General features: G+C 61.7%; 48 protein-coding genes (2 of these 48 cut by a window edge). 14 read left to right on the top strand and 34 right to left on the bottom strand.

Annotated features, from left to right (window positions below; translation table 11 throughout):
- Positions 1 to 306 carry the 5' portion of a CDP-diacylglycerol diphosphatase gene (locus M2400_RS08300; protein WP_177115298.1) on the bottom strand. It extends 486 nt beyond the left edge of the window, so 306 of the gene's 792 nt are visible here — the first part of the coding sequence; the start codon lies at positions 304 to 306; the stop codon falls past the left edge of the window.
- 70 nt (positions 307 to 376) lie between these two features.
- Positions 377 to 1360 (bottom strand): aldo/keto reductase, encoded by a 984-nt coding sequence (locus M2400_RS08295; protein WP_177045180.1) that lies wholly within the window; start codon positions 1358 to 1360, stop codon positions 377 to 379.
- 112 nt (positions 1361 to 1472) lie between these two features.
- Between M2400_RS08295 and M2400_RS08290 the strand changes: the two genes are divergently transcribed.
- Both M2400_RS08290 and M2400_RS08285 read left to right on the top strand, forming a co-directional pair.
- Positions 1473 to 2399: a LysR family transcriptional regulator gene (locus M2400_RS08290; protein WP_177115297.1), complete on the top strand. Its 927-nt coding sequence runs from the start codon at positions 1473 to 1475 to the stop codon at positions 2397 to 2399.
- Positions 2400 to 2456: 57 nt separating this feature from the next.
- On the top strand, positions 2457 to 3803 hold the full coding sequence (locus M2400_RS08285) for a sodium:proton antiporter (RefSeq protein ID WP_177115296.1): 1347 nt from the start codon (positions 2457 to 2459) through the stop codon (positions 3801 to 3803).
- 3 nt (positions 3804 to 3806) lie between these two features.
- Here the strand turns inward: M2400_RS08285 and M2400_RS08280 are convergent, their stop codons facing one another.
- From M2400_RS08280 to M2400_RS08270, 3 genes are all read right to left on the bottom strand, one after another.
- On the bottom strand, positions 3807 to 3947 hold the full coding sequence (locus M2400_RS08280) for a hypothetical protein (protein WP_177045186.1): 141 nt from the start codon (positions 3945 to 3947) through the stop codon (positions 3807 to 3809).
- Between the two features lie 11 nt (positions 3948 to 3958).
- The gene (locus tag M2400_RS08275; protein WP_177077663.1) at positions 3959 to 4171 is read right to left on the bottom strand and encodes a hypothetical protein; all 213 of its coding nucleotides are present in this window, start codon (positions 4169 to 4171) and stop codon (positions 3959 to 3961) included.
- Between the two features lie 72 nt (positions 4172 to 4243).
- Positions 4244 to 4789, bottom strand: a complete 546-nt coding sequence (locus M2400_RS08270; protein ID WP_177077661.1) for a hypothetical protein — start codon at positions 4787 to 4789, stop codon at positions 4244 to 4246.
- A gap of 413 nt (positions 4790 to 5202) precedes the next feature.
- On the opposite strand from M2400_RS08270, the gene M2400_RS08265 reads away from it, so the two are divergent.
- The gene (locus M2400_RS08265; protein WP_177045192.1) at positions 5203 to 6612 is read left to right on the top strand and encodes a circularly permuted type 2 ATP-grasp protein; all 1410 of its coding nucleotides are present in this window, start codon (positions 5203 to 5205) and stop codon (positions 6610 to 6612) included.
- 2 nt (positions 6613 to 6614) lie between these two features.
- Positions 6615 to 7565, top strand: coding sequence for an alpha-E domain-containing protein (locus M2400_RS08260; RefSeq protein ID WP_010169366.1), 951 nt, complete (start codon positions 6615 to 6617; stop codon positions 7563 to 7565).
- Between the two features lie 68 nt (positions 7566 to 7633).
- On the opposite strand, the gene msrA is transcribed toward M2400_RS08260, so the two are convergent.
- The 3 genes from msrA to msrB all read right to left on the bottom strand — a co-directional run bounded on the left by msrA (position 7634) and on the right by msrB (position 10778).
- Complete coding sequence (msrA, locus tag M2400_RS08255) at positions 7634 to 8329, bottom strand: peptide-methionine (S)-S-oxide reductase MsrA (protein WP_177134555.1); 696 nt, start codon at positions 8327 to 8329, stop codon at positions 7634 to 7636.
- 146 nt (positions 8330 to 8475) lie between these two features.
- Positions 8476 to 10236 carry a cytochrome c biogenesis protein DipZ gene (locus M2400_RS08250; RefSeq protein WP_259195728.1) on the bottom strand — a complete coding sequence of 587 codons (1761 nt, stop codon included), beginning with the start codon at positions 10234 to 10236 and terminating at the stop codon, positions 8476 to 8478.
- Positions 10237 to 10265: 29 nt separating this feature from the next.
- Positions 10266 to 10778 (bottom strand): peptide-methionine (R)-S-oxide reductase MsrB, encoded by a 513-nt coding sequence (gene msrB, locus M2400_RS08245; protein ID WP_259195729.1) that lies wholly within the window; start codon positions 10776 to 10778, stop codon positions 10266 to 10268.
- A gap of 300 nt (positions 10779 to 11078) precedes the next feature.
- Here msrB and M2400_RS08240 point away from each other — a divergent pair, with 300 nt between their 5' ends.
- The gene (locus M2400_RS08240) at positions 11079 to 11789 is read left to right on the top strand and encodes a response regulator transcription factor (protein ID WP_003217086.1); all 711 of its coding nucleotides are present in this window, start codon (positions 11079 to 11081) and stop codon (positions 11787 to 11789) included.
- Positions 11786 to 13252: a HAMP domain-containing sensor histidine kinase gene (locus M2400_RS08235; RefSeq protein WP_259195730.1), complete on the top strand. Its 1467-nt coding sequence runs from the start codon at positions 11786 to 11788 to the stop codon at positions 13250 to 13252. Before M2400_RS08240 ends, M2400_RS08235 begins: the two co-directional genes overlap by 4 nt.
- Here M2400_RS08235 and M2400_RS08230 read toward each other — a convergent pair.
- Both M2400_RS08230 and M2400_RS08225 read right to left on the bottom strand, forming a co-directional pair.
- Entirely contained in the window at positions 13215 to 14156 is a 942-nt protein-coding gene (locus M2400_RS08230; RefSeq protein ID WP_177077651.1) for an alpha/beta fold hydrolase, read from the bottom strand. The two genes, M2400_RS08235 and M2400_RS08230, sit on opposite strands and share 38 nt — an antisense overlap.
- A 54-nt stretch (positions 14157 to 14210) precedes the next feature.
- Complete coding sequence (locus tag M2400_RS08225) at positions 14211 to 14921, bottom strand: cupin domain-containing protein (RefSeq protein WP_259195731.1); 711 nt, start codon at positions 14919 to 14921, stop codon at positions 14211 to 14213.
- 206 nt (positions 14922 to 15127) lie between these two features.
- Here M2400_RS08225 and M2400_RS08220 point away from each other — a divergent pair, with 206 nt between their 5' ends.
- Positions 15128 to 16336: a serine hydrolase gene (locus M2400_RS08220; protein ID WP_259195732.1), complete on the top strand. Its 1209-nt coding sequence runs from the start codon at positions 15128 to 15130 to the stop codon at positions 16334 to 16336.
- On the opposite strand, the gene M2400_RS08215 is transcribed toward M2400_RS08220, so the two are convergent.
- Positions 16296 to 18584, bottom strand: a complete 2289-nt coding sequence (locus M2400_RS08215; protein ID WP_259195733.1) for an ATP-dependent DNA helicase — start codon at positions 18582 to 18584, stop codon at positions 16296 to 16298. The two genes, M2400_RS08220 and M2400_RS08215, sit on opposite strands and share 41 nt — an antisense overlap.
- Positions 18581 to 20230: a VRR-NUC domain-containing protein gene (locus M2400_RS08210; RefSeq protein ID WP_259195734.1), complete on the bottom strand. Its 1650-nt coding sequence runs from the start codon at positions 20228 to 20230 to the stop codon at positions 18581 to 18583. The genes M2400_RS08215 and M2400_RS08210 overlap by 4 nt, the downstream gene beginning before the upstream one ends.
- Positions 20231 to 20418: 188 nt before the next feature.
- Here M2400_RS08210 and M2400_RS08205 point away from each other — a divergent pair, with 188 nt between their 5' ends.
- A complete protein-coding gene (locus tag M2400_RS08205; protein WP_177045212.1) occupies positions 20419 to 20643 on the top strand; it encodes a YgdI/YgdR family lipoprotein in 225 nt (74 codons plus the stop codon).
- A gap of 120 nt (positions 20644 to 20763) precedes the next feature.
- Entirely contained in the window at positions 20764 to 21045 is a 282-nt protein-coding gene (locus tag M2400_RS08200; protein ID WP_259195735.1) for a hypothetical protein, read from the top strand.
- A gap of 178 nt (positions 21046 to 21223) precedes the next feature.
- Here the strand turns inward: M2400_RS08200 and M2400_RS08195 are convergent, their stop codons facing one another.
- The 10 genes from M2400_RS08195 to M2400_RS08150 form a co-directional block, all read right to left on the bottom strand.
- On the bottom strand, positions 21224 to 22654 hold the full coding sequence (locus tag M2400_RS08195; RefSeq protein WP_259195736.1) for a lipase: 1431 nt from the start codon (positions 22652 to 22654) through the stop codon (positions 21224 to 21226).
- A 167-nt stretch (positions 22655 to 22821) separates the two neighbouring features.
- On the bottom strand, positions 22822 to 25932 hold the full coding sequence (locus tag M2400_RS08190) for an autotransporter serine protease (RefSeq protein ID WP_259195737.1): 3111 nt from the start codon (positions 25930 to 25932) through the stop codon (positions 22822 to 22824).
- Positions 25933 to 26048: 116 nt separating this feature from the next.
- A complete protein-coding gene (locus M2400_RS08185) occupies positions 26049 to 29006 on the bottom strand; it encodes an autotransporter serine protease (RefSeq protein WP_259195738.1) in 2958 nt (985 codons plus the stop codon).
- Between the two features lie 340 nt (positions 29007 to 29346).
- Positions 29347 to 30684, bottom strand: a complete 1338-nt coding sequence (locus tag M2400_RS08180) for a TolC family outer membrane protein (protein WP_259195739.1) — start codon at positions 30682 to 30684, stop codon at positions 29347 to 29349.
- 2 nt (positions 30685 to 30686) lie between these two features.
- Positions 30687 to 32021 (bottom strand): HlyD family type I secretion periplasmic adaptor subunit, encoded by a 1335-nt coding sequence (locus M2400_RS08175; protein WP_259195740.1) that lies wholly within the window; start codon positions 32019 to 32021, stop codon positions 30687 to 30689.
- 97 nt (positions 32022 to 32118) lie between these two features.
- On the bottom strand, positions 32119 to 33843 hold the full coding sequence (locus M2400_RS08170; RefSeq protein WP_310503519.1) for a type I secretion system permease/ATPase: 1725 nt from the start codon (positions 33841 to 33843) through the stop codon (positions 32119 to 32121).
- 104 nt (positions 33844 to 33947) lie between these two features.
- Positions 33948 to 34247, bottom strand: coding sequence for a protease inhibitor Inh/omp19 family protein (locus M2400_RS08165; RefSeq protein ID WP_405046164.1), 300 nt, complete (start codon positions 34245 to 34247; stop codon positions 33948 to 33950).
- 143 nt (positions 34248 to 34390) lie between these two features.
- Complete coding sequence (locus M2400_RS08160; RefSeq protein ID WP_177045238.1) at positions 34391 to 35839, bottom strand: serralysin family metalloprotease; 1449 nt, start codon at positions 35837 to 35839, stop codon at positions 34391 to 34393.
- A 362-nt stretch (positions 35840 to 36201) separates the two neighbouring features.
- The gene (locus M2400_RS08155; RefSeq protein WP_259195745.1) at positions 36202 to 37302 is read right to left on the bottom strand and encodes a P1 family peptidase; all 1101 of its coding nucleotides are present in this window, start codon (positions 37300 to 37302) and stop codon (positions 36202 to 36204) included.
- 9 nt (positions 37303 to 37311) lie between these two features.
- Complete coding sequence (locus M2400_RS08150; protein WP_259195746.1) at positions 37312 to 38676, bottom strand: APC family permease; 1365 nt, start codon at positions 38674 to 38676, stop codon at positions 37312 to 37314.
- 196 nt (positions 38677 to 38872) lie between these two features.
- Between M2400_RS08150 and M2400_RS08145 the strand changes: the two genes are divergently transcribed.
- Positions 38873 to 39667, top strand: coding sequence for a response regulator transcription factor (locus tag M2400_RS08145; protein ID WP_371317259.1), 795 nt, complete (start codon positions 38873 to 38875; stop codon positions 39665 to 39667).
- A 98-nt stretch (positions 39668 to 39765) separates the two neighbouring features.
- On the opposite strand, the gene M2400_RS08140 is transcribed toward M2400_RS08145, so the two are convergent.
- The 5 genes from M2400_RS08140 to M2400_RS08120 form a co-directional block, all read right to left on the bottom strand.
- The gene (locus M2400_RS08140; protein WP_177045244.1) at positions 39766 to 40224 is read right to left on the bottom strand and encodes an REP-associated tyrosine transposase; all 459 of its coding nucleotides are present in this window, start codon (positions 40222 to 40224) and stop codon (positions 39766 to 39768) included.
- Positions 40225 to 40314: 90 nt separating this feature from the next.
- A complete protein-coding gene (locus tag M2400_RS08135) occupies positions 40315 to 41394 on the bottom strand; it encodes a polyamine ABC transporter substrate-binding protein (RefSeq protein ID WP_010169417.1) in 1080 nt (359 codons plus the stop codon).
- Between the two features lie 60 nt (positions 41395 to 41454).
- A complete protein-coding gene (locus M2400_RS08130; protein WP_259195748.1) occupies positions 41455 to 41796 on the bottom strand; it encodes a cupin domain-containing protein in 342 nt (113 codons plus the stop codon).
- A gap of 27 nt (positions 41797 to 41823) precedes the next feature.
- Positions 41824 to 43230 (bottom strand): FAD-binding oxidoreductase, encoded by a 1407-nt coding sequence (locus M2400_RS08125; RefSeq protein WP_259195749.1) that lies wholly within the window; start codon positions 43228 to 43230, stop codon positions 41824 to 41826.
- Between the two features lie 49 nt (positions 43231 to 43279).
- Positions 43280 to 44095: an AraC family transcriptional regulator gene (locus M2400_RS08120; RefSeq protein WP_177045250.1), complete on the bottom strand. Its 816-nt coding sequence runs from the start codon at positions 44093 to 44095 to the stop codon at positions 43280 to 43282.
- 260 nt (positions 44096 to 44355) lie between these two features.
- Here M2400_RS08120 and M2400_RS08115 point away from each other — a divergent pair, with 260 nt between their 5' ends.
- Positions 44356 to 44628, top strand: a complete 273-nt coding sequence (locus M2400_RS08115; protein WP_177045253.1) for a DUF1652 domain-containing protein — start codon at positions 44356 to 44358, stop codon at positions 44626 to 44628.
- Between the two features lie 67 nt (positions 44629 to 44695).
- On the opposite strand, the gene M2400_RS08110 is transcribed toward M2400_RS08115, so the two are convergent.
- On the bottom strand, positions 44696 to 47164 hold the full coding sequence (locus M2400_RS08110; RefSeq protein WP_259195750.1) for a UvrD-helicase domain-containing protein: 2469 nt from the start codon (positions 47162 to 47164) through the stop codon (positions 44696 to 44698).
- A gap of 218 nt (positions 47165 to 47382) precedes the next feature.
- Between M2400_RS08110 and M2400_RS08105 the strand changes: the two genes are divergently transcribed.
- Positions 47383 to 48078 carry a pirin family protein gene (locus tag M2400_RS08105; protein WP_177045257.1) on the top strand — a complete coding sequence of 232 codons (696 nt, stop codon included), beginning with the start codon at positions 47383 to 47385 and terminating at the stop codon, positions 48076 to 48078.
- Positions 48079 to 48229: 151 nt separating this feature from the next.
- On the opposite strand, the gene pgm is transcribed toward M2400_RS08105, so the two are convergent.
- From pgm to M2400_RS08085, 4 genes are all read right to left on the bottom strand, one after another.
- Positions 48230 to 49876 (bottom strand): phosphoglucomutase (alpha-D-glucose-1,6-bisphosphate-dependent), encoded by a 1647-nt coding sequence (pgm, locus tag M2400_RS08100; protein ID WP_259195751.1) that lies wholly within the window; start codon positions 49874 to 49876, stop codon positions 48230 to 48232.
- A gap of 106 nt (positions 49877 to 49982) precedes the next feature.
- Positions 49983 to 51389 (bottom strand): PLP-dependent aminotransferase family protein, encoded by a 1407-nt coding sequence (locus M2400_RS08095; RefSeq protein WP_259195752.1) that lies wholly within the window; start codon positions 51387 to 51389, stop codon positions 49983 to 49985.
- A 36-nt stretch (positions 51390 to 51425) separates the two neighbouring features.
- Entirely contained in the window at positions 51426 to 52829 is a 1404-nt protein-coding gene (locus M2400_RS08090) for a hypothetical protein (RefSeq protein WP_259195753.1), read from the bottom strand.
- A gap of 659 nt (positions 52830 to 53488) precedes the next feature.
- The gene (locus tag M2400_RS08085) at positions 53489 to 54511 is read right to left on the bottom strand and encodes a zinc-dependent alcohol dehydrogenase family protein (protein WP_177045265.1); all 1023 of its coding nucleotides are present in this window, start codon (positions 54509 to 54511) and stop codon (positions 53489 to 53491) included.
- A 248-nt stretch (positions 54512 to 54759) separates the two neighbouring features.
- Between M2400_RS08085 and M2400_RS08080 the strand changes: the two genes are divergently transcribed.
- Positions 54760 to 55674: a LysR family transcriptional regulator gene (locus tag M2400_RS08080; protein WP_008433801.1), complete on the top strand. Its 915-nt coding sequence runs from the start codon at positions 54760 to 54762 to the stop codon at positions 55672 to 55674.
- Positions 55675 to 55785: 111 nt separating this feature from the next.
- On the opposite strand, the gene M2400_RS08075 is transcribed toward M2400_RS08080, so the two are convergent.
- Complete coding sequence (locus M2400_RS08075; RefSeq protein WP_259195756.1) at positions 55786 to 56259, bottom strand: hypothetical protein; 474 nt, start codon at positions 56257 to 56259, stop codon at positions 55786 to 55788.
- A gap of 96 nt (positions 56260 to 56355) precedes the next feature.
- Positions 56356 to 57396 (bottom strand): LacI family DNA-binding transcriptional regulator, encoded by a 1041-nt coding sequence (locus M2400_RS08070; RefSeq protein ID WP_259195757.1) that lies wholly within the window; start codon positions 57394 to 57396, stop codon positions 56356 to 56358.
- A 138-nt stretch (positions 57397 to 57534) separates the two neighbouring features.
- Between M2400_RS08070 and M2400_RS08065 the strand changes: the two genes are divergently transcribed.
- A protein-coding gene (locus tag M2400_RS08065; RefSeq protein ID WP_259195759.1) for a sugar phosphate isomerase/epimerase crosses the window boundary here: on the top strand, positions 57535 to 57671 show its 5' end (the start). 787 nt of this gene lie beyond the right edge of the window; the window shows 137 of its 924 coding nt (coding positions 1–137); the start codon lies at positions 57535 to 57537; its stop codon lies off the right edge, out of view.

Here is a 57671-nt window from a genome sequence, read left to right as displayed (position 1 = left end):
GGCCTGGGCGAAGTAATGCGGCAGCAAATCCCGGGTCAGGGCAATGTCTTCGATGCCGGTGACCTTGTCGGTGGGGATCAGCAAGTCCTGATACGGGCCGTTGAGGTCCTTGAGCAGCACGAAGCCCTTGTCCGGGTCCACCTTGAGGCATGGGCTGGGGTTTTGGTGCTGGTTCTGGTCGGGCACGCATTGGCGGCTGACGATCTGCCACAGCACATCGGGGTTGCCCCGCCATTTCAAGGCGCCCGCCAACGCCGCCACACACAACAAGCCACCGATAAGCGTAAATACGGTACCGCGCTTCATGCCAAAAACCTCAACGCCAAAGGGATGTCTATTGTTGTTTTGCAACTGCCGGACATCCCTGTCGCAAAGGTTAACGTGTGGCTGGGGCCATAAATTCCGGCCCTACCGGATCTTTTATCGTGTTGGCCAGAATACGGTCGATATGTTGCAGGTCATCGGCGGTCAGTTGCCAGCCGAAGGCGTCCTCGATGCCTTTGAGTTGCTCGGGGCGGCGGGCGCCCCACAGCGCCACCGTCGGGCCCTGGTCCAGTACCCAGCGCAACGCCAGGGCCAGCACGGACTTGCCGTGGCATTCGCGGGCATACACATCCAGCGCCGCGACGGCTGCCAGGTATTGCTCAAAGCGTGGCGCCTTGAATTTCGGGTCGAGCTTGCGCACATCATCCCCGGTAAAGCGCGTGGCGGCGTGCATGCTACCGGTCAACAGGCCCCGGCACAGGGAACCGTAGGCCAGTACCACCAAGGAATTTTGCTTGGCGTACGGCAGGATGTCGCTGTCGATCGCCCGTTCGAACAGGTTGTAGGGCGGCTGCACCGTGTCCAGGTGGGTGTACTGGCGGAAGTCGTCCATTTGCGCAGGGGCGTAATTGCTCACGCCCACGGCGAGAATCTTGCCTTCGCGGCGCAATTTTTCCAGCTCGCCGGCGGTCTCTTCCTGGGCCACCAGCGGGTCGGGCCAGTGGATCTGGTAGAGGTCGATGTAGTCGGTTTCGAGGCGCAGCAGCGAGTCTTCGATTTCCTTGCGGATGCGCTGGGCCGTGGCGTTGCGGCGCACGGTGCCGTCGTCCCATTGCAGGCCGGCCTTGGTGGCGATCACCGCGGTATGACGCACGCCGCGCAGGGCCCGGCCAATCAGTTCTTCAGACAAACCGAGGCCGTACACCGGCGCACTGTCGATAAAGTTGATGCCGCTGGCCAGCGCATGGCGGATGGTCTTGATCGACACCTCACTGTCGGCACCGCCCCACATCGAGCCGCCCATGGACCAGGTGCCCAGGGCAATCCGCGAGACCGCCTTGTCGATCCCCGGGATCTTGATGGTTTCGATACTCATTAAAAAAGCCTCCGCCAGAAACATTCAGTAAAAAAACGATTACTCTAGATCATCCGAGGTTGAATCGGGCTCAACGCCGCGTGAAACCCAAAACCTACAAAAGGTGCTTGATATGGCAGCGTTCAACCGCTCCGAGTTGGCCGACCTGAATGTGTTCATGGCGATCATCCGTCGCCGTAGTTTCCGGCACGCCGCCCACGAACTGGGCGTCACCACCTCGGCCCTGAGCCACACCATGCGCAACCTGGAAACCCGCCTGGGCGTCAAGCTGCTCTACCGCACCAGCCGTGCCGTGGAACCTACCGATGCCGGCGTGGTGCTGGCGGAAAAACTCAGTGCCGGCTTCGCGACGATCCAGGATGGCCTCGACACCCTTGAGCTGTACCGCGAGGCGCCGATTGGCCGGCTGCGTCTGAACGTACCCCGGGACGCGGCCGTGTTGCTGATCTCGCCGGTGCTGGGGGAATTCACCCGCACCTACCCGCAACTGCGCCTGGACGTGATGATCGAAGACCGCATGCTCGACATCGTCGCCGAAGGCTACGACGCGGGCATCCGTTATGGCGCCACGGTACCCCAGGACATGGTGGCCGTGCCGCTCACCGGCGAGTTGCGCTGGATCATGGTCGCCTCCCCTGCCTACCTGGCAAGCGCCGGAACGCCCAAGGTGCCCAAAGACCTGCTCGCGCATTCCTGTGTGCGCATGTACCTGGGCGACAAGACCACCTACAAGTGGGAGCTGGGCAACGGCGCCCGCCAACAGCGCCTGGACGTGCCCGGCCACTTCAGCGCGGCCGACACCCAGACCATCGTCGACGCTGCGCTGCAAGGCGTGGGCATCGCCTACTGCCTGGAAAATCGCGTGCTATCGGAACTGGCAGACGGCCGCCTGGTGGAAGTGCTGCCCGACTGGGCCTGCCTGGGTGCGCCGCTGTGCATGTACTACCCCAGTCGCCGGCAGTCGCAGCCGGGGTTGCGCCAGCTGATCGACATGATCCGCCTGAAAACCATCGGTTCGCAGTTGCTGGAATCACATTGAACCTGCACCGGGCCGCACTCCTCAAACCTGCATAGACCACGGCCTGGTGCACACCCGATGACGTTTATTCTGTGGATGGCCGTACTGGGTGCCGTCTTGCTCACCCTCGCCCTCACCTCCTCCTACCTGCGCTGGATGCCGGTCACCACGTCGGCTGTCTGCCTGCTGCTGGGTATCGGCATCGGCCCGCTGGGCATGGACCTGCTGCACCTGGACATAAAGGGTTCCGCCCGCTGGATGGAGCATCTGACGGAAGTCGCGGTGCTGTTCTCGCTGTTTGTCAGCGGGCTGAAATTGCGCCTGCCACTCAAGCATCGAACCTGGCGCATTGCGTTTGGCATGGCCGGCCCGGTGATGCTATTGACCATCCTCGGGACATGCCTGGTGCTGCATTGGCTGCTGGGTTTGTCGTGGGGCGTTTCGCTGTTGGTGGGGGCGATTCTCGCGCCCACCGACCCGGTACTGGCGGGCCTGGTGCAGGTCAACAACGCCCAGGACTATGACGCGCTGCGTTTCGGCCTGTCCGGTGAGGCGGGCTTGAACGATGGCACCGCCTTCCCGTTTGTGATCTTTGCGCTGATCTTCATGCAGCACGGCGGGTTCGACGGTGACTGGCTGGGCGGCTGGGTCCTGAAGAACCTGCTCTGGGCAGTACCTGCCGGGTTGCTTGTAGGGTACTGGATGGGCCGTGGCATCGGCCAGGTCACCCTCAAGATGCGTATCACCAATGCCGACAGCACCCTGTCACCCAATGATTACCTGACCCTGGCCTTGATCGCCCTCGCCTATGTAGTGGCCGAAGCCATCGGCGGCTATGGCTTTCTTTCGGTGTTTGCCGCCGGCCTCGGGCTGCGGCAGGCCGAGTTCAAGTCCACGGGCAACGCTCAAACCCCTGCCGAGCATTTGGCGCAACCGGTGGTCGGTCACATGGAGGTTGAGCCGGAGCACGCATTGCATGGGGATGTCGGGCAGTTACAGGACACGCAGATCGCCGCCGGGGTGATGATGGGCGACATGCTCGCCTTCGGCAGCCTGGTGGAACGTTCGATGGAAGTGTTCCTGGTCACCCTGCTGGGCGTGGTGCTGGCCAGCCATTGGGATTGGCGAGCGCTGGCGGTAGGCGCGGTGCTGTTTTGCGTGATTCGCCCGCTCAGTGTGCTGTCGATACCCTGGGGCACCCTGCTGGATCGCAATCAACGCGGGCTGGTGGGCTGGTTCGGGATTCGCGGGATCGGCAGCATCTACTACCTGTTCTACGCCATCAACCATGGGCTGGTGGGCACCAGCAGCACCGTGGCGGTGAACCTGACGCTGTCGGTCATTGCCCTGAGCATCATCGTTCATGGCCTCAGCACACAGCCGATGCTGGTGTGGTATGAACGACGTGCCCAGGCACAACGATGAGGGCTATTCCTGGTTTTCGGTGTTGCCGACGTCGGCGGCATCATCCAGGTCGTTAAGCGGTACTTCGGCATCATCCATCAATGAGCCCGGGTCTTCATTGCCCGGGTCATTGAGTTCATCGTCATCTTCCAGGTCTACAGACATGACCGTCTCCTCTAACCGCCTTGGGTATCGATATCGGCATCGGTTTCAGGCTTGGGCTCGCGCTCGGGCTTGAAGTCTGGACTGTAGTCGTTTTCTTTGGCCTTGGGGTCGCTGGCGGGTTTGGGGTCTTTCGGCGCATCGGCGGCGGTGCCGGGGGCCGGCTCGCCGCGGTCGATGGCCGGGTCGTTACGGTTGCTGACTTGGGGATCGTTGTCTGTGCTCATGGCTCACCTCTGTTGAAAAACGCAGACTGCGTAAAGGTAAGGTCGTGCGCCGTGGGATGAAGTTCCCGTGAGTTACGAACCCGGGTTGTCCACCTGGATATAGAACGCATAGGCCCCCAGGATTACCCAGAACACCATGAACAGCCACGGCGCACGCATCGAGAACAGCAGTGACTTGCGATAGCCCTTGTGGGACGACTCCGTTTCACTGAACAGCGGCGATTCATCATAGGCCAGGCCCATGACCGGCTCGCTGCGCAGCAGTTCGCTCTGCTTGTAGTGCCAGTGATCGATGATGTCGTAGGCCGCCCGAATGCCCGGCCAGGCGTTCAGGGAACTGAGGATGCCGAGCATCGCCAGGAATACCGGCACCACCAGGGTGAACAGCTTGCCCCATTCCGGGTTGAGGTTGCCCATGCCGGAAACGAAGGCGATCACCAGGAACGACTGCGCCGTGAGGTAGGCGTCGGTGCGGTTGGCCAGGATGCTGGTTTCGTACTGGATCTCGCGTCGGTAGAAATCGAGACGGTCCTTGGGCGAACCGAAAATCTTCGCGTTGTGTTCGCTGTGGTCGGTCTGGTTCGACTCCGGAGTGTCGGGTGAAATGATTCTGGGCACATCCGTGCTCCGTGCTGGCATTTGAAGCAGTTTAGAAGAACCGGGCTGGTGCAAAGTTCAAGTAATCAGTGCACCGTTTTGAGGCGATAGAGCTACATCTGTGGCGAGAGAGCTTGCTCCCGCTGGACCGGGACAGCGCTCCAGTGCACAGCGCTCTCATTCCTTTTTGGGGCCGCTGCGCAGCCCAGCGGGAGCAAGCTCCCTCGCCACAAGGTGGATGGCACAGGCATTGCTTTATTGATTCATCTGCCCGGATACAGGAGCAATCGTTACCCCCCGACCCAGAGCCCACCCCAAAAGAAAGTAAGGACCAGGCCTGCTGGCACCATCAGCCACGGGCTCATAAAAAAATGCGTTTTCTAAAGCGGCAGTGCCAAAGCGCAGTTAGTCCCGGCACTGACAAGGTAATTGGAATGGCTCGATCTTTCTTTGATGAAATGAATGACGCACAAGGCGTTTGCCGTGCGCACTATCAGGAATTCTCCCGCTGGCTGGCCAATACGCCGCCAGAACTGCTGGCCCAGCGCCGCCGTGAAGCCGACCTGCTGTTTCACCGCGCCGGGATCACTTTCACCCTGTATGGCGACGAGCAAGACACCGAGCGCCTGATCCCCTTCGACATCATCCCCCGCAGCATTCCCGCCAGTGAGTGGAGCGTCATCGAGCGCGGCTGTATCCAGCGGGTGAACGCACTGAACATGTTCCTTGCCGACATCTACCACGACCAGCGCATCATCAAGGCCGGGATCATCCCCGCCGACCAGGTGCTGGGCAACGAGGGTTACCAGAAGGCGATGGTCGGGCTGGACCTGCACCGCGATATCTACTCGCACATCTCCGGGGTCGACCTTGTACGCGACGGCGACGGCACCTACTACGTGCTCGAAGACAACCTGCGCACCCCCAGCGGCGTGAGCTACATGCTCGAAGACCGCAAGATGATGATGCGGTTGTTCCCCGAGGTCTTCGCCAAGCAGCGCATCGCCCCGGTGGACCACTACCCCAACCTGCTGCTCAAGACCCTGAAAAGCTCCAGCCGCCTGGACAACCCGAATGTGGTGGTGCTGACGCCGGGGCGCTTCAACAGCGCGTTCTTCGAGCATGCATTCCTGGCCCGGGAAATGGGCGTGGAGCTGGTGGAAGGCGCCGACCTGTTCGTGCACGACCTCAAGGTGTTCATGCGCACCACCGACGGCCCCAAGGCCGTGGATGTGATCTACCGCCGAATCGACGACGCGTTCCTCGACCCGCAAGCCTTCAACCCCGACTCGATGCTCGGCGTGCCCGGCCTGGTCGCGGCCTACTGCGCAGGCAATGTGGTGCTGGCGAATGCCATCGGTACCGGCGTGGCGGACGACAAGTCGATCTACCCGTATGTGCCGGAAATGATCCGGTTCTACCTGGATGAAGAGCCGGTGCTGCAAAACGTGCCGACCTTCCAGTGTCGCAAGCCGGATGAGCTGTCCCACGTCCTCGCGCACCTGCCGGAACTGGTGGTCAAGGAAACCCAGGGCTCCGGCGGCTATGGCATGCTGGTAGGCCCCGCCTCCACCGCTGCCGAGATCGAAGACTTCCGTCAACGTATCAAGGCCCGCCCCCACGCCTACATCGCCCAACCGACCTTGAGCCTGTCCACCTGCCCGACCTTTGTCGAAAACGGCATCGCGCCACGGCATATCGACCTGCGGCCGTTCGTGCTGTCGGGCAAGGAAACCCGCCTGGTACCCGGCGGCCTCACCCGCGTGGCACTGCGTGAAGGCTCATTGATCGTCAACTCGTCGCAAGGCGGCGGAACCAAGGACACCTGGGTGGTGGAGGGCTGAGTATGCTGAGTAGAACCGCCGCAGATCTGTATTGGATGTCCCGTTACCTGGAGCGTGCCGAGAACCTGGCGCGCATGCTGGAAGTCAGTTATTCGCTGTCATTGATGCCCCAGGCCGGGCGCAGTGACGGGCTGGATGAGTTGGCCATGTCGTTGCTCAGCAGCGGCACCCTGGACAGTTACCTCGAACGTCATCAGCAACTGGATGCCGAGCGCATGTTGCACTTCTTCGCCCTGGATGAGGAAAACCCCGCGAGTATCTACAACTGCCTGCGGGCCGCCCGGGGCAACGCCCACGCGGTGCGCGGCCGGATCACCGCCGATATGTGGGAAAACCTCAACGCCACCTGGCTGGAGATGCGCAGCATTGCGGCCGGTGGGCTGGCGCGCCATGGCATCAGCCACTTTTGTGACTGGGTGAAGCAGCGTTCGCACCTGTTTCGCGGGGCGACGTCCGGGACGATCATGCGCAATGACGCGTATCGGTTTATTCGCCTGGGCACGTTTGTCGAGCGGGCGGATAACACCTTGAGGCTGCTGGACGCGCGGTATGAGATGTTTGGGGAAGAGTCCGAAGAGGTCAGTGATCTTTCGGCGCGTGGGTATTACCAGTGGAGCGCGTTGTTGCGGGCCCTGTCGTCGTTTGAGGCGTACACGGAGCTGTATCCGAATGCGCTGAATGCACGGTCGGTGTCGGAGCTGTTGCTGTTGCGCAGTGACGTGCCGCGGTCGTTGCATGCGTGCATCGAGGAGTTGAGCCATATCCTGGCGGACTTGCCCGGGAGTTATGGGCGTACGGCGCAGCGTTTGGCCGCCGAATTTGAGGCGCGGCTGAGGTATACCGGGATTGATGAGATTCTGGAGGATGGGCTGCATAGCCGGTTGACGGAGTTTATCGACACCGTGCGGGAGTTGGCGCGGGCGATTCATAGTTCGTATCTGGAGGTGGTCTGAACACCGGTGCAGAACCCATGTGGGAGCTGGCAAGCCAGCTCCCACCTTTGAAGTGTGCTGGGGTTGGGTTATTGGTTTTTCACCAGTACGGGCTCGGCGCGGTATTGGTCGGGGAACAGTTTTTTCAGCTGTGCCACCTTGGGCAGGTCGTTGATCACGATGTACGGGTAGGACGGGTTTTCCGTCAGGAAGTCCTGGTGGTACGACTCGGCCGGGTAGAAGGCTTTGCCCATCTCGATCCTGGTCACGATCGGTTTGTCGAAGGATTTGGCCGCGTCGAGCTGGGCGATGTAGGCCTGGGCGACTTTTTGCTGTTCGGCATTCTGGGCAAAGATCGCCGAGCGGTACTGGGTGCCGCTGTCCGGGCCCTGGCGGTTGAGTTCCGTGGGGTTGTGGGCCACTGAGAAGTAGATCTGCAGCAGCTTGCCGTAGCTGACCTTGCTCGGGTCGTAGGTCACGGAGACGGACTCGGCATGGCCGGTGTCGCCGCCGCTGACGCTTTCGTATTGGGCGGTGCCGGCCGCGCCGCCGTCATAGCCGGAGACGGCGTTTTTCACGCCCTGTACGTGTTGGAACACGCCCTGCACGCCCCAGAAGCAGCCGCCGGCAAACACGGCGGTTTGCAGGTTGCTGCCGTCTGCCGGCAGGTCCATGGCCGGGGGCGCGATGGCTACGGCGTCGTCGGATGGGCCGAAGGAGAAGGCCGAGCTGTGGCCAACGAAGGCAGCAAACGCGAGGGCCGGTAAGTATTTAAGCAGTTTCATCTCATTCACTCCGAAACATCAGAATAAACACGGTCAACTGTGGGAGCTGGCTTGCCTGCGATGGCGGCGGTGAATTCAACATCGCTATCGCAGGCAAGCCAGCTCCTACAGTTGATTGGGTTTCAGTTCAAATTTTTGATCGTCTGTCAGCCGAAGGTGAAGGCGTAGGCCGCCACTTGCGGGTCAAGAAATTCGATGGTGAATGTCCGGTCCTTGACGGCGCCCGGCTGGCGCACCAACTGGTACAAGCGTTGTTCGGTCACGGTGCCGCTGCCATCCGGGGCGACGTCGGTGCCGTGGGCATCCCCCGGCGCCTGGCCGTCGACGGTGACTTTGAAGCGCACCGGCTTGCCGTCGGCGCCAGGGCCCAGCACCAGGTGCAGGTCTCGGGCGTGGAAGCGGTAGACGATCTTGCCGTTGGCCGCCGCGAGGGTGGCTTGCTGGCCGCCCACGTTCCATTGGCCTTCCAGGGTCCAGTCATTCAGGGCCAGGTTGCCGGCCGCCGGGTAATTCACGACCTTGTCGGTACCCAGGGTGCCGGTGGACACGAAGTTCTCGGCGCGCTGGAAGCCCAGGTAGGTTTCCGGCGATTGCACTTCGTTCATGTCCGGTGCGGCCTGGATGCCTTTGGCGTCTGCTTCGATCAAGCCTCCCGCCACCTTGGTCGCGCCGGCTTCACGCAGCAGCTGCTGGATAACCCGTTCGGACTCGGCGTAGTCACCCTCGCCAAAATGGTGGTAGCGGATCTGGCCCTTGGCGTCGGCAAAGTAATGCGCCGGCCAGTACTGGTTGTTGAAGGCGCGCCAGATCTTGTAGTTGTTGTCGATGGCCACCGGGTAGGTAATGCCCAGGTCCTTCATGGCCTTGGTGACGTTGTTCACGTCACGCTCGAAGGCGAATTCCGGGGCGTGCACACCGATCACTACGAGGCCTTGATCACGGTACTTCTCGGCCCAGGCCTTGACGTACGGCAAGGTGCGCAGGCAGTTGATGCAGGAGTAGGTCCAGAAATCCACCAGCACTACCTTGCCTTTCAATGCCTCGGCGGTCAGGGGCTCGGAGTTCAGCCATTGCACGGCGCCGTCCAGCGGCGGCAACTGGCCTTCCACCGGCAGTGCATCGCTATGGTTGGCAGACATCATCATCGCGCCACCGGCCATCATCGCCCCGCTCTTCTGTTCGGGCTTGGCGCTGAGTTTCTCCACCAGGCTTTGTTCCAGGCCACCGGTGGACGCCGTCGACAGGCGCGCCAGGATCCCGGTGTCCAGGCCCAGGGCGATCGCCGCCACACCGGCCAGCATCAACGCACCCAAGCCGCGACGCAGCCATTCACCGGCGCCCAGGGAGCGCTTCATGAAACCGAAGACTTTACCGCCGACCAGCAACGCCAGGGCCAGGGAGGTGGCAGCGCCTGCCGCGTAGGCCAGCAAGAGCAAGGTAGTGCCGATACTGGCGCCCTGCAGCGCGGCGCCCGTCAGCACCAGCCCCAGGATCGGCCCGGCGCACGGCGCCCACAGCAGCCCGGTGGCCACGCCGATCAGGAATGATGCGCCTGGACGCGGCCGCGAATCGGCCCCGGCGGCTTCCGACAGGCGACTGCCTGCGGCCACCAGTGGCCGGGTCAGGCGCTCGGACAGGCTGGGCAGCAGCAGCGTCAGCCCGAATAGCGCAACAAACAGCAACGCGAGCCAGCGACCGTACTGATTGACTTGCACCACCCAACCGCCGCCCACCGCCGCGAGCGAGGCGACCAGGGCGAAGGTCATCGCCATCCCCAGCAACAGCGGCAAGCCACTGCGCAAAAACGGCTGGCCGGTGCGAGCGAAGACAAAAGGCAGAACCGGCAGGATGCACGGGCTGACAATCGTCAGCACGCCGCCCAGATATGCGAGAACCAAAAGCCACATGGGGTAGACCCTTATAGGAAGACATTGAATTAAGCCGCGGTGAACGTCATGGCTGCGCCGTTCATGCAGTAGCGCAGGCCGGTGGGGGCTGGGCCGTCGTCGAACACGTGGCCCTGATGGCCGCCACAGCGGCGGCAGTGGATTTCCTTGCGTACCACGCCGAAGGAGGTGTCGACGTGGCTGGCCACGGCGTTTTCCAGGGGTTGCCAGAAACTTGGCCAACCGGTGTGGCTTTCGAATTTGGTGGCTGAGGAATACAGGGGCAGTGCGCAACCGGCGCAGGCGAAGGTGCCGTTGCGGTGTTCGTCATTGAGGGCGCTGCTGTAGGGGCGTTCGGTGCCCTCCTCCCGCAGGATCGCGTATTGCTCGGCGGTCAGCAGGGTGCGCCATTCGGCGTCGGTGTGGCTGACTTCGAAGTTTTCGGCGGCTTCGGCTTCGGCGATCAGGGCGGGACCGCCGTTGATTTTTTGCAGCAGGCCGCCGGCGATGACTGCAAGGCCGAGGCCGCCGCCGGCGAGCAGGATCTGTCGACGTGAATACATGAGTTTCTCCTAAGCTCCAACTCTATATGGCCGGCAAATGACCCTGTGGCTGGAACTGTGGCGAGGGAGCTTGCTCCCGCTGGGGCGCGTAGCGGCCCCAAAAAACCGGGAGCGCTACGCACTCCAGCGGGAGCAAGCTCCCTCGCCACAATGATTGGGTTGTGTATTTTTGCCGTTGCGATGGGTGAAGGTTAGGCCTGCTGTGGTCGCGGAATCCTCACGCAGAGTTAAACAATTCGTGATAACTACACTGTTGCAAAAGCCGCACAATGCGCGAATCAAGAAGACAGGTTTTTATCAATGGATCAGCCCAAACGTGTCCTGGTGGTCGAGGACGATGCCCATATTGCCGATTTGATCTGCCTGCACTTGCGGGACGAGCAGTTCGAGGTGGTCCACAGTGCCGATGGCGATGAGGGCCTGCGCCTGCTGGAACAAGGCGGCTGGGATGCGCTGATCCTCGACCTGATGTTGCCCGGCGTCGACGGTCTGGAAATCTGCCGGCGCGCCCGGGCCATGACGCGCTACACGCCGATCATTATCACCAGTGCCCGTTCCAGTGAGCTGCATCGCATCCTGGGCCTGGAGCTGGGGGCCGATGATTACCTGGCCAAGCCGTTTTCCATGCCGGAGCTGGTGGCGCGGGTCAAGGCGCTGTTGCGCCGGGTCGACGCCATGGCGCGCAACCTGAAGATGGACGCCGGCAGCCTCGACCTCGGCCAGTTGTTCATCAACCCGCTGACCCGCGACGCCACCCTGCAAGGCCAGCGGCTGGACCTCACGCCCCGGGAGTTCGACCTGCTGTATTTTTTCGCCCGTCAGCCGGGCAAGGTGTTTTCGCGCATGGACCTGCTCAACGCCGTGTGGGGCTACAGCCACGAAGGCTATGAACACACGGTCAACACCCACATCAACCGCCTGCGGGCCAAGGTCGAGGCCGACCCGGCCAACCCGGCGCGCATCCTCACGGTGTGGGGCCGTGGCTACAAATTTGCCGAGCAGTCGGCATGAGGCTGACCCTTACCCAACGCCTGTCCCTGGTGTTCGCCCTGCTGCTGCTTATTTGCAGCGGCACCTCGGCGTGGCTGCAAGTGCGCTCCAACCACATGCATGAACTGGAAGTGGTGCAAGGCCTGTCCCGCGACCTGGCCGCACACATCGCCCGTGATACCCAACTGATGGACGCCGATGGGCTCAAGCCGGACGCGGTGCGCAACCTGTTCAGCCAGTTGATGCTGGTGAACCCGAGTGTCGAGGTGTACCTGCTGGACATCAACGGTCGCGTGGTCGGCAATGCCGCCCCCAGCGGCCACCTGCGCCGGGACCAGGTCAACCTGGAACCGGTGCGCCGTTTCCTCAGCGGCGCGATGCTGCCGATCCTCGGCGACGACCCGCGCAGCGTCGACGGCCTCAAGGTGTTCAGCGCCGCGCCGCTGCGGGTCAACGGCCAGCAAGCCGGCTACTTGTATGTGGTGCTGCTGGGCGAAGCCCATGATGTGTTCGACGCACGGGACGCCACCGGCATGGCCTTGAACATCGCCCTGTGGTCCATCGCCCTGGTGGCATTGCTGTGCCTGTTGGCGGGCTTGACCGCATTTGCCTGGATCACCCGGCCGCTGCGGCAGTTGACCGAAAAGGTCGGCCAGTTCGATATCAATGGCGCACCGAAAGTCCTGCAAGCTGTGGCCCCGGAGGTTACCAGCCAGGATGAAATCGCCGTACTCGACCACGCCTTCGTGCAAATGGAAAATCGCCTGGGCGAACAATGGCGCGCCATCACCCATCAGGAACAGGAACGCCGGGAGATGGTCGCGAACATTTCCCATGACCTGCGCACCCCGCTGGCCTCGTTGCATGGCTACCTGGAAACCCTGTCCCTGAAAGACGCCAGCCTGACCCCACAGGAACGCCGGCGCTACCTGGGCATCGCCCTGGACCAAAGCCGCAAGGTGGGCGGCCTGGCCCAGTCGCTGCTGGAACTGGTACGCCTGGAGCACGGTTTTGTGCAGCCGGTGATCGAAGGGTTCTCGTTGCCCGACCTGGTGCAGGACATCTTCCAGAAATTCGAACTCACGGCCGAAGCCCGCAGCATCACCCTCACCGCCAGCCTGCCGCCGGTGGTACCGACCGTATTGGCGGACCTGGGCCTGATCGAACGGGTGCTCACCAACCTGCTGGATAACGCCCTGCGCCACACGCCGCTCAATGGCAACGTTGAAGTGACACTGGCGCCCAGGGCCGGTCTTGTTGAAGTGACCGTCAGCGACAGCGGCCCGGGGATCGCGGCGGATTTGCGCGAAGGCCTGTTCCTGCGCGCGTTCACCATTGGCGGCGCCCGTCGTGATGGCGGGCTGGGCTTGCGCATCGTGCACCGGATTTTGCAATTGCACGGCCAGGAAATCCGCCTGATTGATGTAGCTGGGCGCGGCGCGACCTTCACGTTCGCCCTAGAAACCCGGCCAGCAGTTCGTTGACCTTGGCCCCCTGCTCGTTCTGAATCCAGTGGCCGCAGTTGGCCAGGACGGCTTGTTGCAGATTCGGCACGGATTCGGGCATGCGCTTGAGGGTGTGGGCTTCGAACACGCCCACCGGGTCGCGGTCGCCGATCAGGAACAGCGTCGGTTGCAGCACCTGCCTGCCGGCCAGGAACTCGGTGCGTTGCCAGTTGCGCTCGAAGTTGCGGTACCAGTTCAGCGGGCCGCGGAAGCCGTCGCCGGCGAAGGTCTGTACATACACGTCGAGGTCCTGCTGGCGACACCACGCCGGGAGCTTGCCCGGCAGTGAAACACCTTCCAGCAAGGTGGCGCTGGCGGGTTTCTTCTGCAGGAACACATCCTGGTCCTGCATGAACAAGCGCAAGGTCCGCTCAATATCGGCATCCAGTTCCTTTTCGGCCACACCCGGCGTCTGGAAGTACAGGATGTAATTGAAGCGATCGGCATACAGCTCACGCATGATTTCGATCACCGGCCTGCGGGAGCGCCCGGCAAAAGGCACCGACATCGTCACCAGCCGGGTGACGCGCTCAGGCTCCAGCAACGCCAGGTGCCAGGCCACCACGGCGCCCCAGTCATGCCCGACCATGACGACCTGGCGATGCCCGAACAGGTCCATGGCGCCCTGGATATCGGCGCACAGCGTCAGCAGATCATAGTCGGCCACTTCCGGCGGCGCGCTGGATTGTCCATAGCCGCGCATTTCCGGGACAAACACCCGATAACCCTGGGCCACCAGCGCCGGAATCTGCTCGCGCCAGGAGTGCCAGCACTCGGGAAACCCATGCAGCAACCACACCGGCGGGCCGCCCTCGGGCCCTGCGATGTGCACGTTCAGTTCAATGCCGTTGACCTTGACCTTCTGCTGCTGGATATCGCTCATCACGGGGTTCCTTGTGTGGGGTACGCTCGCGGTATTCCCGGGGAGAACAGGCCATCACGCGCTTGAAAGCATTGCTGAAGGCGCTGTCTGACTCGCCACATCGGCCATTTCACTCAATGTCCATCGGCGGGCCGGCGCGGCGTGAATTTCCCGCAACACCGGGGCCAGCCTCGGATCGTTAAGCGCCGCCAACCAGCCGGTAGTACTGGCGCCCATGGAAGATTGATAGAGCCGCAGGATTTGCACCAGCATCATTTGCGCCAAATGCTCGGTCATCAATGCCGCGCCTTGCAACGGGCTGGCGTATTCCCGGGCCAGGCGGTCCAGGCACCAGCGCAATACGGCGGCCTGTTCGGAGTTGGCGCTCACCCGCAGCACTGGCGGCAGGCTGTCCAGCAACAGTCGGGCGTCATCCCCGTAGATAAAACGCCCGGCAATCAGAAACAGATCCACCGTGTCACCCACCGTAGCGATGCCACCCACCGCATCGGCATAAACCTCGCGTGCATCAACACCTTCATGGGACAGATTGCTGGACAGCCGCCACGGGCGCGCCTGGGTCAACAGGAAACAATCACCCTCATACAAGCGCATCGGCACCGCGAGCCCTTCCACCTCCAGCCAGCAACTGCCCTCCACCACCGCGTTGAACTTGATACCGTCCGGCGCCGCGAAATTGATGGCCCAGGTGCCGCCAGCCTTCAGGCCGGCGAAGGTCGAGCGATGGCTTTTTAACAGTGCCAGCACATCGGAAAGGGTATCCATAAAAGCTCCGGACGATCGCGACAGAAACACGGACTCTAGGGCATTCCGCGTCCGGGCTCCAGCGGGGAACCTAGGCTTCCCATAAGGAGATTTTTCATGACTGAAAAACAAACCCCAATCGACAGCGGCTGCAACATCACGTTGTAGTCCAGGGCTCTAGTGTTCATATTTGGCAGCCCTGCACTGCCAAAGAGTGAGCCTGACCCATGCAGCCGCCTGCCCGACACCTTGTGCCCCTTGCCGCCGCCCTTTGCGCCACCCTCGCCTGCGCCGACAGCCCGGACCCGCTGCTCGCCAAGCGCGTGGATGCGGTGGTCGACAGTGCCATTGCCGACAAACGCCTGGTGGGCGCAGTGGTGCTGGTGCTGCGGGACGGGCAGCTGGTTTACCACCGTGCTGCCGGCTTGGCGGACCGCGAAGCCGGGCGCCCGATGACCGAAGACACGATCTTTCGCCTGGCATCGGTCACCAAGCCATTGGTTTCGGCCGCCGCGATGCACCTGGTGGACCAAGGCCGTTTGCGTCTGGACGATCCGGTCAGCCGCTGGCTGCCCGACTTCAAGCCCAAGCTGGCCGATGGCACCACCCCGGTGATTACCGTCAGCCAGTTGCTCAACCATACTGCCGGCCTCAGCTACGGATTCCTGGAAAGCCCGCACGGCCCGTACCGCACCGCCGGGGTTTCCGATGGTTTGGGCGAGCCGGAGATCGGCTTTGCCGAAAACCTGAAACGCATCGCCAGCGTGCCCCTGAGTTACCCGCCGGGCAAAGGCTGGCGGTACTCGATGGCCACCGATGTGCTGGGTGCGGTGCTGGAAAAGGCGTCTGGCCAGAGCTTGCCGGTATTGGTCCGCGAATCGGTGACCGAACCGCTTGGGTTGCGCGATACCGGGTTTGCCGTGAAGGATCTCAAACGCCTGTCCGCCGCCTATCAGGATGGTTCACCACAACCAATACGGATGGTCGACAAGGCCACCATCACCTCGGGCGAAAGCACCGCACTGTTTGATGTGCGGCGGATTCTCGATCCTAAGGCCTACCCTTCCGGCGGTGCCGGCATGGCCGGGACGGCAGGTGATATTGCGCGGTTCCTGGAAACCATTCGCCGGGGCGGCGCACCGATCCTGTCGGCGCACAGTGTGCAGTTGATGGTCACCGATTCGGTGGGCGCCAACCCTCCAACCCAAGACCCAGGCTGGGGGTTCGGTTATGGCTGGGCGGTGCTGGATGACCCTGCGCTGACGGGCACACCGCAATCGCGGGGCACCTTTGAATGGGGCGGCGCCTACGGTCACAGCTGGTTTGTCGACCCGCTGCAAAAGCTCACGGTGGTTGCACTGACCAATACGGCTTACGAAGGCATGTCCGGCCTGTTCACCCACCAGTTGCGGGATGCGGTGTATCCGCCGCAGTGATCGACCACCAGCGCGGCAACAACTGCCGTACCCGGGCTTCACCAAAACGGTCATCGATCAGCATCACCACGCCGCGGTCCTGCTGGCTGCGAATCACCCGGCCCGCGGCCTGCACCACCTTCTGGATACCCGGGTACAGATAGGTGTAGTCGTAACCGGCACCGAAAATCGCGCCCATCCGCAGCTTGAGCTGCTCATTCACCGGGTTCAGTTGGGCCAGGCCCAGGGTGGCGATGAATGCGCCGATCAGCCGGGTGCCCGGCAGGTCGATGCCTTCGCCGAAAGCCCCGCCCAGTACCGCAAAACCGATGCCCTGGCTGTGCTGGGTGAACTGGTCGAGAAACCCCTGGCGCTCGGCCTCGGCCATGCCCCGTGACTGGTGCCACAACGGGATGCGCGGGTGCCGCTCGGCGAGCAGTTGCGCCACTTGCTGCAAATAATCGAAGCTGCTGAAGAACGCCAGGTAGTTGCCCGGCGCCTGGGCAAACTGGGTGGCGATCAGCTCGACGATGGGTTCCAGGGACGCCTGGCGGTGGACGAACCGGGTGGAGATCCGGTCGACGATATGCACCTGCAGCTGTTCGGCCTTGAACGGTGATTCCACGTCGACCCAGGCGGTGTCGGGCGGCATTCCCAGCAGGTCTGCGTAGTAATGGCGCGGGCTCAGGGTCGCGGAAAACAGCACGCTGCTGCGGGCCGCCGTCAAGCGGGGGCGGATGAAGTCGGCGGGCACCACGTTGCGCAGGCACAGGGTCGATGAGCTGCGTTTGCCACTGAGTTCGCGCTTGCTGATGTCGAAGACGAAGTGTTCGTTGAACAGCTCGGCGACCTTGGCAAATTGCAACGCCTCGAAGTAGAAGGCTTGCAAGTCGCCATTCAGGGCTTCGGGATGGTCGTTGAAATATTCGCCCATGGCGCTGGTGCACAGGCTCAGGGCTTGCAGCAGTTTGTCGGGCTTGCGGGCGTAAGCCTGATACGGCGCGACTTGCTCCTTGTGCAGGGCGTTCCATTCACGGTTCAGGCGCTGCAAGGATTTCTTCAGCGGTTGCGGAGCGCTGTCGCGCAAGGTCTTGAGGCTGTACTGATCGAGGGCGGCGCTGTACATCGAGCGGCCGCGCTCCACCAGGTTATGGGCCTCGTCCACCAGCACCGCGACCCGCCACTGGTTGAGCTGGGCCAGGCCGAACAACATGGCGCCGAAGTCGAAGTAGTAGTTGTAGTCGGCGACCACCACGTCGGTCCAGCGCGCCATTTCCTGGCTCAGGTAGTAAGGGCACACGTCATGGGCCAGGGCGACTTCCCGCAAATTGCGCTGGTCCAGCAGGCGTACCCTGGACGCGGCTTCGCGGGCGGCGGGCAGGCGGTCGTAAAAGCCCTTGGCCAACGGGCACGAATCGCCGTGACAGGCTTTGTCCAGGTGTTCGCAGGCCTTGTCCCGCGCGACCAGTTCCAGCACCCGCAGCGGCAATCCCGGGCTGCTGTCGTACAGCACCTGCGCCGCATCCAGCGCCAGTTTTCGGCCCGGGGTCTTGGCGGTCAGGAAGAACACCTTGTCCAGTTGCTGGGGCGCCAGGGCCTTGAGCATCGGGAAGATCGTGCCCACGGTCTTGCCGATACCGGTGGGCGCCTGGGCCATCAGGCAACGGCCGGTGCTGACGGCCTTGTAGACGGTTTCCGCCAGGGAGCGCTGGCCCGGGCGAAACGCCGTATGCGGAAAACCCAGGGCAACCGCTGCGGCGTTGCGGGCTTCACGCTGATGCATTTCCTGTTCGGCCCAGCCGAGGAACAGGGCGCATTGCTGGTTGAAGAAATGCTCCAGGTCGGCGGCCTGGAAGGATTGGCTCAACAGGGTTTCGTGCTCACCGACAATGTCGAAGTACACCAGCGCCAGCACAATCTGCGACAACCCCAGCTTCTGGCACATCAGCCAGCCGTAGACTTTCACCTGTGCCCAGTGCAATTGCCGGTGGTTGGCCGGCTGCTTGGCCAGGTCGCCGCGATAGGTTTTCACCTCTTCCAGCTGGTTGCGGTCCGGGTCGTAGCCATCCGCCCTGCCCCGGACTTTCAACTGAAGGTATTCGCCCTCAAGGGCCACTTCGTTCTGGTAGTGGGCACTGCGCCGCGAAGCCACGGTGCGATGGCCGACGATCCCTTCCTGGGCGCTGGGGGATGGCGTAAAACGCAGGTCGAGGTCGCCGACCTTGGCGGTGAATTCACATAACGCACGCACCGCAACGCTGTAGCTCAAGCCACCTGCTCCGCCCAGCGCACATAACACACTGTCACGGGCATCTGGTGTTCGCCGCAGAATTCCAGCCAGCGCAGTTGGTTGTCTTGCAGGCGGTCACCGGGGCCTTTGACTTCGATCATGCGGTAGGTTTTTTCTTCGGGCCAGAACTGGATCAGGTCAGGCATGCCGGCGCGATTGGCGCGGATATCCAGCAGCAGTCGCTCGAACCAGTGGCGCAGGTGCATGGCGGGCAGGCAATCCAGGGCCTGGTCGAGCAGCTCTTCGCTGAGGACGTTCCAGAACACGAAGGGCGACTGAATGCCCCATTTGTCCACGTAGCGCTGGCGGATCGTGGCCTTGTAGCGCTCGTCGCCGAGTTGGTCCAGGCATTCGGCAAACAGCTCGGCCCGCCGCTGATGAAAGTCCTCACTGTGCAGGTCCACCGGCCCGCGCTGGAATGGGTGGAAAAACGACCCCGGCAACGGCGCGAAAATCGCCGGCCAGCACAGCAGGCCAAATAACGAATTGATCAAACTGTTCTCGACGTAATGCACCGGCGCACCGTGGTCGCTCAGGTGCGCCTGCACACAATACTCCACCGATATCAGCGGCTCGGGAGCAGGCAGTTCAAGGTCCAGGCGCACGATCTCGCGGGGTTTTACCCTGGGCACCGCCGGTTCACCCAGTTTGCGCCCCAGCCTGGGTATGACCCGCAACAGATGCTGCTGCTCGGCGGCGCTTTCCGGTGACAACTGCGCCTCACGGGCCAGGCGCATCGCCTGGGCAAAGTCCTCCTGGCGCTCCAGCACCCGGATCAGCCGCGCCCGGGCGCCGGGATAGGTGCAGCCCCGGTAGATCGCCTCGGCCAGGGCCAGCTCGGCGCTGCGCTCACAGTATTGGCCCACTTGAAACAACAGCTTGGCCCGACGCTTTTCCAGCCAGGGGTTGTCGGTGTGCAAGGTGGCGATATTTTCCAGCACCACCTCCAGCGGCTCGCCCGCCTCAAAGGCTTGCTGGCACTGGTGCAGGAACAGGAAGCCATGCACATCGTCACGGCTGCGCAGACCGCGGGACTCGGCGCAGAACTCGACTTTCTCGTAAGTGAAAATTCCCAGGTCCGCCAGCACAAACTCCGACCAGTCCTGATAGAGATTGCCGAAGAACATCAGCCGCAAGCGGTCGCACAGGTCCATCACGGTCAGGCTGTAGAGCTGGTCGGCCAGGTCCGGACACCACGCCTGAAAGCAGCGCGCTTCGCAGAACTGCGCTGATAGCTCCTCGAGCCAGTCAGCCTTTTTCGCCTTGGGCTGCTCGATCCAGGGTTTGAATGCCGCGAGGATTTCGGCTTTCTGCAACAGGCCGAACAGTTCGTCAAACGACAACAGGCACTGATCCGTCACCCAACCCTGTTCCAGCAAAGGCACGACCGCCTCCTGTGCTGCACCGATCTCGGCATAGTTGAGTTTGCCAGCGCGAAAATGCATGCCCTTGCGCATCACCATACGTACCAGCAAGGTCTGGGACGCCTGGGGCAAGCTGTCAAATTGCTGAATGAAATGCGCTTCTTCCGGGGCCAGTAAATCGGCATAACGCTGCCCCAGCCAGTCGAGCACCTGGCGGAAGTTGTGCAGGTAATACAGCGGGTTTTCAAGGGGATTGGGCATTTCAGGCACTGAATCAAACACTGGTTATGCATACAGAGTGCCGTCCCTGAGCGGCTGTTGCAATCGGTAATAGATCAAAGGCACACGCAACTTTTTGCGTAATAATGATCAGATGGCTGTCAGCCACATTAAATGTGTCTCCCCCGACTGCTCAGGCACGGGGTTTTCGAAGGGTCAGGGTAAGGGTTATGAGCATGAAGAATTTAGGTCTGGCACTGGGTATGTTGACGATGCTGGTATTGGCCGGTTGCTCCACGCAAACCGTGGTGACGTTGCAGAACGGTACCCAATATTTGACCAAGGACGTACCGAACGCGAAGACCGCGGATGGTTTCTACGAGTTCACCGACATCGCCGGCAAGCATGTACGGGTCAAGGCCGCCGACGTTGCGACCGTGATCAAAGAGAAATAAAGCAGTAATCCGCCCTCGGGCAGCGCGAAAAATAAACAGATTTTCACCGAAGGATTTTCCCCGTCGCCGCGTTTAACCGATCAACCACCTTCAACTTCGAGGGTGGTACGACGGAGAACCATGGCCATGACATTCATGTCCCGAGCGGTGCGCGCTCTGCTATTCATTCCCTTGATGTGGGCTGCGCTGGCGAGTACGCCGGTGTTTGCCGACACCATAATCATCCGCCAGGCGCCCTCGCGCGTGGTGATCGTGCAGCCCCCTCCTCCCGGCTACTACGGCCACAGGGGTTATGGCTACGGCCCGCGAGGCTACTGGCCACACGGTCATTACTACGGCTACGGCTACGGCTACGGCCAACCCCATCGCCCGTACTGGAACCACGGCCACTACTGGCGATAACCCCTCCCCATACGCTAACTAACCCCGTGCGAATTAACCCGGTGCTGATTAACCCTGTGGCGAGGGAGCTTGCTCCCGTTGGACTGCGTAGCAGGCCCGTTTTTTGGGGCCGCTTCGCGCCCCAGCGGGAGCAAGCTCCCTCGCCACAAAAGCAGTACCAAATAAAGCAGCGCCAAATTCAGCTTATGGAAACGCCATCGCCCCAAACCCCGGCCAGCCCAACCCCCACCAGCGTCACCGAATCCGCGCCAAAACTCAGCACCGTATCGCCACCCACCACCTTGGCGTGATCACGCCAGTCGGCACTGCCCTCCACGTCCCGGAACACCAGCTTGTCAGTGGACTGATACCCGATCACCCGATCCTGCCCAAACTGCCCGCTGAACAGAAAAGTGTTATGCCCACTGTTATCGCGGATCGTGTCATTGCCCTTGCCGCCCTCGATAAAGTCCACGCCCTTGCCCCCCTGGATCAGGTCATCACCGTCACTGCCAATGATGAACGTGTTGCCCTTGTGAGGCTCGGCGTTGCGGTTGAGGTCCTGCACCCAGGTATTGGCCCGGGCCGGGTCTGACAGGTTGGCCACGATAATCGTCGAATCGCGGCTGGTCAGGTCGTAGAACGCCGAGTCCAGCACCCGGGTCAGGCCATCCCCATAGGCCGTGGGCAAATGGGAAATCCAGGTCGGCACATTGACGATGGAAAACGGCAGCACATTCCACAGCGTCGACGCATAGTGATCGTTGAAGCTGACGATATTGTCGGTGGTCGACTCATGGGGCTTGTCGTGCACCCCCAGTGACGAAAAGTTGAACGACGAACCGTCCAGCGCCCGAAATACCGGGTCATTTTCATAGCCGATGTTCAGCACTTTGTCGCCGCTGCTCTGGGTCGGCGAGGCGTAGGCCACGTAGTTGGAATCCTTGTAGAACCCCGACCATTTATTGCCGCTCAAGTCGGCCATGCTGTTGACCGCCAGGCCACCCAGGCTGTGGCCGCTGACCACCACATCCTTGCCCGTGAGCCCTTGGCTGGCGGCATACGCCGCGACATCCTTGAGCAAGGTGCCAAACGCCTCGCCCGCGTAGTTCTTCGCGTAATCCTTCGGCCCCAGCGCCGCCAGCAAATCACTGACCAAATCGCCAATCGAGTCACTGATCAGGGTTTCCCGAGGCCCGGAAGTCCCGCGAAAACCGATGCCGATTTCCAGCAACTTGCCGTCGCCATCGTACTTGCCCAGCACTTCGACCTGAGCCGTGGTGTAGCCGGCCTTTTCACCGAAAAACGTGCCCCGGGCATCGACCTTGCCGCCGTAGCCCAGGGTGCTGGCACTGATGGGCGTCCAGCCGGCCTTGTTGACGGCGTCGAGGGCGGCCTTTTCCGAATCGGGGTTCCAGGGAATCCCCGGAATCACCCCCTGGGAATCGGTACTGCCCAGCAACGCGCCCACCAGCGTCGCCGGCAGGCCCAGGCCAAACCCGTTGTGCTGGTAGCCCACGGCAAAGCCGTTATCCAGGTTGTGATAGGAGTACAACGTGATCGCCATGGCATCGGCGAACAACGCTTTGGAGCCCTCGGCCCCGAGGTTTTTATAGTCAAAGACACCCATGGTATTGCCTCTCTTTTGTTGGATTTGTCGAGAAAGCCAAATCTGCACAAATTGACGATTGGAACAGAGTCCATGTGGGAGCGGGCTTGCCCGCGATGAGGGCGTATCAGTCGATGCATCGTTGACTGACCCGGCGCTATCGCGGGCAAGCCCGCTCCCACAGGTGTTTAGAACGCCCAGTCGAGGCTCAAGCCGACGCCATGGACTTTCTCCTTGCTGGCCAGCAGGCCGTTGTAATCTAGATTCACCTTCGCGTCCTTGCTCAGCGCCAGGCTGACCCGCGCGCCCACCAGGGCCGCATCACGCACCATCGGCGAACTTTCCACGGAGAACGACGAGCCGCCCGACGCAAACGCCAGGTGCCGCTCGGAGTCGACGCTGCTCAGGTTGTGCTGCCAGCCCAACGTGCCGGAAAGCTCCAGTTGCTGGTGATCGCTCACATTCAGGGTTTTCAACGCCCGCACACCCAGGGTGCTCAAGACCACGTCGCGGCTGTCATCCCCGCTCTTCAGCGCTGCCGCATCACCCTTCTCGGTAAACCCGTCGGCATCCAGGTGCACATACGCCAGGTTGGCGAACGGCTCCACGGCCAGCGGTTGCAGGTTCAGGCGATACGCCGCTTCGGTAAACACCTGGGTGCTGCGGGCATCCACCTTGGCTTTCTGCTTGCCGGCGACTTCACCGTATTGCAGCTCGCGCTTCACATCGGCGCGGTGCCAGCTGTAGGTTGCGCCACCGCTCAAACGCAAGGCGCCGATCTCCCGCCCGGCATAGGCACCCAGGTGATAGCTGTCGACCGATGCACGGGAGTGGGTGTCACTGCCCATGTTCAGCGAGGTGTCGCTGTAGCCCGCCACCAGGCCCAAGCGGGTGTCTTCATCCAGCGCGCCGTCCACACCCGCCAGCATGCCGCCGATGGAGGTGGTGTAGCCCGCTGTGTCGCTACGGCTGTCGGTCTTGCCCCAGGCGCCGAGGGCCTTGACCCAAACGTTGCCGCGGCTGTCGATAGTCTCGGTCGATGCGCCCATTTCGCCTTGCTGCAAACGCTCACCCACGGCTTCGCGCAGGTAGCGGTTGTCATTGACCAGCGCGGTTTCCAGCGCCGGGTAGATTTCCCCGGACAGCTGCTGGAACGCACCCTGGGCCGACGCCGCATTCGGCGCCGACAACAGGCTTTCATACACCGCGTTACCGGCGCCCAACTGTTCAGCGGCCGCTGCCACCGAGCGTTGATTCGGGGTAGCCGCCACGCTGGCGAAGGTGTTGGCGTTGCGCGCCACGTCCAGTTGCACTCCGTTGGCGGCGTAGTTCAGGGTGCCGCCGAGAAACAGGTAGTTGGGCAGCACCGAACCGAAGCTGCCAGTAATGCCGCCGGCGGCCTGAAGGATGTTGTACTGCCGACCGATCAGGCTTTCGGCCTGGGTCTGGGTCAGCAGTGTCGGGCTGTTTTCCAGGGCCAGGGTCACCGTGCCGCCGCTGAGAGTGGCCTTGCCACCGGCGACGATGCGATCACTGTTGGTGGCCGACAGCTCCACCGCATAGGTAGAGCCCGCCGCAAAGTTCACATCCCCCGCCACATTCAGGGTGCCGATGGAATTGCCCGGCGCCACGGTACCGCCGCTGTTGGCGGTGAGTGAACCAATGTGCCCGGAACCGCCCACTACCCCGCTGCTGCCCACGGTGACGTCGGAGGTGATCGAGCCATTGACCGCCAGCAACCCTTGATTGACCAGGGTCGGGCCGCTGTAGGTGTTGGTGCCGGTCAGCACCAGCGCGCCAATACCCTGCTTGGTCAGGCCGCCATGCCCGGAGATGTCGTTGCTCCACACGTCCAGCCCGCAATGCACGTCGGTGCAAAGACGCTGGGTCGGTTTACCGGCATCCACCACGGCGCCAATCCCTGGCAGGTCCGCGACGAATTGGCCGGAGCCGTAGGCGCCGTCGATACGAAACTCGGCTGGAATATCCTCAGCCGTCACAAACATCCCCGGGCCGTTGATGGCCTTGCCCAGGTTGATCATGCCCCAGCCGTACAGCGAGTCGATGCCCGGTGCACCGAGGTCGGTCGCGGTGGTTTTGAGCAGCGTGGAAATCTGGTCGCCGCTCATGTACGGGAAGCGCTCCATCAACACCGCCGCGCTGCCGGCCACATGCGGCGCGGCCATGGAGGTGCCGTTGAAGTTGGCGTAGTCGGTGGTCAGGTTTTCCAGGGTGGTGCCGTTGATCACCGAGCTGTAGATCTTGGTGCCGGGCGCCGCGACGCAAAAGCTCGCGGCATAACCGCAGCGTGAGGAGAAGGTGCTGATCACGTACGGGTCGGCACTGGCGGTGTCGGGGTTCTGCTGCAAGGCCGCCACCGACAACCAGTTGGGTGCGATCTCCGGCACGAAGTACGCCAGGCCCGAAATCGCATCCGGATTGTTGCGGTTGTAGTCGTTGCCGGCGGCAAAGATCGTCAGCACGCCACTGCGGGCCGCATCGATCGCGCCTTGATAAGCGCCGCCTGCGATCGTGCCAAGGATCGGCCGGATGTTATTGAACTGCGCCTGGGCTTCATTGACCGTGAAGTTGGGGAACGCCGGATCACGCCCGCCCTTGGCGTACTGGTCACCGATCCCGATGCCCCAGCTGTTGTTGATGATGCGCGCACCGCTGGCCACCAACGCGTCCCAACCGGCTTTGTAGACCGCGCCGTCGTTGCCCAGGATGATCCCGTCTTCAGGGCCCGGGTCGCCGTTTTCGGCGCTGATGATTTGCGCATCGAACGCCACGCCATGCATCGGCCCGCCATCGCGATTACCCGCAGCAATGCCGCCCACATGGGTGCCGTGGTTGCCGAGCTTGCCGTTGGAGCCCAGGGACGGCGTGCCGTCGTAGCGAAAGGCATCCCCGGCCTTCACCGGGATGTACGGGTCGGTGTATTGGCGGATGCCTTCGGTCACAATCGTGACCACTTTGCCGGGGCTGGCGAACTCCGGATGCTGGGCGTACACCGGCTGGTCGAAGATCCCCAGTTTCACGCCCTTGCCGGTGTAGCCGGCGGCGTAGGCGGCGTCTGCATGCACGGCGCCCAGCCCCCAGTCGGCCTTGAACTCATTGCTGCGCCAACTGGCAGCGTCCCCCAGTTTCCCGGTTTCCACGTAGGGTGCGGCCTGGGCGGTACCCAGGCTGGCCAGGCAACACAGCAACGCGCCGTATGGCACGCAACTCAGGGCCTTGAGCGGGTAGCCCGGGCCTGTTGGGATGGCGGATTGAAACCCTCGTTTTTTTGTTTTCACGGTGGACTTCCTTGTAGGAGCGAGCTTGCTCGCGATGATCGTTAACGATGACTCGGGCTGCGGTGCCTTCACGTTTTTCGCGAGCAAGCTCGCTCCTACATGAAGAGGCGCAGCGTTTAGAACTGCCAGTTCAGGCTCAACCCCACGCCCTGGATTTTTTCCCGGCCAGCCAATTGGCCGGTGTAGTCGAGGTTGACCCGTGTGCTTTTGCTCAACGCCAGGCTCGCCTGCACGCCCACCAAGGCCGCATCGCGCATCAGCGGCGAGCTTTGCACCGCAAACGACGGCCCACCGGCGACAAACGCCAGGTGCTCTTCGGACTTGACGGCACTCAAGCTGTGCTGCCAGCCCAACGAACCGGAAACGTCCAGTTGCTGCCGGTCATTGAGGGCCAAGGTTTTTGAAGCCCGCAGGCCCAGGGTGCTCAGCACCGCGTCGCGGCTGTCACTGCCACGCGCCAGGGCGGCGGCGTCGCCTTTCTCGTGAAAGCGTTCGTTGTCCAGATGCACGTAAGCCAGGTTGGCGAACGGCTCCAGCGCTACCGATGGCAGGTTCAAGCGGTAGGCAGCCTCGGTAAATACCTGGGCGCTGCGTGCATCCAGCTTGGCCTTCTGCTTGCCGCTGACCTCGCCGTACTGCAAGTCACGTTTCACGTCGCCGCGATGCCAGCTGTAGGCGCCGCCGACGCTCAAGCGCCAGTTACCCAGCTCATGCCCGGCATAGGCGCCGAGGTGGTAGCTGTCGATGGACGCCGAGGAGTGAGTGCCACTGCCCATGTTCAGCGAGCTGTCGCTGTAACCGGCCACCAGCCCGGCGCGGGTCTGCTCGTCCAGGGCGCCGTCGACACCGGCCAGCATGCCGCCCAGGGAGCTGGTGTAGCCTGCGGTTTCGCTGCGGCTGTCGGTCTTGCCCCAGCTGCCGAGCGCCTTGACCCACACGTTGCTTTCACCGGCCACCGGCGTATGGCGCAGGCGATCGCCCACGGCGTCACGCACTTGGCGGCTGTCATTGATCAACATCGTGCCAATGGCCGGGTAGATTTCCCCGGACAGTTGCCGCAAGCCCTGTTGCGCTGTGGCCAGTGAGTCCGCGCGCAGGATGCTTTCATACACCGGGTTGCCGGCGCCCAGTTGCTCGGCAGCCGCCGCCACCGAACGTTGGTTACGGGTGGCGCCGACACTGGCAAAACTCGCGTCACTGCGGGCAATGGCCAGTTGCACGCCGTTGGCGGCATAGTCCAGCGTGCCGCCCAGGAACAGGTAGTTGGGCAACACGGCACCGAACTGGCCCTGGATTCCGCCCGCCGCCTGCAGGATGGTGTACTGGCGCCCCACCAGGCTCTCGGCCTGCTGCTGGCTGAGCAGGGTCGGACTGTTTTCCAGGGCCAGCGTCACGGTGCCGCCGCCGAGGGTAGCCTTGCCGGTGGCGATGATCTGGTCGCTGCTGGTGGGGGTGAGTTCGACTGCGTAGGTGGAGCCGGCGGCGAGGTTCACATCCCCGGCCACCTGCAGGGTGCCCACGGAATTGCCCGGCGCCACGGTGCCGCCGTTATTCACCTGCAAGGCCGCGATGCGACCGAAACCGCCCAAGGTGCCGCTGTCATTGACCGTCACGGCAGAGGTCAGTGAACCGTTCACCGCCAAACGGCCGCCGTTCACGGTGGTCGGGCCACGGTAGGTGTTATCACCCGTCAGGATCAGGCTGCCCGCGCCGGACTTGATCAGGCTGCCTTCGTAGATACGCTGGGCCGCTGCCGCCGCCCGGGCTGTACCGACGGCATAGTCGGTCTGGTCCTGCTGACTCGCACCCGCCCCCACGCCGTTTTCCCAGCCCTTGTCGCGCAGGGTTTGCTGCCAGGCCAGGGTTTCCACACTGTCTTCGGCCTGACGCTGGATCAGCGCCTTGTCGGAGATCGCGTTACTCCACACATCGCCCTGCCCGGCCGCCAGCGTGACCGTCATGGGGCCCAGCAATTGCCCAGGCCCATGCATCGCCCGGCCCAGGTCCGGCACGCCCCAGCCGACCTGGGTGGTGGGTGCGTCAGTGACCGCGCCATTAAGCTGGGTGGCCGTGGTCAACAACACCTGCAAGGCCTGTTCGTTGTTCAGGTACGGGTAGCGTTCCATCACCAGCGCCAGTGCACCGGTGGCATGGGGTGCCGACATGGACGTGCCGGATTTCACCCCGTAGCCGCCCTCGGGAATGGTGCTGTTGATCAACGCTCCCGGCGTGGAAATGCACCAGTACTTGGCGATGCCGCACTGGTTGTATTTCTGGTTATTCGCCTTGTCCAGGCCCGACACCGCCAGCCAGTGACCTTCCAGTTCCGGCTGGAAATACGGCAAGGCCGAACGCACGCTGGCGTTGGCATAGCCGCTGTTGCCGGCGCTGAACACGTTGATCACCCCGGCCCTGGCCACATCGGCGGCGGCGTCGAGCCAGGTGTTCTGGTTGTAATGCTGGGCATAGGCCGCGTGCAGGTCGCCCAGGGTCTGGTAGCTGACATCCTTGGGCTGGCTGCCCCAGCTGTTGTTGATCGCGCGCACGCCGGAATCCACCAGGGCGCTGTACACCGCCTTGAAGTACTTGGGGTCCGGTGTGGGGCCAAACAGGAAACTGTCGTTGGCGTTGGTGTTGCCGACGTAGATCTGCGCGTTGTACGCCACGCCGTGCATGCCCACGCCATCCCGGGCCGCGCCCATGGTGCCGGTCACATGGGTGCCGTGGGAGTCGTTGTTGGGGTTGAGGGCGCCGGTGGTGTTGAACGGGCTGCCATCGACGTAGGTACCGCTGGCGGTGACCCCGTGATAACGGTCCTTTGAGGCTTCGGGATGATTGGGGTCAAAACCCGAGTCCAGCGCACCGATCTTCACGCCACTGCCGGTGATGCCGGCCGCGTAGGCCTCATTGGCTTTCATCCGGTCCAGGCCCCAGTCGCTCTGGAACTCGGCCGAACGCCAACTGGCGGGATCGCCCGGTTTGCCGGTTTCGAGGTACTGCCCGTGGGCCGCCACGGACAGCAGCAGCAAGGAGCCTGCGGTGAAGGGTTTGAAGCGAGGTGAATCGGTGATCATGAAGAGTCCTTTTTCTTATTGTTGAAATACCTGTGGCGAGGGCGCGTCCTGTGAGAAGGGAGCTTGTTGTGGTGGGGGGGCTTGCAGTGGCGAGGGAGCTTGCTGTGGCGAGGGAGCTTGCAGTGGCGAGGGAGCTTGCTCCCGCTGGAGTGCGCAGCGCTCCCAAAGATTCTGGAGCCGCTACGCAGCCCAGCGGGAGCAAGCTCCCTCGCCACAGCAAGCTCCTCGCCACAGCAAGCTCCCCACCACTGCAAGCTTCCCCACCACTGCAAGCTCCGCCACCCCAACAAACTTCCCCACCACAGAAGCCCCCTTGCACCAGGCAATACTCATCCAGGCATCAGTGGCTCATAGGCCCGAACGCCTCATCCACCTTGGCCAGGTCGGTATCGCGCAAATTGCCCGCGTAGTAATGCAACTTGGTCCAGGCCATCAGGTAGTCGTAGCGCGCCTGGGCCAGGTCGCGACGGGTGCTGTACAGCTGCTGCTCAGCGTTCAGCGCATCAAGGTTGACCCGCTCGCCGCCGAGGATGCTTTGCTTGGTCGACACCACCAGCGCTTCGGCCGAGGTCAGTGCCTTTTGGTAGGCGCGCAACTTGCTGACGCCCGACAGGCAAGCGCTGAACTGGCGCCGCAGTTCGATCAGGGTCTCGCGGGTCTTGCCTTCCAGCTCGTACTCGGCCTGTTCCATGGCGCGGCTGGCCTGGCGGGTGGAGGCCGAGACGCCGCCACCGGCATACAACGGCATGCTGACCTCGATGCCGATGGTGTTGGTGTCGTAGCGCTGGTTGTAGGTGTTGCCGCTGTCGGATTGCTGCTGCCGCGAACTGGCATAGGCCGTGACCCGCGGCAGGTGCCCCGAACGGTTGCGCTCCACTTCATAACGCGCCACTTCCACGGACTGGCGTTGCGAGGCCAGGTTGGGGTTGTTGGTCAAAGCGAGTTCGTGCCAGGTGTCGTAGTTGGCCGGGGTCAGGGTGAAGGCGGCAAACCCCGGGTTCAGCGGCGCCAGGTCGGTGATGTTGACGCTCTGCACGCCAATCAGCGCCCCCAGTTCCCGCAGCGAAGCGTCTTGCTCATCCAGCGCCTGGATTTCCTCGGCGGTGGCCAACTCGTAACGGGACTCGGCTTCCAGGATGTCGGTGCGTGTGCCTTCGCCCTGCTGGAACAAATGCTGGTTCTGCTGGAACTGTTGCTCGTACGCCTTCTTCTTGGCGCGGGCAATATCGATCTGGTCCTGGGCGAACAGCGCCTGGGTGTAATAGGTCAGCACCCGCACCAGCAGCGCCTGGCTCTTGTCGCGAAAACTCTCGTCGGCAAACAGCGCCTGGGCCACGCCCTTGCGGTAGTTGGCATAGGCTTCGTAGTCGAACAGCGGCTGTTGCAGGGTGAAGGTGGAGCCGTAGCTGTTGTAGTTGCGATCGTCGTGATAATTGCCGCCGCGCCCGTCGGGCAAGGTGGCCTGGGAGTTGTTGCGGCCCTTGTTGTAGTTGTACGACAGCTTGGGCAGCAGGCCGGCGCGGCCGATGGTGCGGTTCTCCAGGCCGGCGTCGCGTTCCTTGATGGCGCCAAGGAACACCGGGTCGTTGCGCAGGGCTTGCTCGTAGACATCGAACGGGCCCATGGCCGCCTGGGCGCTGCCGCAGGTGAGTAACAAGGCGATGAACATCGGTTTCATGCTCATTCCTCGGTCAACGCCGAGCCGGCGCGGTCCAGCAGCGGCTTGAACAGGTAGTTGAGCAAGGAGCGCTCGCCGGTGCGGATGAACATCTCGGCGGGCATCCCCGGCTTGATCACCAGGCCATGGAGTTTTTCCAGGGCGCTGCTGCCGACCGTGGTGCGCAGCACGTAGTAAGGCATGCCGGTTTTTTCGTCGAGCATCTGGTCGGCGGAAATCAGGCTCACCTCCCCCGGCACCCGCGGCGTGCGGCTTTGGTTGAAGGCAGTGAACAGAATGTCCACCGGCAAGTGAGTGCCGACTTTGTCCACCAGGTGCACCGGCAAGCGCCCTTCCACTTCCAGCCGGGTGTCCTGGGGCACGATTTCCAGCAGGGTTTCACCGGCACGCACCACGGCGCCCTCGGTGTGCACGCTCAGGTTGACCGCGATGCCATCGGCCGGGGCGTTGATCTCGCTGTGTTGCAAGTCGAAACCGGCGGAGGTCAGTTGCTGTTCCAGGGTCAGGCTGCGCAGTTGCGCGTCGGCCAGCTGGCTGCGGACTTCCTTCTGGTATTCCTCGCTGTGCTGCTGCAGCTTGAGGCGCGATTCGAGGATACCCTGCTCGACCCGCCCGCTTTCGCCGGTGTTCTGCGCCAGGTCCTGTTGCACCTGGGACAGTTGCCGCTGGTATTCCATCAAGCGGTTGCGCGGGATGTAGCCGTTGTCGGCCAGGGGTTGCAGGTTGTTCAGTTGGTCGCGCAGGGATTGGGCCTGGGCGGTCAGGTCGCTGCGGGCGCGGCGCATGCCGTTGAGTTGGGCGGTGGCGCCTTCGATACTCGCGCGAATCCCGGCCTGTTCCCGGGCGAAGGCTTCGCGGCGGCTGCTGAACAGTTGGCGCTGGCCTTCCAGAACCAAGGCCAGGGCTGGATCCGGGTTACCACTGAGCTGCGCCGGAAAAGTGATGGTCGATTGGTTGTCACGCTCGCTCTGCCAGCGCGCCACGCTGGCCCAGGCCATGCGGTACTGGGCTTGCAGGGAGTGCACGTCGGCCTGGTTTTGCGTCTGGTCGAGCTTGAACAGTGGCTGGCCTTGCTTCACCGCTTCGCCTTCACGCACCAGAATCCGGCTGACCACGCCGGGGCTCAGGGTTTGCACGGCCTTGCGCTTGCCCGAGACCACCACCGTGCCTTGCACCGGAATCCCCTGGTCCAGCGGCGCCAGGCTGGCCCACAGGAAAAAACCGCCGGCGCCGATCACCGTCAGCAGCCAGCCCATGCGGGCAAAAAAACGTGCGTCGTGCTCGGGGTGAGTCTGTTCGTAATCGCGGTTGATTTGAATGCTGCTGTCGCTGCTCATGCGCCTGATCCTTGCGGCTTGATGAAAAACTGTAGGAGCGAGCTTGCTCGCGAAAAGCCCGAGGGCGCCGCGTTGATTCAGGCTGCCCACGTCATCGTTAACGACCTTCGCGAGCAAGCTCGCTCCTACCGCTGGGCTGTTCTCGCTGGCCGGACAGCGCCCGCAGCACGTCCTGGCTGGGGCCGAAGGCCTGCATGCGGCCTTCGTTTAGCACCAGCAGCTTGTCAGCCTGGGCCAACGCCGAGGAGCGGTGAGTCACCAGCACCACCGTGCTGCCCTGGGCTTTCATCTGCATGATCGCGCTGGCCAGGGCGGCTTCGCCCACGGTGTCGAGGTTGGAGTTGGGCTCATCCAGCACGATCAGGCGTGGCCCGCCGTACAGGGCACGGGCCAGGGCCACCCGCTGTTTCTGGCCACCGGACAGGCCGCTGCCCTCGTCACCGAGCACGGTGTCGTAGCCATGGGGCAAACGCAGGATCAGTTCGTGCACGCCGGCTTGCTGGGCGGCCTGCACTACTAACTGCGGGTCGGCTTCGCGAAAGCGTGCGATGTTGTCGGCGATGCTGCCGCTGAACAGTTCGATGTCCTGAGGCAGATAGCCGATATGCGGGCCGAGGTCGTCGCGGTCCCAGCGATGGATATCCGCGCCATCCAGGCGCACGGTGCCGGCCAGGGTTGGCCATACGCCCACCAGTACGCGGGCCAGGGTTGATTTGCCGGAGCCAGACGCGCCCAACACACCGAGGACTTCGCCGGCAGCCAGGTTGAAGCTGACCTGATGCAAGGTCGGCATACGCCGCCCCGGCGGCCCCGCGCTCACCTGCTCGAAACTCACATTACCCTTGGGCGCCGGCAACGCCATCTGCTCGCCCTGGGGCGGAAACTCGCGCATCAGATTGTCCAGGCGCTGGTAGGCCAGCTTGGCCGAACTCCATTGCTTCCACACAGCAATCAACTGATCGATGGGGCTCAATACCCGGCCCATCAGGATGGAACCTGCGATCATCATCCCGGCCGTCATGTCGCCCTTGATCACCAGCAACGCCCCCAGGCCCAGCACCAACGATTGCAGGCACAGGCGCAGGGATTTACTCAGGGAACTGATGATCGAGCCGGTGTCGCTGGCCTTGTTCTGCAAACCGAGAAACTGCGAATGCACCTTGAACCAGCGCTTGCGCAACGCCCCCAGCATGCCCATGGCCTGGATGGTCTCGGCGTTGTGCAGGTGGCTGGTGGCCAATTGGGTGGATTGCTGGGAATACACGCTGGCTTCACCCAGGGGCTTTTTGGTCAGGTATTCGTTGAGGCACGCCAGCCCGATCAGCAGCACCGCGCCTGCGCTGGCCAACACCCCGAGCCACACGTTGAACAGGAAGATCACAAACAGATAGATCGGAAACCACGGCGCATCGAAAAACGCGAACAGCGCAGGCCCCGTAATGAACTGGCGGATATGGGTCAAATCTCCCAGGGATTGCCCGCCGTGGCCTTCGCCCCGTTGCAGGTTGCGTTCGAAAGCGGCCTTGTACACCCGCAGGTTGAAGCGTCGTTCCAGCTGGCTGCCGATGCGGATCACGATAAAGCTGCGGATCACTTCCAGCACGCCGATAAACGCAAAGAAGCCCACCACCATCAGCGTCAACATCACCAGGGTGGTTTCGTTCTGTGAAGACAGCACGCGGTCGTAGACTTGCAACATATAAATCGACGGCACCAGCATCAGTACGTTAATCAATGCCGTGAAACAGCCAATACTGATCAGAATGCTTTTGTAATCGCCAAGTGCTTTAAATAGTGGTGCAACGGGAGTGGTCTTCGCCATGTTGCCTGATCTTCCCTGAGCCTGATGACGCGCAATAGTTTGCCCAGCGCCCCAATAAGGCGCGAGCAAACATTAAAATCGGGTTATAGCGTTATAACGAACTCTTAGGGTGCGCGCTGTAATAACAACACGGCGCCGGATTTGGAGCGTCCCTCATATTCGCCTTCTTTCTGGCGATTCAAGTGAGTAATGCCCGTGCCCTCGGCATTCATCAACCAAATACCATCGGGAGTCGGCGTCCAACTAACGGGGGCTTCTCCCAGCCATTGCCCGGCGCATGCGACATCGCCGCCCAATGCATTGGCCTGTTCAATCAAATCCAGCGCGCACACCTGTTCCTGCTGGTGCAGCGCCCAATGCCCGGCCAGTTGCTCGGACGTAGGTAAAACCAGACTGCTTGCCATTGCTGAGGCTCCTGCCGACATAAGCAATACCTGGAAACACCAGGCCACTGTAGTGCGAAACAACGTCATCACCATCGCCCGTTCAAGGGGTGGATGCAAGGGCAGAGGGCAGCGCGTGTGCGCCGCCCTCCTTTACACGTGTATCAAGCCACGATATCGCTGACGGCTGCCTGGCCAACGGTGGTGACGAGGAAATCCGCCACGCCGTGCCCGGAGAAGTCCACGGCCAGGGTGCCCAGGTTGGTACCCGAGGCGTAGGACAACACCGCATCGCCGGCATGCCCGGTAAATGCATTGACGAAGGTCAGGCCTGCACCTTTGGTGATGCCGCTAAGGTCGATCTTGTCCGAACCCGAGGTGAAGTCGAAGATCTTGTCGGATGCGCCTGGCTTGGAGTCCGAGCTGGCACCGAACACGAAGGTGTCCGAGCCTGCGCCGCCCCACAGCTGGTCTGCACCGCCGCCGCCGTAGATGATGTCGTTGCCGGCACCGCCTTTGAGGACGTTGGCTGCAGCGTTACCGATCAGCAGGTCGTTGCCCGAGCCACCGATGGCGTTCTCCACGGTCACACCCTGGGCGATGGAAACGTTGCCCACCAGGCCGCCAACGTCGGAGAACGAGCCTGCATTGAGGTTGATCTTCTGGTTCTGGGTAAAACCGGAGAAGTCCAGGGTGTCGTTGCCACCACCGTCCCACACCGAGAACACCAGCTTGTCGGCCGATGACGTGGCGCTGAGGAAATCGCGCCCGGTGTTGGAGTTGAAGCCGTAGGTGGTGTCGCCGGCGCGGGTGTTGTAGTTGGCGCCGTAGAGTTTCTGGATCGCCGCGATGTCGTCGATCAGCGGGCCGGAAGAGTAAGCCTCTACCCCGCCTTTGCTGAAGTTCTGGTTGGTGTTGCTCTCGCTCCAGTAACTCATGACGCTGTAGCCACGTGTGTCCTGTCCATAGTCCGCGTCTTTGTACGAAGGGTTGCCGGTCCCGGCGTTGTAGTCGCCAGGGTGGTCCAGGCCCAGGGTGTGGCCGATTTCGTGAGTCAGGGTCTGGCGGCCATAGTTGTTCAGGTCTGGCGTCTTGTTCGGCGTGTAGCTGCTGTTGGTCAGGTACCAGGAGGTGCCGTCAAGGCCGCTTTCGTTGTACTTGGCGTTGGTGCCCGGCAGGTAGGCAAAGGCTGCCGCGCCGTCCTGGCCGCCGCTGTAGTTGCCGAAGGTCATGTGAAAGTCACCGCCCGAGGCTTTCTCGGTGAAGGTCACGTTGGCCACATCGGCCCAGGATTGCATGGCCAGTACGGCCTGTGCTTTCTGCTGGGTGTTGAACTGGCTGAACCCGGTGATCCCATGCTTGTTCATGGTCGCGTTCGAGGCCGAAGTCAGGAAGGTGTAGGTGAGGTCGATCTTGCCGTTGCCATCCACGTCCCGGTACGCGGCGTTCTCACGCAGCAGGTGGTCAGCAGCCTGGTCAACGGTGAACGAAGGTTTGCCATTGACCGTGAGGTTGCCGCCGCGGTCATATTGATGGCTAAAGCTATCGATTTGCGTATAGGCAGTACTTGCTTGAGCCGCCGACACAATAGCTTTGTCTTTTACTTTTGACATAAACGTACTTCCTTGTTTGCAAGTGGAACAGTTTTTGTCCGATAGAACCCACTCTGGCGAGTAAGTCCTATCACTCGCCCCTTTTGAAGGCGAAAGAAAACTGACACAACTTGAAATCATTCGTCCAGCGCTATTTTTGCCGGGCAAAACATGGCGCAGTGAACAATTCCTGCAAACGCTGGCTAGTAGCGGCTTATAAAAAGACCACTATTTAAATATTAAATATTGCTAAAGCGGTTTTATATGAATGGATCCAAAGTATTGACTGGGGTGCACTAAGAAAGTGTCACCGTGTCATAGTTAGTATTAACTGGCCACTATCTAAGTCTTGTCCCGTATTACCGGGACAAGACTTAAAGTATTTATTGGCCCTTCCACCCTGTTTGGCGCAATGCCTGCAGGAGTGCCTGCGAGTCCAGCGCCGGCACCCGCACACCGTGGTCGGTGATCATCTCTTCACCGGCCACGATGGCATTGATGATCGCTTCTTCTACCGCCTCTGCCGCCGCACTGAACAACGGCGAAATGTGGTCGTTATTGACCATTTGCAGCGGCGTACTGAACGGCACGCCCTTGCGCCCATAGTCGGCCACCGGCAAATCCTGGTTGCCAGTGGCGAACGCCAGGAACAGGTCCCCGCTGGAATCCTCGGTGCCGCCGCCCGTGCGCGCAATGCCGATGGAGGCCCGCTGCGCCAGGCGCTGGCACTGGTGCGGCAGCAACGGTGCATCGGTAGCGATGATCACCACGATGGAGCCCATACCGGGGGTGCCGCGATCGGCGAACGGTGACGGGATGTCCATCAGCTTGCGCCCCACCGGATAACCATCCACCCGCAATTCCTGGCGCTTGCCATGGTTGGCCTGCACCAGCACGCCCACGGTCCAGCCGCCCTGCTCCGCCGGAAGCCGCCGCGACGCCGTACCGATGCCGCCCTTGAACTCATGGCAGATCATCCCGGTGCCGCCGCCCACGGCGCCCTCCGCCACCGGCCCGGATTCAGCGTTGGCCAGCGCTTCACGCACATGTTCCGGGCCGACATGCTGGCCCCAGATGTCATTGAGCAAGCCGTCGTAAGTCTCCATCACCACCGGCATGCACCAGTACACCGCCGGGTCGGCCAGGCTTTCGCGCTCCAGGGCGATCAGGGTGTCGCGCACAATGCCGATGCTGTGGGTGTTGGTGATGGCCAGCGGCGTGGTCAGCAACCCCGATTCGCTGATCCATTCCAGGCCGGTCGCATCGCCATTGCCATTGAGCACGTGGTAGCCGGCAAAACACGGCTGATACCGCGCGGCACCGGCCCGCGGCTGGATCGCCGTCACGCCGGTACGTACCTGCTTGCCGTCGATGCGGGTCTTGATGGTGCTATGGCCGACCCGAACCCCAGGAACGTCGGTGATGGCATTCAACTCACCGGGCGTGCCCAGTCCCAACGTGATGCCCAATTGCCGTGCGCGCATAACCACTCCTTACAATTTCTGAAACGCCGGACTCAACCGGCCACCGATGCAATACAGGATCACCGACAGCGCCAACAGGCCGATGATAATCATGATGTCTCGAACCGAGGCGGCAATCGCCAGGGTCACCAACAGGTAGCCGGCGCCCAGTACCGCCAGCAACGCCGGCACCGGCCACAACGGCATGCGATACGGGTGCTCACGGTCACGCAGCAATACCCGGCTCATCAACGCACTCAGCGCGACGATCAGGTACACCAGCATGATCAGCAGCACGCTGAACGACGTGAGGTCCGCCAGGTTGGAGCTGAAACTGAGCAGCGCCGACGGGATCGCCAGGAACAGCGTAGCCAGCCACGGTGAATCCCAGCGCGGATGAATCCGCGTGAACAGTTTGTTGATGGTCGGCGTCCACAGCGCATCGCGGCCGCTGCTGAACACCACCCGGCCAATCTGGATCACGATGGCGACGATGGCGTTGAACACCGACAGGAAGATCCCGGCACTCACCAGTCGTGACAGGGTTTCATTGCCGTGACTGGTCAGCAGATAGCCGATGGGATCGGGGCTGCTGATCATCGCGCTGAGGGATGGCGCGCCGATCAGCAGCGCGGTGATGGGTACCAGCTCGATCACCACCACCAGGCCCAGGGACCACAGCACCGCCTTGTGCACGCCCTTGCCGCCGCACTTCATGTCTTCCGCCAGCAGCACCGCCGGGCCGTAGCCATTGAACGAGAACAGGCCGATGCCCACCGCACCGATCACCAGCGCCCAGGGAGCCAGGTGCAGCACACCGTTTTCGACAATCTGCGGCTGCAGCAGCACGCTGACCGGCTGCACCGGGTTGCCGAAGCCGATAAACACGATCACCAGCAACGCCGCCACTTCCAGCAGCAGGCAGGTGCCGGTGATCCAGGCATTCAGCTTGATATTCAGGATGCCCAGGGCGTAACTGCACACCACGATGACCAGGGCCACGGTCTGTGAATCGAATTTTGTGCCCAGGGCGTTATTCAGGTACGTCGCTGCCCCGGTGGCCAACACCGGCGGGATAAACAGCAACATCACCAATACTGTGAGAAACGTCGCGTAGCCGGCCATGCCGCCGAACACCCGCTTGGCGTACACGTACTCGCCGCCGGCGCTGTTGTGGGCGCGGCCGAGTTCGGCGTAGCAAAAGGCAAACATCAGCGCGAGCAGCGCGGCCATCACAAACGCCAGGAACACCCCGCTGCCGGCCTGCTGGATGGCAAACGGCGCAATCACGAAAACGGAACTGGCCGGGGTCACCGCCGAGACGGTGATGGCCACTACATCGAACACGCTCAAGGTGGGTTTCAGCACGCCGTCGGGCGTGGAAGGAGCACTCATATCGTTATCCTCTTGATTGTTCTTGGTTTGAGGCAGAAACGAAAAGGCAAAGCGACGCAGGGTATGTTCCCCGCTGACTGACGGCCAACTTAAACGCTGCGCACAGAGCGGCCAATTCCCCTATTGGAGTACTCCCCTTGACGCCGCCGGGCAAAAGTCGAACCCTTGCGGCCTAATCCTTTGCGTGGAGCTGCACATGAGCCTGTTCAGGGAAGTCGGCATGCACGCAGGGCTGGGCCGTACCGTCGCGCAGATCGGCACCGAACGCTTCTGGAAGCAACTGGTGCTGTTGCTGCACCAATGCCTGCCCTTCGACAATGCCCTGGCGATCTTCTACCCCGCCGATGGCCCGCCCCAGGCGCTGGAGGAATACGACGCGCAACCGAGCAGTAAGCCGGCGTCGATGCTGGTTTATCTCAATGGCCTGTACTTGCTCGATCCGTTTTTCCAGGCGTGCCGCGAAGGCTATGCCAGCGGCGTGTACCGGCTTGAAGAAGTGGCGCCGGACCATTTTCGCCAGAGTGAGTACTTCCTCAATTACTTCCACGACAACGTGCTGGAGGACGAAGTGCAGTTCATCCTGCAACTGCCCGGCGCGGGGACGTTGTCGCTGTCGTTGGGCATGCAGCGGTTGTTTAGCGGTGAGGAAACCGGGCTGATGACGACGTTGGCGGCCTGGGTGCTGCCGTTGATGCAACAGCATTGGCAGCAAAGCACCCAGCGGGTGGCAGCCCCTGCGCAAATGGCCAGCCAGATTCGCGATGCGCTGAGCCATTTTGGGAGTGGGGTGTTGTCGGAGCGGGAACTGGAGATTGCACGGTTGGTGCTGCGCGGGTTTTCTTCGAAAGCCATGGCCGAGCGGCTGAGTATTTCACCGGACACGGTCAAGGTTCATCGTCGGCACCTGTATGCCAAGCTGGATATCTCGTCGCAGCCGGAGCTGTTTTCGTTGTTTATCCAGTCGTTGGGGCATGACTTGGAGAATCCTTAATTCCGCGGCGTGGCTACGCAGCCTCGCTAAGGCTCGACAGCTGCTACGCGGGGTGAGCCGTAGCAGCTGTCGAGCTTTAGCGAGGCTGCGTGAGGCCCTCAAAGCCACCAAACATCCCAAAGCGGATAATCATGCACGCGCCTCACCAACCCCGCGCGAATCGGATTAAACACCACATAACGGGCGAAATCCTTCAGATCCTCCTCACGCCGCACACCTCTATCGTGATAGCCCTTCTGCCAGAGTCGGCCACGACGCCCAAGCGCACGATTGACCGTCAAACTGCTGCGCGATTTTATTCGGCACATCAACTCGGCCAACGACTTGTCGTGCAGTTGAACCAACCAGTGAAAATGATCCGGCATCACCACAAACGCGAGTGAATTCGCCCACTGATCTTCATGTGCCTGCCGAAACTCTTTGACGAGCAGCCGCCCGACTTGCCAATCGCTGAAGATCGGCAAGCGCTGGTCGACCACAGCCGTCAGCAGGTACACACCGCCAATCTCTGAGGCCCTTCCAATCCGCAAACGTCCAGACTTGTTTGATACAGGCATTCCTTGCCTCCGAATCAACATTAGGAGGCAAGGAATTTAGAGGGCGCAGGCCTTAAAGGCAGCCATTGATGATCGACGAAATGTTGCCAATCAACGGCCGGTACGAATGGTATTCCACACCCGCGTACGAATCCGGTCGATGTTCAGCGGCATCGCTTCCAGCGCAAACAATTTGCCCATCATTTCCGGGCTTGGGTACACCTTGGTGTCGCTCTTGATCGCCGGATCCACCAGACTGTCTGCCGCCGCGTTGCCGTTGGCGTAGTGCACGTAGTTGGTGATGCTGGCCATCACTTCCGGGCGCAGCAGGTAGTTCATGAACGCATAACCGGCCTTCTCATCCGGTGCGTCGGCGGGCATGGCGACCATGTCGAACCAGATGGCGGCGCCTTCCTTGGGAATGTTGTAGCCGATGTTCACGCCGTTCTTGGCTTCCTTGGCACGGCTTTCGGCCTGCAGGATGTCGCCGGAGAAGCCCACGGCCACGCAGATGTCGCCGTTGGCCAGGTCTGCGGTGTATTTCGAGGAGTGGAAGTACGCCACGTACGGCCGCACTTTCATCAGCAGGTCCTCGGCCTTTTTGTAGTCTTCAGCCTTCTTGCTGTGGTGCGGCAGCCCCAGGTAGTTGAGCGCTGCCGGCAACAGTTCCGGGCCGTTGTCGAGGATCGCCACGCCACACTTCTGCAGCTTTTGCATGTTCTCGGGCTTGAAGATCAGGTCCCAGGAATCCACCGGGGCGTTGTCACCCAGCACGGCCTTGACCTTGTCGATGTTGTAGCCGATGCCGGTGCTGCCCCACAGGTACGGGAAGCCGTGGGCGTTGCCCGGGTCGTTGTTTTCCAGGGCCTTGAGCAGCACCGGGTTGAGGTTCTTCCAGTTGGGCAGCTGGCTCTTGTCGAGTTTCTTCAGCGCCCCGCCCTGGATCTGCCGGGCCATGAAGTGGTTGGAGGGAAACACCACGTCGTAGCCGGATTTACCGGTCATCAACTTGCCGTCGAGGGTTTCGTTGCTGTCGTACACGTCGTAGGTGAAGCCGATGCCGGTTTCTTTCTGGAAATTCTTGGTGGTGTCGGGGGCAATGTAGTCCGACCAGTTGTAGATCTTCACCGTCTCGGCGGCTTGGCTGAGGGTGGCGACAAATACCAGCGGCAACAGGGCAATGGGTCTCATGGTTCGATTTCCTGGCGGTTTTAGGGCTGTTTTTATGGCAGGCGATCAAAGATCAAAGAATCAGAGGATCAATACATAGGTCTTGCGCACGGTTTCCTGGATGTCCCAGATACCGGTGCTGTTGGCCGGCAACATCAGTGCGTCGCCGGCTTCTATGTGGAGCATTTCCCCGTTGTCGGGGGTGAAGGTGCAGCGTCCCTGGATAAAGTGGCAAAACTCCTGGGCTACAATCTGCCGGCGCCAGCGCCCGGGCGTGCACTCCCAGATGCCGGTTTCCACGCCGTCACTGCGCTCCACGCTCAGGGTCGAGGCCACCGCCACCGGTGTGCCCAACGGCACGGCGACGGGCGAGGAATCCGGCAAATGGGCGCCGAGTGTGTCTTTGAACTGGGTAATGCTCATGTTCATACCTGTGGTGATTGAAACGACTTAGTGCATGAAACCTTCCATGAACCCGGCGACGCCGCTGGCCAGCTTGCGGCGCCACGGCGCGGTGTTGGGGTTGGCCAGCACCTGGTCTTCGTGGACAAAGCTGCGAATGATCGCGTTGTAACCCAGCCAGCGGCAGGGTTCCGGTTCCCAGGCCTTGAGCCCGTCCAGCCGGCCCGGCTGGATCACCCACGGCTGCTGGACCAGGGGCGTATCGAGCCCCAGGATCAAGTCCGCCAAGGTGCGGCCGCCCAGATTGCTGGCCCCTACGCCCTCGCCGCCGTAACCACCGGCCAGCGCAATGCCTGCCGCGTGATCGCAAAGCATGTGTGGTTTGAAGCGTCGGGACATGCCCAGGTTGCCGCCCCACGCGTGGGTGATTCGGACTTTTTTAAGCTGCGGAAATAGCTCGCCGAACAGGTAGCGACGCAGTTCGATTTCGCTCTCGGTGAGCTCGAAGTTGTGCCGCAACTTGCCGGCAAACTGATAACCACCACGGGCACCGAACACCAGGCGGTTGTCTGCCGAGCGCTGGCCGTAGGTGACTTGCCGGCTGCTTTCACCGAAGGCCTGGCCCCGGCTCAAGCCAATCTCATCCCAGGTACTGGCCGGCAAAGGCTCGGTGGCGACAATCAGGCTCTGCACCGGCAGCTGATAGAGCCCCAGAGGCGCCAATGTCGTGGCATACCCCTCCACCGCCGGCACCACCCAGGAGGCGCGCACCGAGGCTTTTGCCGTGCGCAAGCTGCCGGACTGCCAGTGGGTAACGGGGCTGTTTTCGTAGATCCTGACGCCCATCTGCTCCACCACACGGGCCAGGCCGCGCACCAGCTTGGCCGGGTGAATCGTGGCGACGTGGGGCGCATAGATGCCGCCGTAGGGCTTGGCGATGCGGATTTGTTCGGCCAGTTGCTGCGGGCCGAGCCAACGGTAATCGTCCTCGGTCAGGCCCTGGCTGTGGAGTTTGGCCAGGTACGCCCGCAGGGTGGTTTCCTGTTCGGGATAACGCGCGGCGCAATACAGCACGCCGCCCTTGCGGTAGTCGCAGTCGATGCCTTCACGCTCGATCACCTGGGCCACTTCATCGGGAATCGCGTGCAGCAGGTCGAACGAGGCCCGGCGCTGCTCCGGGGACAAGCCGGCCAGCAGCCGGTCTTCCCCCAGCAGGTTGCCCATCAGCCAGCCGCCGTTACGCCCCGAGGCGCCGAACCCGGCGGTTTGCGCCTCGATGATGGCGATCTTCAGCTCGGGAGACTGGCGCTTCAGGTAATACGCAGTCCACAGCCCGGTGTAGCCGGCGCCGATAATGGCCACGTTGACGTCCAGGTCCTGCTCCAGGGACGGTCGCGCCACCAGCGGCTCGTCCAGCTGGTCCATCCATAAACTGATATTGCGCCATGCAGGCATGCCAAGCTCCACCACCACACTTCGATGGCAGTGATCCTAGAGCCTGGCCTCAGGGACTGTCTTGCGCGCGTGCACGCAGGGAAATTTGTTTGACGTAGGCCTTGGGCGACTGGCCGGTGTGCTGGCGGAAACAGCTATAGAACGCTGACGTTGAATTGAAACCGGCAGCAAACGCCAGTTCGTCAATACGGATCGGCGGCGTGGCCTTGTCCAGTGCCGCCAGCAGGTGCTGGAGACGCGCCTGGTTGACGTAGCGATAGAAACTTTGGCCCAGCACCTGGTTCAACAGGTAGGAAATCTGGTTGCGGCTGTACCCGCACTCCTTCGCCACTCGCTGCAAATCCAGCTCAGGGTCCAGGTACGGTTGCTGGCGCTGGAAATACTGCTGCAAGTCATTGGCCATGTAGCTCAATTGCTGGGGCGACAGTCCCAGGCGGCTGACGGTCGGGCGTGTGGTCTCGCTGCGGCTGGAGGACTGCTCGTGCACCAAAGACGCGTATTCGTTGACCCGCCAGATCAGGCCGTCGCGCACGGTGATGGCTTCGCTGGTACGAAACGACACCAGGCCCTGGCCACCGCGCAAGGTGATGCGGTACTGGATGAACGCCGTATCGCCGTCGGCGCGAATGCGGTCGGTGTGCTCGATCGCTTCATCCGCACCACGGGGCATGCTGGCTTGCAGGTACTCACGCAGTTCGCCTGCCCCTACGACCCGGTTCTGGAAGAAATCGTGGTACTGGATGTCCGGGTGGTAGTACGACATCACGCCGTCCAGGTCCCGGTGTTTCCAGCACAAATGATGGCGCAGCACCAGCTCGCCGGTGGCTTGGGTCTGCAGTGAATCATCCGGGACGAAGTCGGGCATGGGGCGCTCAAAGGCTGGTGGAACCAGCGAGCTTGCCGAACTTTCCAGGCGGCTTCAATGGCCAATTGACAGTTCTGAATAATGGCCTTTCGCCCACTAATGCGTAGGACATGACCCACATCAACTTTCTTGAAAACAACCGCCGAACGGGACAAAAAAACTCCCCTGCCGGATGCGAACGAATGCTATTTTTAGAGCTCAAGACGGCCATGACCAGTGACGGTGATGGCGCCCCTGCAGCGAGCTAAAGGAAGCGCTCAATGAACAAGGTGGGCAACATGAATAAAGTGACGTTCCCCAACGCCTGCCAGCTGATGCGCTGGCATTTTCATCCCATGGGCTTTGAGGCGAGCATGGACGCTCCCGGCAGTATGATCGCCCGCCTGTTCGACCGCGCCAGCGGAGAAACCCTGATCGCGATTGCCGGCATTCCCTGCGCCACCGTCATGAACGCTGCCGACGTGGAGCGGATCATCGAAGCCGTGGAGGATGAGCTGGAGTCGTTTGTACTGCCGTTGTCGTTGCGGGCTTAATCTGGCGGCGCGAGTACCCTGTGGCGAGGGAGCAAGCTCCCTCGCCACAGCAGTTTGATGTCACTGCTTATGATTTCTGGGTGCGCTGATCATCAAAAAACGCTTTGTCCCCGGCCACCCGGTCCGACGCCTTTGGCACATTCACCCCTTGGCCATCCTGGCTTTCGACATACCAGTAGCAATGGCTCACCGCCCGGGTAATCCCCACATAGGCCAGCCGCAGCACTTCGTCTTTTTGCGCGCTGTCGTAAGGCTCGGTGTCGCCGTCCTTGCCCAGGCCCGCCATGCGGTACACCTGGTTTTTGTAAGGCGAACTGGTCAAGTGCTGGCAATCTCCCAGCAGGAATACCGCATCCGCTTGCAGGCCCTTGGCACTGTGATAGGTCAGTTGCTTGAGCCGGCGGGCGTTATACGGCAAGCTAGAATCCACATTAACAACAGACTGAATATGCTCTTGTATCAATAGCTTATCGCTGCTTTTTCGATACAGCATTAATATCGAGTCACCCTTTTGGTAGTGCGCCAGCAGTTGCTGGCCCAACGCCGCGTCGTCACGATCACGCACCGTGACAGGCACCAATGCTTTCGGGGTTCCACTCGCCTTGGCTTTCTTGCCGCTGATGGCCGGGGCAGCACGCACGATGTGTTCGGCCGCGTCGATAACGTGCTGGTGGCTGCGGTAGTTCTCGCCCAGCATCACCCGCGTGGTCGCCGGTGACGGGAATTCCTTGTTGAACTCCATGAAGTACTTGGGCGAACTGCCCCGCCAGCCATAAATCGACTGCCAGTCATCCCCCACGCACAACAGCGAAGAACGCTGGGCGCCACGGCCCACATGCATGGCCGGCCCGCGACTGCGGATCTCCCGCAGGCTGGCGCGGATCCACGAGACGATCTGCGGGGATACGTCCTGGAACTCGTCGATCATCAGGTGCGACATCGGCCGCAGCAGCGGGTCGCTGAGCAGCTTGAGGTTTTCCGGGGTGTTTTCGCCGAACAGCGAGAACATCCGGTTGTAGGTCATGACCGGTGGTGACTGGTCCAGCAGATGGTCTTCCAGGGCCTTCCAGAAAATGCTCAGGGCTTCGAAGTAAAAACGGTCCGGGTCGTCCTTGGCAAAGCTCATCTTGCCGACGGCGGTGGGCACGTCCAGCCCGAGGTTTTCGATAAACCCGGCGGCGGCGACAAAGCTGTCCAGCAGCGGCGCTGAACCCAGTTCGCCCTTGACCTTGTAATCGAAGCCCGGGCCCGCTGTGGCATCGCCCGCCAAACTGCTCAGAAGTCTCTTGGATGATTCGTAACTCTCAAACCATATCAACGGCTTACGGCAGAAAGCTTGAAACAGAGTGCGCTTGACGGCCCACTCTGCGCGTACCGAGAGCTTCGAACCGGGACGGCTGACCTGGGCGTTTTCCCGCGGGTCGAAACCCAGCACTACCCAGGCATCCAGCTCGGCAATGTAACCATGGCAGTGAAACTGTGCGCCGTTTATGTCGAAGGTCTGGCGATTGGGCTCGATGCCCTTGATCGGCCAGGCGCCGGCGCGAAACCACAGGTCTTCGATCACATCGCAGAGTTCTTCATCGCGCTTGGCCGCCAGTTCGGTCACCGCCACGCGCTTCTGCACGTCCGGATGGTCCCGTTCCAGTTCCTTGAGTTGCAGGGCATGCCGCGCCAACGGGGCAATCAGCTCGCGAAAGCGCGCGTGGCGGCCATGCAACTGGTGATAGCAGGCATTGAGCTGCTGGCGCTGGGCCTCGTTGATCCGCAGTTCAAAGGGGTTGCTGTCGGCTTCATCAAAGCCCGCTTCGGTGCGGGCATTGAGGTTCTCAAAAGCTTGCAGCCGCTCAAGGCCCGGCAGGCTGCGCACCATCGGCAGAATGCGTGAGTGAAAGGTGCGCACCACCGCTTGCGCCTCTTTCATACCAAGGGGTTGGCCCCACAAGGCGAGAATTTCCATGAGCTTGTTGATGAAGTCCTTGCGCGACTCGCGGGTGAAAGTCACCACGGTCATCGAGCTCAGCTCAAAGCCCAGATAATGGGTCAGCAGCAGGATACGCAGCACCAGCGAGGTCGATTTACCCGCGCCGGCGCCCGCGATTACTGAGGTGGACGGCGTATCACTGAAGATCATCTTCCATTGGGCCACGCTCGGCTGGGCATGGGCCGGCAGCAGGCGTGCCACATCGGCCTTGATGCGTTTCTTCAATTCGGCGGTCAATGGCAGGCGCCAGTCGTCGAACAGGTCGTCGTCGACACCCGGCGCAGTGTGTTCATCCGGCCGGAAGTCGCGAATCAGCAGGACCTGGCGGCCCTCTTCGATGCCGTCCGCCTTGCCTTCCTGATAACCGTACTCCACGCCTGCCGTATGGCCGCTGCGAAAGCCGTCGGCTTGACCATGCAGCCAGGAGAATCGGTGCTGGGCGCGCAGGCGCGTGAGGCCGTGGCCGAATAATCGGGCGGCCAGCCGTTTCAACAGGGGCATTTCGGCCAGTGGCCGCAGTTCGGGAGGCAGATCGGGGGTGTGTTGCGGCACGCGGACTCCTGCGATGCTTTAACTCGGACAAGAGCCCTATGTTCGCCGCAAATGCCCCTCAGTTCCAGCCAATTGCTTTGGGCTCATGCAGTTAGGCGATGAAGTGAAGATAAGCTCTGAGCATCGGCATCGAAGCATTCGATAGGAATCCTGCATTTTTTACGCTTTTTATCGATCTGGAGCTGATGGATCATGGCCCCCATCCACAGGAGACGATCATGCTCGAACTTCGACCTTTCAACACCCTGGGCGGCGCCAACCATGGTTGGCTGGACGCTCACCACCACTTTTCCTTCGCCGAATACCACGACCCCAAGCGTATGCACTGGGGCAACCTGCGCGTCTGGAACGATGACCTTATCGCGCCAGGCACCGGTTTCCCGCAGCACCCGCACCGGGACATGGAAATCATCACTTATGTGCGTGAAGGCGCCATCAGCCACGCCGACAACCTCGGCAACAAGGGCCGTACCGAGGCTGGCGACGTGCAGGTGATGAGCGCAGGCACCGGGATCGCCCACAGCGAATACAACCTGGAAGCCACGCCGACCAAGATTTTCCAGATATGGATCATTCCCAACGAGGCCGGTTTACCGCCGTCGTGGGGCGCCAAGCCGTTTCCGAAGGGTGACCGCGAGGGTTTTGTGACCTTGGCCAGTGGCAAGGCCGGAGACAGCGAAAGCCTGCGAATTCGTGCTGATGCACGCTTGGTGGCGGCGAACTTGAAAGCCGGTGAAAGTGCCGAGTATCGGCTGGACAGCGGGCGGCGAGCGTATCTGGTGCCTGCCACCGGGGTGATTGAAGTCAACGGCTTGCGTGCACAGGCTCGAGACGGTGTGGCGGTTGAAGATGAGCCGGTGCTGCGGGTGACGGCGGTTGAAGACAGCGAGATCGTGTTGGTCGACCTGGCTTGACTGAATTTAAATGTGGCGAGGGAGCTTGCTCCCGCTGGAGCGCGTAGCGCTCCCAAGATTTTGGGGCCGCTTCGCAGCCCAGCGGGAGCAAGCTCCCTCGCCACACAAGCTCCCTGCCACAGGTTAATCAGTCACAGGTGCAATTGGGGTGTCAGTTAGACGAGATCGCCCCGTCCACCAACACCTGCGCCTCTTCCACCAGTTGCTTGAGGTGATCCTCACCAATGAAGCTCTCGGCGTAGATCTTGTAGATGTCCTCGGTGCCCGATGGCCGTGCGGCAAACCAGCCGTTTTCGGTCATGACTTTCAGCCCGCCAATCGCCTGGTCGTTACCCGGCGCATGGCTGAGGATCTGCTGGATGCTTTCCCCCGCCAATTGCTTGGACGTTACCTGGTCCGGCGACAGCTTGCCCAGCAAGGCTTTCTGCGCCGGGGTGGCCTTGGCGTCGACGCGGATTGCGAAGGGTTCACCCAGCGCGTCAGTCAGCCCACGGTAGATCTGGCTCGGGTCCTGGCCTTTGCGCGAGGTCATCTCTGCCGCCAGCAATGCCGGGATCAGGCCGTCCTTGTCGGTGCTCCAGACGCTGCCGTCCTTGCGCAGGAACGAGGCCCCGGCGCTTTCTTCGCCGCCAAAACCCAGGGAGCCATCGAACAGGCCATCGGCAAACCACTTGAAGCCCACCGGCACTTCGTACAGGCGGCGGCCAATGCGCTTGGCGACGCGATCGATCAAACCGCTGCTGACCACGGTCTTGCCCACGGCCGCATCCGCACGCCACTCAGGACGGTTCTGGAACAGGTAGTCGATGGACACCGCGAGGTAGTTGTTCGGCGCCAGCAAGCCACCGGACGGTGTCACGATGCCGTGGCGGTCGTGGTCCGGGTCGCAGGCAAAGGCCACGTCGTAACGGTCCTTGAGGCCGATCAAGCCTTGCATGGCGTAGCTGGAGGACGGGTCCATGCGGATCTGGCCGTCCCAGTCGACGCTCATGAAGCGGAAGGTCGAATCGACTTCGGTGTTCACCACGTCGAGGTTCAGGCGGTGATGCTCGGCGATGGCCGACCAATAACGCACCCCTGCTCCACCCAGTGGATCAACGCCCAGGCGCAGGCCAGCGCTGCGGATCGCATCAAAGTCGATGACGTTGACCAGGTCGGCCACGTAGGTGTTGAGGTAGTCGTGGCGATGGGTGGTGTCGGCCTTCAGCGCCTGGGCGTGGGTGATGCGCTTGACCCCGGCCAGCTTGTTGCCCAGCAGTTCGTTGGCCTTTGCTTCGATCCACTTGGTGATGTGGGTATCGGCCGGGCCGCCGTTGGGCGGGTTGTACTTGTAGCCGCCGCTTTGTGGCGGGTTATGGGACGGCGTGATCACGATGCCGTCGGCCAGGCCACTGGTGCGGCCGCGGTTGTAGCAAATAATGGCGTGGGAAATCGCCGGTGTCGGGGTGTACTCATCGCCTTCGGCGAGCATCACGTGCACGCCATTGGCGGCCAGCACTTCCAGGGCGCTGGCGCCGGCTGGCGTGGACAGCGCGTGGGTGTCCAGGCCGACGAACAACGGGCCGTCGATGCCCTGGGCTTCACGGTAAAGGCAAATCGCCTGGCTGATGGCAAGCACGTGCCATTCATTGAAGCTCAGGTCGAACGAGCTGCCCCGGTGCCCGGAGGTACCAAAAGCGACGCGTTGGGTGGAGATCGCTGCATCAGGCTGGCCGGTGTAATAGGCCGTTACCAGTCGCGGGATGTCTACCAGCAGTTGAGCTGGTGCCGGCTTGCCCGCAAAAGGACTGAGAGTCATGCATAAACCTCTGAAAGAGAAGGATTCGGAAAAAGAGTGCAGTTTACTGGGAGTTGGACTGCTCCGCGACGTTATAAATCCTACAACAATCAGCGAAATTTCATTCTTATTCGGTCTGCGCCTGCTTCAATGCCATAGCCAGGTCACCCAGGGCATTCCCCAGGTTATGCGCCCCGTCGAAGGTATGGCTAAGCCGCAGATGCTGGCAGTGCAGACCGCTGATGCTGAATAACTCCCCCGGCGCGATCACCACCTGCCGGCCCAGCAGCCGCTGAAACACCTGGCGCATGTCCACCGCCGCCCGCGAGCGCAACCAGAAGGTCGCGCCAGCCGCCGGCATCCGGTAGGTCACCTGATCCCCCAGGTGCTCATCCAGGCGCAGGCTCATCAGCCGGGCTTGCTCCTTGAGTTGCGGTCGCAAGTCCCGCAGGTGCTGGTCGATCCGCCCGCTTTGATAAAGCCGCGCAATCGCCCGCTGGCGGATGGGCGACAGGCAGAATGCGCGCAGCAGGAACTGGCGTTGCAACTCACTGCTGAGATGACGCGACAGCAAGTAGCCAAAGGGCGCCTCCGGCCCGAGCATTTTCTCGAAGGTGGAAAACACCATCAGCCGCTCGGGGTTGGCCAGGTCTCGCAGTGGGCTGATCGGCTGCTCGAAACCCAGTTCGCCATAGCTGTCATTTTCTAACAGCCAACAGCCATGCCGGTTCAGTAACCTCACCAACTGCATGCGGTCAGGGTTGGGCAGCGCGATCCCTGACGGCAGGCTCACGCCCGACGACAACAGCGCCAATTGCACCGGCTCGTTGATCAGCAATTGTTCTAGCAGCATCAGGTCCAGGCCGCCCTGCGCCGTAAAAGGCAGTTCGATGATCCTTACGCCCGCCCCCTGCAACAGCCGCAGAATCAGCCAATCACAGGGTGACTCGACGATGACGGTGGCGCCTTTGAGCCCGAGCACCTCAATCAGGATTTCGAGCACCCCGCGCAGATCGGCACCGATATACACCTCGTCCGCCTGCCAGCAGCGCGTCGGCGACGAGGTGTAGCGGGCCGCGAGGACCGCGCGCAGTTCCCAGACGCCACACGGCTGCGACCAGGGCTGCAAATGGCGCGGGTAGTGACGCAACAGTTCACGCTCCAGCAGCAACAGTGCCCCGTCCAGAGACGCCCCCAGTGCCGGTTCATCGGCGCTGAGCACCAGCATGCCCGGGCGGCGCGCACTGGCGTAGAGACGCTCCAGCAGGTCGCCACCGTTGCTGCCTGGCGGTTTATTCAGCACCGGCCAGGCGTAATAGCCCGACTTGGCCACCGAATACACCCGGCCTTCCTTCTCCAGCAGCGAATATGCGTATTGAATGGTCGAGATCGACACATTCAGGCGCACCGACAGCTGGCGCAATGAGGGCAATTTCACCCGGGCCTCGGCGCCGACCTCGCTGATGAGGTTGATCATGTAGCGATAGACCGCCTGGTAGGCGAACTCGGTTTGCCGGTCGTCCTTGAGGCTCATCGCGCTTCGCCCGCCGTTACACTCGGCGCCACCCCCTTAACGCCCTGACAGCTGGCAGGTTGCCATGGCCGGCGTGTCCGACTGCGGCACCATAGTGGCGGATCGCTTGCGATAGAGATGTTGGAGCAAGTCGAGCGGTAGCCCGCTGACGTCGGTCACCCATTGCGCCAACATATCGGCCACCGGCTTGCCTTGCAGTGCCTTGTGCAGCTCAGGGAGTGCCACCAGCATGCCGGGATGGCATTGGCGCAAAAAGCTTTCGAGGCGCTCGCCGTGCCGGATAAACGGCGAGAACATCAGGCAATTCAGCTGGTTTTCCTCCAGCCCAAACAACTCGTGGGCGTACCCGGCAGACAAGGCGCGACCCTCGGCAGTGGCTGCCCGGGCAATCAGGTGTTCGCTAATCTGCTTGCGTCGCATGAACGGCGTGGCCTGCTGTACAAACCCCAGGACGCCCTCCTCATAGTCCAGTTCCCGCAGGGACTCTGCCTGCAGGCCCCGCAGGTGGGCCATCAGCAGCGGGTTCACGTGGCTCGGGTGGCTGAAATGAAAGCCAAACTCGTCCGTCTGATAGGCCAGGAACTGCCGCAGCAACGGCCCGGACGCGTAGTCGACCGCCTCCATCAGGTCCGCAACGCAGATGTAGGCGAGATGGCGGTGGCTGTCCTTGTCTTCAGGAGTGCCGTCGGCGTAGTGCTCGCCGTACAGGTCGCGGTAATACCCGTCGCTCCACTCATCCATGCGCGCGAACAGCCCGCTGAGCACCCGGGGTTGCCGCGCGGGCACCACAACGCTGGCCGACAGCGCCGCCTTCTTCAGCCACGGCAGGTACTCCCGTTGCTTGCGTGAGGAATCACCGCTGACCAGCGCATGCACCCCGCCGTTCCATGTGGTCACGCGCTGGTAAAAGTCGCCGAGGGCCAGGTAAGCGTCACTGCACAGCGTCTGGCCCAGGTCCGCCGACGTCATATGCCCCACCATCAACAGGTTGCGCCGGCTGCTGTCGCGCGCTGTAGCGGCTGCCGGTCGCAGGTGGTTGAACGGCAACACCTCCTGATTCTCCACCATCAGCAGTTCCACCCGAGGGTCATCATGCAGGAACAGCGCGCTGTAGCCGCGATGCAGGGTGTCCAGCGCGGTTTGCGTCATGCCGGCATGGCGCAAGGTGGCGACGCGCAATTGAAAGGTCCGGGGCGTGCGGCCCGCGAGTGTCAGTTGTGCCGCACGCAGCAAGGTCAGGACGTAGCTGCTGCCGGGGCCGGTGCCGTGGGCGACCAACACCCTGTACTCACCGAGCCGCTCAATGCCGCCTGCCGCCACGACGATTCGTTGAATCAACAATTGCAGCGAAGTGCGCTCTGTTCGAGAGAAATGCCCTACCAAGCGTTGCAGTACTTGTTGATAGACATAGTTCATGGCTTGCTCGTGAATTGCGCTCATAGTTCTACTACCTGAGTTGAAATATCAGTTTCGGGCAACCGTTAACGGTATTTGCCAGACCTGTTGTTTCCATAGGGGGTGTTGTCTATTGCAACATGTGACATTTAATCGAGATTAGCACCGGACCATGCCCGCCAATCGGCGTATCGGGGCTTCCAGTCCCGGACAAGCGCCAAGCAGTCGAGGCGCAGAGCTCAAGCGGGCGGTCTTAGGAAGGCTCTTACAACTTCCTACCCTGTTTTAACTTACAAACTAAAGAAGCATCTGACGCAACCAACTTTAATAATGCTTTTCCGCATGAGCGGGCATACGAAACGTTATTGGGCTTAACGGATGCGCGGAGTAGTTTCAGATATTCAATCATTGCTCAATCCTTGAGATGAAAGTGACGGGGCAATTATCAGCGCTTGAATAATGATTAACAGATACAGAACCTGGGCTAAAACCAGTGCAGATGAGCACGCGCCAAGGGTCGGGATCGTCCAGACACGACAACGCCGCGCTGGGATTCAGGGCGGCGTCAGGGGGAAGCGGGTGATTTACCGGGCTCAAGGCCTTGAATCCCGGGTCAAACAGTAGGCAGGTTAAATCCTGTCAAATGGCGCATTTACCCCATGCGCCCGGGGGCAGGAAGACTCGCTTGAGAATATTCCCACAGATCAAACAGCTTCTACCTGCAAGGCAACCCGCTCACGGCATGGACATTCGTCCATGTAACGGTGCGCTTCGACGAACTGGCTGAACGGAAATACCGTGGTTTTCAGCGGTACCAGTACCTTGTCGGCCGTCAGCTGGTTGATGTCACGCAGGGCTCGCTGCAAGGCCACCTGGTCCTGGATGATGCCCAGTTCCGGTTTGCCGGTGAAGTTACCGATGCAGTGCACAAAGAACTGAATGTTCTTCTGGAAGGCTGCGCAGGCCGGGAATGGCGTCTGGTTACCACCTTGCAGGCCATACAGCACCAGGCTGCCACGGGGCGCCAACACATCACCCAGCAACGACATCTGCGGGCCACCCAAGCCATCGAACACCACGTCCACGCCGCGGTTGTCGGTGAACTTGTTGACTTGCATCAGCAGGTCCTGTTCTTCGGTGACGATAACCTTCTCCGCCCCCAGGGACAGCAGGTATTCACGCTCGTCGCTGGTCTTGGTTGCAGCAATCACCCGCACACCCAGGGCTTTGCCCAGTTGCACGAACGAGGGGCCGGCGCAGTGGCTGGCGTCCGTCACCAGGGCGAATTGCCCGGGTTTGACTCGTGCCAGGTCCATGTACGCAAAGTAGGCAATCAGCAGCGGCGTGTAGTGCACGCTGGCTTCGATCGGGCTCAGGACATCCGGGTACCGGGTCAGGGCCGAGCGCGGCAGGACGATCTGTTCGCCGTACACCGGGTAATCATTCGGGCTCTCGGCCGGGAAACTGGCGACCTTGTCACCTACATTCAGGTCGTCAACGCCTTCGCCAACGGCCACAACAACGCCGGCCATTTCATGACCCAGGCCTGATGGCAGGCGGGCATGGGACGACGCCAGGTTCTGGCGCCACAGAATGTCGTACCAGCTGATGCCAATCGCCTCGACGCGCACCTGCACTTCGCCCGGTGCGGGCTTAGCGGCTGCATGCTCTTCGCATTTGAGCACCTCGGCCGGACCAAACTTGTGAAAACGGATCGTGCGGGACATCGCAAACCTCGTCAAAGTAACCTCTATTGCCATGAACTCTATCTGGGCTTTCGGAGCAAGACCACCGGTCGCCGTTAATAGTCGACATGCCTGTCATTGATTCCGCACATACGGAAAACGTACCAAGCCATGTAGGAAAACTGAATTAGCCGGTGCAGAGTACCAGCCTTTCCCCGTAAGATTCATGCCGGTCATTGTTCTTATATGACCGCTCCCGTCAAGTTTACTGACGCCGCCTGGGACACAAGATGAACCGTAACGACCTGCGTCGTGTCGACCTCAACCTGTTGATCGTATTCGAAACCTTGATGCATGAGCGCAGTGTGACCCGCGCTGCCGAGAAATTGTTCCTGGGCCAGCCGGCCATCAGCGCCGCATTGTCGCGCCTGCGGGGCCTGTTCGACGACCCGTTGTTCGTGCGTACCGGGCGCAGCATGGAGCCATCGGCCCGTGCGGTAGAAATCTTCGCCCTGCTCTCCCCGGCCCTGGACTCGATCTCCACGGCCGTCAGCCGCGCGTCCGAGTTCGACCCGGCCACCAGCACCGCCGTATTCCGCATCGGCCTGTCGGACGACGTCGAATTCGCCCTGCTGCCCCTGCTGCTCAAACGCCTGCGGGCCGAAGCTCCCGGCATCGTGCTGGTGGTGCGTCGCGTCAACTACATCCTGATGCCGGGCCTGCTGGCCTCCGGCGAAATCTCGATTGGCGTGAGCTACACCACCGACTTGCCGGCCAACGCCAAGCGCAAGGTACTGCGCCGCAGCAAGCCGATGCTGCTGCGGGCCGACAGCATGCCCGGCTCCATGAGCCTGGACGACTTCTGTGCTCGGCCCCATGCCCTGGTGTCGTTCGCCGGGGATTTGAGCGGGTTTCTGGATGAAGAACTGGAGAAACTGGGCCGCAAGCGCCATGTGGTGCTGGCAGTGCCGCAGTTCAACGGGTTGGGCACGTTGCTGGCGGGTACCGATATTGTCGCGACCGTGCCGGACTATGCCGCAGAAGCGCTGACCTCTGCAGGTGGTTTGCGGGCCGAGGAGCCGCCACTGCCGGTGCGCACGTTTGAGTTGCACATGGCGTGGCGTGGGTCACAGGACAATGATCCGGGGGAGCGTTGGTTAAGGTCGCGGATTCAGATGTTTTTTGGGGATCCTGAGAGTCTATAGAGGCTGCGTGAGGTTAAGGCACACGCCATCGCTCCCCCACTGAAGCGTGGGAGCGATCAAACCGAAATGCCCTCCGTGCACGACTATAAATGAGAAGAATTGTATAAAAAGCTACTCTCTGACCTGAGAAAACGTAACCACTGGACCGTATTCCTGATCAGATATTATCGCTTGCACACAAAACTTCTTTTCTGGAAATTTACTCAGCAACACCATCCTCCATGACTGGGCAATAATCCTGCACAGCTGTTCATACACGGCTTCATCCACCCTGTCAGTGCAGCCGCCAAACACGTCATACAGATGCATATGGTTCAAAAGCTTCTCAACCGCCACCACATCGTTATTACAATTTTTCATCCAACTGGAGTACGCCTCAACAGTAAATCCACTTTCCAGAAATACCCCCGACTCATGAAAAACAAAATCTGGAAACAAGACCTTGCAAAACATCAAGGCATCTTCAGGGTGTACAACATCACTGATATAAGACAACCCATCCAGCTCGGACTGATCCCGCCACTGGCTTTTCCAATGCTCGTACTTTGGAGAGCTGACAGAATCCATACTGTTAATTATTTTCATGGAATTTCCTCTGCGCTATCGCTCCGTGGAGGTTTTTTGCTTGCCGGTGATTGTGCCCTGAGCGATCCATCTGGCAAATCGTTGCGACCATAGTCACTAGATGCTCTCGCTGACATCAATTTGTATGGGCACTATCACCCTGTCGACAAGGCTGGGGCCCGATACTGCGGCGACCAGAGCGTTCACCGCCTGCTCTGCCACCGCCAACACTGGATGAGAGAGCACCGCCTGCACCAGATCAGCTTTCAGCGCTTCCCGGGTCAGCGGCGTCAGGTCATGACACACCACCACCGGAAGCCTGATCTTCTGCTGCTTGAGTTCGCGCAATGCACGCAGCACCCCAGCGACACCACCGCCGGCCACGTACAAGGCGGCGAGGTCGGGTTCCCCGCTCAGCAAATCCAGCGCGTTGCCATAGGCGAAATCATCGTCCTCAAGGGTCAGGCGTGAGGCGAGTAACTCCCAATCCGGTGAATGATTGGACAGGTAGCTGCGAAAGCTCAGCTCACACAACTCCTGGCACTGGAAACGCTGGCTGCTGACCATCACCACTGCCGAGCCCGGCTGCCTTGCCAATCGGGTGACGAACCACCCCGCTGTGCGTCCCATCAACCGATTATCGAGGCCGACGTACGCTGGGCCGGCCAGTTCCGAGATCAACGCGACCACAGCAACGCCCGCGCCCTGCAGACGTTCAATGGCCTCCCGCACCAGCGGATGATCGACCGCCACCACCCCGACGCCGTCGACTTGTTCACCCATAGCCTGGATGCGCTGCGCCACCGTTGCCGGGTCAAGGTCGTCCAGATAACCGATGACCACACGGATGCGCGCCCGCGCGAACGTGGCCGAGGCGTTGGACAGCGCTTGTGCGAGCCCTTGGTAGAACGCCACGCCACTCTTCTGCAACAGGAACCCCAGCCGCACCGTCGGCTTGTCATTCAGGACCCGTTGTTCGATGACCCCTTTGGCATGGAAGCCCAGGCGTGCCGCCGCCGTGGCAATGCGATGCGCCGTGTCGGTACGCACGTCTGCACGCAGATTCAGCACACGGTCGACGGTGGAGAGGCTGACGCCGGCTTCGCGCGCGACATCCGCCATGGTAGGGCGCAGTTTTCGACGAGGTACTTCTGACATGTTTTGACATCTCTTTTTCGCAATCATGAAGGGTTTTGCCAGAGTTATCCAGCCTCCCGTAGCGGTGCTCCACCCCCCTGAAATAGCATCGTCACAGGCTGAACAGTCCACTCATAACAAAAACACCGGAGTGTATCGATGACCATCCACATCTCTACGGCGCCCTGCTGCTGGGGCGTCGACGATGTAAAAAATCCTTATCTGCCAGCGTGGCGCGACGTGCTCGGTGAAGCCAATGAAGCGGGCTATCGCGGGATTGAGTTAGGCCCCTATGG

It is taken from the genome of Pseudomonas sp. BIGb0558 (genome assembly GCF_024807515.1).
Lineage (GTDB): Bacteria > Pseudomonadota > Gammaproteobacteria > Pseudomonadales > Pseudomonadaceae > Aquipseudomonas > Aquipseudomonas yamanorum_A.
The sequence above is the reverse complement of the archived record's forward strand: the minus strand, read 5'-3'. Positions and strand labels throughout refer to the sequence as shown.

Excerpts from the sequence above, each read along its gene's own strand:
- M2400_RS08295 (WP_177045180.1), bottom strand. The coding sequence starts at position 1,360 with ATGAGTATCGAAACCATCAAGATCCCGGGGATCGACAAGGCGGTCTCG.
- M2400_RS08290 (WP_177115297.1), top strand. The coding sequence starts at position 1,473 with ATGGCAGCGTTCAACCGCTCCGAGTTGGCCGACCTGAATGTGTTCATG.
- M2400_RS08285 (WP_177115296.1), top strand. The coding sequence starts at position 2,457 with ATGACGTTTATTCTGTGGATGGCCGTACTGGGTGCCGTCTTGCTCACC.
- M2400_RS08280 (WP_177045186.1), bottom strand. The coding sequence starts at position 3,947 with ATGTCTGTAGACCTGGAAGATGACGATGAACTCAATGACCCGGGCAAT.
- M2400_RS08275 (WP_177077663.1), bottom strand. The coding sequence starts at position 4,171 with ATGAGCACAGACAACGATCCCCAAGTCAGCAACCGTAACGACCCGGCC.
- M2400_RS08265 (WP_177045192.1), top strand. The coding sequence starts at position 5,203 with ATGGCTCGATCTTTCTTTGATGAAATGAATGACGCACAAGGCGTTTGC.
- M2400_RS08260 (WP_010169366.1), top strand. The coding sequence starts at position 6,615 with ATGCTGAGTAGAACCGCCGCAGATCTGTATTGGATGTCCCGTTACCTG.
- msrA (WP_177134555.1), bottom strand. The coding sequence starts at position 8,329 with ATGAAACTGCTTAAATACTTACCGGCCCTCGCGTTTGCTGCCTTCGTT.
- M2400_RS08250 (WP_259195728.1), bottom strand. The coding sequence starts at position 10,236 with ATGTGGCTTTTGGTTCTCGCATATCTGGGCGGCGTGCTGACGATTGTC.
- msrB (WP_259195729.1), bottom strand. The coding sequence starts at position 10,778 with ATGTATTCACGTCGACAGATCCTGCTCGCCGGCGGCGGCCTCGGCCTT.
- M2400_RS08240 (WP_003217086.1), top strand. The coding sequence starts at position 11,079 with ATGGATCAGCCCAAACGTGTCCTGGTGGTCGAGGACGATGCCCATATT.
- M2400_RS08235 (WP_259195730.1), top strand. The coding sequence starts at position 11,786 with ATGAGGCTGACCCTTACCCAACGCCTGTCCCTGGTGTTCGCCCTGCTG.
- M2400_RS08230 (WP_177077651.1), bottom strand. The coding sequence starts at position 14,156 with ATGAGCGATATCCAGCAGCAGAAGGTCAAGGTCAACGGCATTGAACTG.
- M2400_RS08225 (WP_259195731.1), bottom strand. The coding sequence starts at position 14,921 with ATGGATACCCTTTCCGATGTGCTGGCACTGTTAAAAAGCCATCGCTCG.
- M2400_RS08220 (WP_259195732.1), top strand. The coding sequence starts at position 15,128 with ATGCAGCCGCCTGCCCGACACCTTGTGCCCCTTGCCGCCGCCCTTTGC.
- M2400_RS08210 (WP_259195734.1), bottom strand. The coding sequence starts at position 20,230 with ATGCCCAATCCCCTTGAAAACCCGCTGTATTACCTGCACAACTTCCGC.
- M2400_RS08205 (WP_177045212.1), top strand. The coding sequence starts at position 20,419 with ATGAGCATGAAGAATTTAGGTCTGGCACTGGGTATGTTGACGATGCTG.
- M2400_RS08200 (WP_259195735.1), top strand. The coding sequence starts at position 20,764 with ATGGCCATGACATTCATGTCCCGAGCGGTGCGCGCTCTGCTATTCATT.
- M2400_RS08195 (WP_259195736.1), bottom strand. The coding sequence starts at position 22,654 with ATGGGTGTCTTTGACTATAAAAACCTCGGGGCCGAGGGCTCCAAAGCG.
- M2400_RS08185 (WP_259195738.1), bottom strand. The coding sequence starts at position 29,006 with ATGATCACCGATTCACCTCGCTTCAAACCCTTCACCGCAGGCTCCTTG.
- M2400_RS08180 (WP_259195739.1), bottom strand. The coding sequence starts at position 30,684 with ATGAAACCGATGTTCATCGCCTTGTTACTCACCTGCGGCAGCGCCCAG.
- M2400_RS08175 (WP_259195740.1), bottom strand. The coding sequence starts at position 32,021 with ATGAGCAGCGACAGCAGCATTCAAATCAACCGCGATTACGAACAGACT.
- M2400_RS08170 (WP_310503519.1), bottom strand. The coding sequence starts at position 33,843 with ATGGCGAAGACCACTCCCGTTGCACCACTATTTAAAGCACTTGGCGAT.
- M2400_RS08165 (WP_405046164.1), bottom strand. The coding sequence starts at position 34,247 with ATGGCAAGCAGTCTGGTTTTACCTACGTCCGAGCAACTGGCCGGGCAT.
- M2400_RS08160 (WP_177045238.1), bottom strand. The coding sequence starts at position 35,839 with ATGTCAAAAGTAAAAGACAAAGCTATTGTGTCGGCGGCTCAAGCAAGT.
- M2400_RS08155 (WP_259195745.1), bottom strand. The coding sequence starts at position 37,302 with ATGCGCGCACGGCAATTGGGCATCACGTTGGGACTGGGCACGCCCGGT.
- M2400_RS08150 (WP_259195746.1), bottom strand. The coding sequence starts at position 38,676 with ATGAGTGCTCCTTCCACGCCCGACGGCGTGCTGAAACCCACCTTGAGC.
- M2400_RS08145 (WP_371317259.1), top strand. The coding sequence starts at position 38,873 with ATGAGCCTGTTCAGGGAAGTCGGCATGCACGCAGGGCTGGGCCGTACC.
- M2400_RS08140 (WP_177045244.1), bottom strand. The coding sequence starts at position 40,224 with ATGCCTGTATCAAACAAGTCTGGACGTTTGCGGATTGGAAGGGCCTCA.
- M2400_RS08135 (WP_010169417.1), bottom strand. The coding sequence starts at position 41,394 with ATGAGACCCATTGCCCTGTTGCCGCTGGTATTTGTCGCCACCCTCAGC.
- M2400_RS08130 (WP_259195748.1), bottom strand. The coding sequence starts at position 41,796 with ATGAGCATTACCCAGTTCAAAGACACACTCGGCGCCCATTTGCCGGAT.
- M2400_RS08125 (WP_259195749.1), bottom strand. The coding sequence starts at position 43,230 with ATGCCTGCATGGCGCAATATCAGTTTATGGATGGACCAGCTGGACGAG.
- M2400_RS08120 (WP_177045250.1), bottom strand. The coding sequence starts at position 44,095 with ATGCCCGACTTCGTCCCGGATGATTCACTGCAGACCCAAGCCACCGGC.
- M2400_RS08115 (WP_177045253.1), top strand. The coding sequence starts at position 44,356 with ATGAACAAGGTGGGCAACATGAATAAAGTGACGTTCCCCAACGCCTGC.
- M2400_RS08105 (WP_177045257.1), top strand. The coding sequence starts at position 47,383 with ATGCTCGAACTTCGACCTTTCAACACCCTGGGCGGCGCCAACCATGGT.
- pgm (WP_259195751.1), bottom strand. The coding sequence starts at position 49,876 with ATGACTCTCAGTCCTTTTGCGGGCAAGCCGGCACCAGCTCAACTGCTG.
- M2400_RS08095 (WP_259195752.1), bottom strand. The coding sequence starts at position 51,389 with ATGAGCCTCAAGGACGACCGGCAAACCGAGTTCGCCTACCAGGCGGTC.
- M2400_RS08090 (WP_259195753.1), bottom strand. The coding sequence starts at position 52,829 with ATGAGCGCAATTCACGAGCAAGCCATGAACTATGTCTATCAACAAGTA.
- M2400_RS08085 (WP_177045265.1), bottom strand. The coding sequence starts at position 54,511 with ATGTCCCGCACGATCCGTTTTCACAAGTTTGGTCCGGCCGAGGTGCTC.
- M2400_RS08080 (WP_008433801.1), top strand. The coding sequence starts at position 54,760 with ATGAACCGTAACGACCTGCGTCGTGTCGACCTCAACCTGTTGATCGTA.
- M2400_RS08075 (WP_259195756.1), bottom strand. The coding sequence starts at position 56,259 with ATGAAAATAATTAACAGTATGGATTCTGTCAGCTCTCCAAAGTACGAG.
- M2400_RS08070 (WP_259195757.1), bottom strand. The coding sequence starts at position 57,396 with ATGTCAGAAGTACCTCGTCGAAAACTGCGCCCTACCATGGCGGATGTC.